The sequence below is a fragment of the Brevundimonas sp. UBA2503 genome (assembly GCF_002341485.1).
Lineage (GTDB): Bacteria > Pseudomonadota > Alphaproteobacteria > Caulobacterales > Caulobacteraceae > Brevundimonas > Brevundimonas halotolerans.
Genome location: NZ_DDOD01000023.1, coordinates 1 through 55,914 on the forward strand (window position 1 = coordinate 1; position 55,914 = coordinate 55,914).

Here is a 55,914-nt window from a genome sequence, read left to right on the forward strand (position 1 = left end):
CCTTCTTGGAAACGACAGCTAGACGTCGAACCTGACCCCCTGCGCCAGCGGCAGGCTGGCGGAGAAGTTCACCGTCTGGGTCTGGCGCCGCATATAGGCCTTCCACGCGTCCGAGCCGCTCTCGCGCCCGCCGCCGGTGTCCTTTTCGCCGCCGAAGGCCCCGCCAATCTCGGCGCCGGACGGGCCGATGTTGACATTGGCGATGCCGCAGTCCGAGCCCCAGGCCGACAGGAACTGTTCGGCCTCTCGCAGCCGGTCGGTGAAGATGCAGCTGGACAGGCCCTGCGGCACCGCATTCTGCATCGCGATCGCCTGATCCAGATCGCGCCAGGTCATCACGTACAGGATGGGGCCAAAGGTCTCGTGCCGGACGATGGCGCTCTGCTCCGGCATGCGCACGATGGCGGGCCGGACATAGGCGCCGTCGCGGTCCAGCCGCTGGCCGCCGGTGACCACCTCGCCGCCCTCGGCCACGGCCTGTTTCAGCGCTGCCCCGACCGCGTCCGCCGCCGCCTCATCGATCAGCGGCCCGACCAGCGTGCCCGCCTCGCGCGGATCGCCGACCGGCAGGGTCTCATAGGCCGCCTTCAGCCGGGCGATCAGCCCCTCGGCCACATCCTCATGCACCAGCAGACGGCGCAGCGAGGTACAGCGCTGGCCACAGGTGCCGACGGCGGAGAAGGCGATGGCCCGCACGGCCAGATCGAGGTCGGCGGTTTCGGTCAGGATCATGGCGTTGTTGCCGCCCAGCTCCAGCAGCGAGCGGCCCAGCCGCCCGGCCACATCGACCGCCACCGCCTTGCCCATCCGGGTCGACCCGGTGGCCGACACCAGCGGAATACGCGGATCGCGGGCCAGGGCCTGCCCCACCTCGGCGCCGCCGACCAGCACCTGATTGAGGCCCCCGGGCGCATCCTCGCCGAACCGGGCTACGGCGCGCTCGAACACGGCCTGCACGGCCAGCGCCACCAGTGACGTCTTGTCCGACGGCTTCCAGATCACCGGATCGCCGCACACCAGCGCCAGCGCCGCATTCCACGCCCAGACCGCCACCGGGAAGTTGAAGGCGGTGATCACCGCCACCGGCCCCAGCGGCTGCCAGGTCTCGCGCATATGGTGGCCGGGGCGTTCGCTCGGCAGGGTCAGGCCATACAGCTGGCGCGACAGGCCGACGGCGAAGTCGCAGACGTCGATCATCTCCTGCACCTCGCCGAGACCCTCGGAGGTGATCTTGCTGGCCTCCAGCGTCACCAGCCGGGCCAGATCGTCCTTCGCAATCCGCAGTTCCTCGCCCAGCAGACGCACCAGTTCGCCCCGGCGGGGTGCGGGCACCCGTCGCCAGGCCGAAAAGGCGTCCGTGGCCATGGCAATCGCATCCTCGACCGCTTCCGGCGTGGCTGCGGCAAGCGCGCCCGCCCGCGACCCGTCGACCGGCGAGCGCGTCACCTGACCCGTATCGACCCACTCAGGCTGGACGCCCAGTCGCGTCAGGGTGTCCCGCAGGTCGTTTGCCGCCGATGTCATGGTGTGCCTCTCCAGCCGTTCGGGCCCCGCTTAGCCCGAATCCCGACCGCGTTCACCCTTGCTTCACCCCGTTTCCCAACCGGGCGCTAACGCCCGCGCCCGATACTGCAGGCACCGAAGGAGGGTCCGATGGCGCGCGCACAATTCCAGAAGGGTCAAAAGGTCTGGGTCGAATGTGTGGGCGTCTGGGCCCGCATCGAACAGGTCCAGCCCGTCTGGGCCAAGGGGTTCGATGAGCCGGTGCGGGTCACCTATGATGTGGGTTTGGGACGCGAATTTCTGGCCCAGGAACTGGCGGTCCCGGTCGAGGACGCTAAGGCCGTGTCGGAGGGCGATAAGCGCTGGCGCCTGCTACGGGCCCGTAACAAATGGCAGACGGCCGACGACTGTCCTCACCATCCGTTTCCCGGCACCTATCCGGTCGTGGTCACCGATCCCCAGGACTGGGGCGGCTGGCGCGTGCCGGGCGCAGAATATGACCGCGATCCCGAGCGCATCGAATACCAGGCCCGGCTGATCGCTGCGGCGCCGCGTCTGCTGGCCTTGGCTAACACCATGATCGAGGCCGTCGCCGATGTGCCCGACGACGCCCCGCCCGAAATGCGCCGCCTGGCCGACGCCGCCCGCAACCTCGTGCGTGACGTCACCGAGGTCACGACGGTTGCGCCCGTCACGGAACAATCGACGACCCGGATGTCGAGCCGGTCCGAGCCCCTCCCGGACGCCCCCACCGAGTCCCGCGCGACACAGGCGGCCTGACACCGGTATTCGGTGCCTCGACACCACAAGCCGACGCAGCCTAGATTCCCGCTTCGACGACAGTTCGGGCCGGGAGAAGACGAGTGCGCGCCAGCGAGCGACGCATCAATCCGACGGGGCGCCGCAGGGCGGATCGCGGTCGCGCCTCACCAGCATGGGTGCGGGTGCTGATTCTGGTCGTCGCCCTCGGCGTCGCCAGCTACGTCCTGCTGTTCGGACGGGAAATGGCCCAGCCGGTGCGTGATTCCGATCAGCTGCGCGATCAGGCCATGGTGGCCGAGGCCGGGCGACTGGCCTCCGATACCTTGCTGGGCATCCGCACGGCTGAACTGGCCCTGGCCGGCGCCAGCCGCGACCTGCCCGCCGACATGGCTGTGGCCTTCCTCGATCGCGCCGGCCAGATCGAGATCGCGCGCGGAGCGTCGATCTCCGACTTTCGGCCGCTTCCCGCCCGTGATGCGGCGCCGGTTGCCGCCCCGGACGGGGAGGCGTTGCTGATCCGGCGCACCACAGCCGACGGGCGCGACGCCGTGGCCCGCATTCCCCTGCCGCCTGCCGCCGTCGCCCCCGAGAACGGGCTGCTGGCCCTGCGGGTCGGCCAGACGGTGATCGGTGCGGGGGGGCAGTCGGCAGACCAGACCTCGCTCTGGATGGGCCTGACCGGGGCGGGCCCCGAGGCCGACCGCCGCATCCATGCCGTCATGCCGGACGAGGGTCCCAGCTTCCGCCGGGTCGCAATGCCGGTCGGCGACACCGGTCTGCTGGTCGTAGGGGCGCGTCCCGATGCTGTGGGCGCGACCGCCCTGCTCGACGATGCCTGGGTGCTGATGGCACCGCTGCTGGTCGGCGTTCTGGTCCTGCTGGCGGTGCTGCTGCAACAGGCCCGCTCGGCCCGCGCCGGCCGCGAATGGGCCGAGACCGAGCGCCGCTTCCGCATCGCGGTCGAGGGCGCGCGCTGCGGCGTCTGGGAATGGGATCTCGAACGCGAGGAGGTGATCCTGTCCGACTATATGGCCGTCATGATGGGCGTAGAGCAGGCGGGGCCGATGCCGGCTGCCGCCTTCATCGAACGCGTCCATCCCGATTACCGTGAAGCGCTGACGCATGCTCTCAGGCAGGCCGCAACCTTCGGCGCCTTCGAGGCCAGCTTCCCCGTGCCGGATGACAACGGTCGCCCCCGCTGGATCGATGCCCGCGGCCAGTCGCGAGGCACGCGGGGTGATACCGGCTTTTCGGTCATCCTCGGCGTGGCACTGGACATCACCGAGGAGCGCCGCGCCAAGGCCCAGGCCCAGTCCGCCGAAAGCCGCCTGCGCGACGGCATCGAAAGCGTCTCCGACGCCTTTGTCCTGTTCGACCGGGCGGACCGGCTGATCCTCTGGAACCAGGCCTTCGTCGACACCTTCGGCTTTGAGCCCGGCACGGTCCGCCGGGGGGCGAAGAAGGACGATCTGAACCGTATCGCCGCCCTCGCCATTCATTCCGAACACCCGGCGGCCGGCGGCCGCAGTGGCGCGCGCGAGGTCGAGCTGAATGACGGCCGGTGGCTGCAGCTGGTCGAACGGTTCACCGCCGACGGTGGCACGGTCGTCACCGCCGCCGATATCACCGCCATCAAGCGTCAGGAGGCCGAGCGCCAGCGCGCCGCCGACTCCCTGCGCGCCATGGTCGAGAAGCTGGAAGCGAGTCAGGAGAAGCTCAGCCTGCTGGCCCGCAAGTACGAGATCGCCATGACCCGGGCCGAGGCCGCCAACCAGGCCAAGTCCGAATTCCTGGCCAATATGAGCCACGAGCTGCGCACCCCGCTGAACGCCATCAACGGTTTCTCCGAAATCATGACGGCCGAGATGTTCGGGCCGCTGGGTGACCCGCGCTACAAGGGCTATTCCGCCGACATCCTGAAGTCCGGCCAGCATCTGCTCAGCCTGATCAACGACATCCTCGACATGGCCAAGATCGAGTCCGGCAAGATGACCCTCTATTACGAAGCGGTCTCGGTGCACGACATCTGCGAGGACGCCGCCCGGCTGATGCGGGGCAAGGTCGAGGAAGCCGGACTGACCCTGACGGTCGATGCGCCCGATACCCTGCCCGAGATGCAGGCCGACCACCGGGGCCTGAAACAGGTCATGCTGAATCTGATCTCCAATGCCGTGAAGTTCACCCCCGACGGGGGCCACATCCGGGTCGAGGCCCGCCAGACCGACGCAGGCCTGATCCAGATCGCGGTCAGCGACACCGGCATCGGCATCGCCGCCGAGGATGTGGCACGGCTGGCACGACCGTTCGAACAGGTCGAGGGCCAGCATTCCAAGACGACCCAGGGCACGGGCCTTGGCCTCGCCCTCACCAAATCCCTGATCGAACTGCATGGCGGCGAACTGTGGATCGACAGCGAACCGGGTCAGGGCACGACCGTCGCCTTTACCCTGCCGCTGGTGCCCCCCGCCCAGGCCGACGGCCAGCGCGAAGCCGCCTGACCCTACTCTGCCGGAGCAGCCTCGCGGCGCTCGCTCCGCTCACCCCGGTCCCGACCACCGCCGCGGCCCCGGGGACCATGGCGCGACAGCAGGGGCGCCACGGCGGCGCGTTCCTCAGGGTTGAGGGTGGCCAGCAAGGCCGTCGTGTCATCCTCGATCCGGGCCCGCCCGCGCAGTTCCGCCTCACGCGAGGTGGCCAGCAACGTCCGCACAGCCTCACCGTCATAAGGGGTTTCCAGCGCCCGGCTCAGCGCCGCCTTGCGGGCCGTGCGCGCCTCCTCAAAATCAGGACGGGCTGACAGGGCCGACTCGCGCAGCGTGGTTCTGACGCGAGACTGCGTCTCCGGCGACAGGGCCCCTACGGCCTCCCAAGGGCTGTTGCCGCTGCGGCCGGGCCGACGCTGGTCCTCGACCCGGCTCTCGATCCGGTTCAGCGACACAGCCATAGTGGCCACGGCCGCCAGGGCGAACACATTGATCAAGGCCAGAACGATCAGGCCGACCTTCATCGCACGCGCGCTCATCCCAGCACCTCCGTATCGTCGATCCCGCTCAGGGTCGCCTGATAGAGCACGGCGTCGGCCTGCACATCGGCGGTCAGCCGGTCGCTCAGGGTCACCCCGAACATCACCCCGGCACAGGCCGCCGCCATAAGACCGGACGCCAGCCGGACCCGGTCCAGTCCGAAGCTCGGCAGGCGGAAGCCCCGACCGCGGCGCGCAGGCGTCAGCGCCGCCTCGGCACCCTTCAGCGCCCGGGCAAAGGCGGCTGCATCCGGCAGCGGCGCCGCATGGCCCACCAGACCCCGATCCAGCGCCCGCGCCTCGGCGAGTACCGCTTGCGCGGCCTCGCCGGCCTGTTCGGCATAGACCAGCGCCGCGTCACGCTCGGCCTCGGGCCAGCGCGCCGGATCGGCCCCATAGGCCTCGACGATCGCCTGAAAGCGTTCGGCCTTCATCATCTCTCTCCTTCAGAGGCCGGATTGAGGTCGGACAATGCCAACCGCAACGCCCGCCGTCCTCGCGACAGCAGGCTCTCCAGAGCCTCGACACTCACACCCATGATCCCGGCGGCCTCGATATTGCCGAGCTCCTGATAATGACACAGCACCACGGCCTCGCGCTGCCGTTCGGGCAGGGCCTGCAGCGCCGCATCGACCCTCAGCCCCACGTCCCGCGCCATCAGGCCGCGATCCGGGGCCGCCACGTCGTCCACCTGTTCGGGGACGGCGTCGGTGGCAATCTCGCGCCGTTTCCGTAGCCGGTCGTAGCAGAGGTTCATCGCCACCCGGTGCAGCCAGGTATCGAATTTCGCCTTGCCGGGTTTCCAGCGCGGGGCCTGTTTCCAGGCCCTCAGCAGGGTTTCCTGCGCTACATCCTCGGCCTCGACCGGATCGCCCAGCAGCCGTCCCGCCAGCGCCATCATGCGCGGCAGCTTGACGGAAACCAGGGCCTGGATGGCCTCCGGGTCGCCCCGGGCCACCCGGGCCACCAGTTCCTGATCGGGGTCGGCGATCACGGGCAAACGGTTGTCCTGTCTCGCAAAAGACTGAGGGCCGTCGATCCGGGATCGCCTCGCCCGACATTCACCCTACTCCGAAGACGCCGCCGCTTGCGAGCGACGCTGTTGACGGCGTTCGCGGCGTTCTTCCCGCATGCCCTGACGGGCCGCCTGACGTTCTTCGGCGGTGACAAAGCCGTCGCTGTCGGCATCCAGACGGGCAAAGCCCTCGGTCAGTCGGGCCTCGGCCTCGGCGATTACCACCGGGCCGCGTTCGCCGCGACCGCCTTCACCGCCCCAGCGCTGACCCCGGCCCGGGCCGCGCATACCGCGACGAGGACCCCGATCGCCGCGTTCAGCGCGACGCTCGCCGCGGGCTTCACGGGCGGCATCATATTCCGCCCGCGTCACAGCGCCATTACCGTCGGCATCCAGACGGGCAAAGTGGTTGTCGGCACGCTCGGCCTGACGGGCCTCACGGGCGGCGGCCATTTCTTCCGGCGTAACCGTGCCGTCGCCATTGGCGTCGACCGCCGTCAGGCGGGAAACACGCCCGGCCACGAACTCGGCCTGGCTGATACGCCCGTCACCGTCGGCATCGGCGCGGGCCATACCGCGATCCTGTCGGCCGGGATCCTGCGAAGGCGCCTGCTGGGCCACTCCCACGCCGGCGGATACCACCAGCGCCACAGCGGCTGCGCCGCCGATCCAGATAGATTTTCTCATGGGTCTTGCTCCTTGATCGTCAGATCGGACGTCCCCTTGTCCAGTCCGTCTAACGCAGGAGCCCTCAGGATTCCGTCGCGACGGGTGGAAGCACGGTTTCGAACCGCGCCCGGGCCCGCTCGCGCAGGGCCACAAGATGGTCCTTCAGCCCCACCAGATCGCCCTGCCCGCCCACCTCGGCCAGCCGCGCCTGCAGGCCGGCGGGCTCATCCTCGGGCACAGGTTTTTCATTGAAGGAACAGGCAAAGATCTGGGCGATCCCCTGTTGCGTGCGCCAGGCCTCGGCCAGTTCGGGATCGTCGGTCAGGGCCTCCAGCGTCGAGACCGTCAGGGCCTCCCCCGCCCCGGCGCGCAGCAGCTGCCGGTACTGGGCCACGAACTCGGCATCGACCAGCCCGCCTGCGACCCGCTTCAGGTCCCAGAAGCCGCCAGACGGCAGATCGCGCATCATCCGGTCGCGCATCGCCCGCACATCATGGGCCAGTGTCCCGAGCGTGCGCCCATGGGCCCGAACTACGTCCTCAAGCACGCCAGCGACCCGCGCGCCAAAGGCCGGATCGCTGGCCCAGACCACCCGCGCCCGGGTCAGCACCATGAACTCCCAGGTGTCGGCCTCGCCGGCATAATAGTCGGACAGCCGCGCCAGCTTGACCGACAGCGGCCCCTTGGAGCCCGACGGCCGCAGCCGCATGTCGACCTCGTACAGTCCCCCCTGACTGGTATGGGCCGACAGCGCCGCGATCAGTCGCTGGGTAAACCGCCCGTACCAGGTCTCGGGCGGCAGGCCCCGTCCTTCCGACAGGGCGTCGGCGGGGGCCTCATGCACGGTGATCAGGTCGAGGTCCGAGGCACCCGTCATCTCGCGCGAGCCCGCCTTGCCCAGCGCCACCACGGCCACCGACCCGTCGATCCGCCCCGACTGGCGGGTCACCTCGACCAGCGCCGCCTGCGCCAGCGCCTGGATCGAGGCATCGGCCAGCACCGTATAGGCCCTTCCCGCCGCCTCGACATCGGCTCGCCCGGTCAGGGTCTGCAGGCCGATGCGGAACCGCTGGTCCCGGTGCAGACGCCGCACCGCATCCATGGCCGTCTCGAAATCTTCGGCCGCAGCCGCCTCGGCCCGCATCTGGTCGGCCACACCGGTGTCGGCATCCAGCGGGGTCTGGAAGCGGGTGTCCAGCATACTGTCCAGCGCCGCCGGATCCCGGCCCAGCGCCCGCGCCAGCCGCGGCGCCCAGGCCATGACCCGCACGATCAGATCGAACAGGGTCGGCTGGTTCAGGAACAGGGCCTGGATCTGTACCCCCGCCGACAGGCCGGAAAAGAACACGGCGAACCGGCGAAAGGCCTGATCCGGTGCCCCGGTCGCGGCCAATGCCTCCAGCAGGCGCGGCGCCAGCCGGGTGAACAGCTCACGCCCGCGCGCGCTGCGGGTCGCGGGGATGCGCCCGTGGTGCCAGCTGCGGATCATGTCCGACACCGGTGCCGGTTCGGCAAAGCCCATCCGCTCCAGCGTCGCCAGTGTTTCGGGATCGTTCTCGACCCCGGTGAAGACCAGACTGCCATAGTCCGACGACAGCGACTCCTCGCCCTCGAACAGGTCGCCGTACAGGCGGTTGACCTCGGCCAGCAGAGCCTCGACCGAGGCGTCGAACGCCGCCAGATCGGCCTCGCCCGACAGGGCCGCGACCGCGCGTCGCCGCACGTCATCGACCGGCAGGGCATGGGTCTGCTCGTCGGCCAGCATCTGCACCCGGTGCTCCAGCCCGCGCAGCCGGACATAGGCCTCGCTCAGGGCCGCACGCGTCGCCTCCGGCACATGGCTCGCGCGGGTCAGGGCCTCCAGCGCCGGCAGGGTCGCCGACAGCCGCAGCGCCGGGTTACGCCCGCCCAGGATCAGCTGCTGGGTCTGGGCATAGAATTCGATCTCGCGGATACCGCCCCGGCCCAGTTTCAGATTGGCCCCGGCCGCCTCCAGCCCCTCACCCGTCTTGTGCACATGGATCTGCCGCTTGATCGACTGCACATCCAGAATGGCCTGATAATCGAGGCTGCGGCGCCAGACGAACGGCACCAGGGCCTCAAGGAATTCGTACCCCGCCTCTCGGTCGCCCAGCATGGCGCGTGCCTTGATAAAGGCCGCCCGCTCCCAGTTCTGGCCGACGCCCTCATAGTAATCCAGCGCCATGGGCACGGCGACGACCGGCGGGGTCGAGGACGGATCGGGCCGCAGCCTCAGGTCCACCCGGAACACATAGCCGTCGCCCGTGCGCTCGGTCAGCAGGGCGGCAAAGGCCTGGGCCGCCCGGTCGACCGTGCGCTGCATCTCCTCGCCCTCGGCCAGCGCCCCGGCCAGCCGCTCCGGATCGTAGAAGAGCGAGATGTCGATATCGCTGGAATAGTTCAGCTCCAGCGCGCCGTGCTTGCCCATGGCCAGACCGAACAGGCCGGGGATCGGATTGTCCGGGTCGGGGTCTGAAACCAGCCGGTCCCGCTCGCGCAGATCATGGGCGACGGCCCGGAGCGCCGCCTGTGACGTCGCATCGGCAAAGCGCGACAGGGCCCCGGTGACCGCGCCCAGGTCCCAGACTCCGCCCAGATCGGCCAGCGCCGTCAGCAGGTGCAGGTCGGCCTTGGCCAGCCGCAGCGGACGCTTCATCTCATCCGTACCGCCGGTCAGGGCCCCGGTCCGCATCAGGATATCGGCAAGGCTCGCCTCGGGGCTGACCTTCAGCATCTCGCCCAACGCCTCCGGCCGCCGCCGGGCCAGCGAGGCCAGATAGGGCGAGGCGGCAAACACCGGGGCCAGCGCCGGCCACGCGGTGTCCAGCACAGGCCCGAGACCGGCCTCGACCAGCTGCGCCTTCAGCGTCGCCAGCCCCGGCGCCTCCAGCGTCGGCCCGCATGGGCGGATCCGGTCGGCCAGGGCCTCACCAACGGGTGACGTCATGGCGCGGCGGCCAGCACCAGCGCCACCCTCAGGCCCGGCCCGTGGCCGTTATAGACCCCCGGCCCCTCATCCAGCTGGATGCGGCCGTTGTGGGCCTCCATCACCGCCCCGACCAGCGCCAGCCCGAGGCCCGAGCCCGGCTCGGTCCGGCTGTTGTCCAGACGCACAAAGCGCTCGATCACCCGCTCCCGGTCTTCCTCGGGCACACCCGGCCCGGTGTCGGTGACCGAAAACTCGATCTCACCCGAGGACCGCCTCCGCGCGCGCAGCTTCACCGCTCCGCCCTCCGGCGTGTATTTGATGGCATTGTCGATGATGTTGGCCAGCGCCTGGGTCAGGAAGGGTCGGTTGGCCATGATCTCCAGCCCGCGCTCGATCTCGGCCGAAAACTCCAGCCCCTTGTCCTCGCCGGCGGGCTCGTAAAGCTCGGCCAGATCGGCGGCCAGGTCTGCGGCGTCAAAGCGTTTGGCGTCCGGGATCCGGCCCGAACCCGCCGCCGCCTGCAGCCGCGCGATGGCCAGCACGGTGTTGAAGGTCTTCAGCAGATCGTCGGCTTCCGACAGGGCCAGCTCCAGCGCCTCGGGGCCACTGACCTTGCCCGCCTCGGCATCGATCAGCGCCACCTCCAGCTTGGCGCGCATACGCGTCAGGGGTGAGCGCAGGTCGTGAGCAATCGCGTCACCCGCATGACGGATCGAGGCCATGGACGCCTCCAGCCGGTCCAGCATGCCGTTCAGCCCCTGACCCAGCTCGTCCAGTTCGTCGCCCGAGCCGCGCACCCCCACCCGGGCCTTCAGGTCGCCGTCCTGCACAGCCAGCACGGTCCGGTTCAGCCGTCCCATGGCCCGCTCCAGATTGCGGCTGACCAGCAAGCCGCCTATCAGGCCCAGCAACACGACGATCCCCATCGCCCCCCACAAGGCCTGGGTCAGCCGCCCCAGATAGGCCTCTGTATCCCCCAGCGACTGGCCGACGAACAGCTGCTCGCCGCCGCGCAGGGTCATCTGCACCCCGCGCGACTGGGGCCTCACCACCCGCCCGTCCGGCAGGGTGTCGGTCATCGGAAAGGTGTGCCAGACCGTGCCGCCCTCATAGTCCTGAATGGGCGAGACATTGAGGCTGCCGGTCACCCGGTTCCCCTCGGCGTCGATGAGCAGATACAGGAAGTTGTCGCGGGTCAGGGTTCGGTCGATGACCGCCATGTTCAGAGCGTCAAAACCCCGCGCATCATAGATGCCGGTCAGGGTGGTGACCTCGGTGCGCACGGCCTCCTCGGCCCTCAGCCGTGCCTCATTGGCCGAGGCCACATAGACCCACGCCAGCACCGCCGCCGCCGCTGTCGCGAACAGCGCCAGAAACAGCAGCGTCAGCCGAAACGGCGTCCGCCGGAAGAGCGACGGCAGGCGCATGGTCCCGGCCTATGCCTCCAGCCGGTATCCCGCGCCGCGCACGGTCTGCAGCATGGCCTTGTCGAAGCCCTTGTCGATCTTGGAGCGCAGGCGGCTGATGTGGACGTCGATGACATTGGTCTGGGGGTCGAAATGGTATTCCCAGACCTTCTCCAAAAGCATGGTGCGGGTCACCGACTGGCCGGCGTGGCGCATCATGAACTCCAGCAGCTGGAACTCGCGCGGCTGCAGATCGATCTCCTGACCGGCGCGGGTCACATCGCGGCTGATCAGGTTCATTTCCAGATCACCGACCTTTAGCACGGTCGCCACCGACCCGGTCTCGCGCCGTCGCGACAGGGCCTCGACCCGCGCGATCAGCTCGGCAAAGGCATACGGCTTGACCAGATAGTCATCGGCCCCGGCCTGCAGGCCGGTCACCCGGTCCTCGACCTCGCCCAGCGCCGACAGGAACAGCACCGGGGTCTGGTCGCCGTTCTTGCGCACCGTCTCGACCATGCCGACGCCATCGAGGCGCGGCATCATCCGGTCGACGACATAGACGTCATAGCCGCCCTTCTGCGCCTCCAGCAGGCCAAAGGCCCCGTCCACGGCATGGACCACATCGTGCCCCGCCTCGGTCAGGCCCCGAACCATCGCCGTCGCCGCTTCGGCGTCGTCCTCGACCACCAGAATGCGCATCGCCCTCTCCCTTCGTTCCCGCACCGGCGGGATTCGTCCCGAATAATAGCCGATCCCGGCCCTTTTGCCTTACTGCGTTGTCGCCGGGGCCCGGGACCGTGTCGCTGACTGTCGGGGGACATCCAGCAGCACAGGACCGTTTCCGTCCGGCGACCACGCCAGAATGAAGAACTCCTCGCGACCCGCCGCCCGCGCCCGGGCGATCTCGGCCTGAATGTCGGCAATGCTGCGCACCGGGGTCACCCCGGCCTGCAGAATGACGACGCCCGGCACGAAACGGCTCTGCCCGATCCGCGCCTCGGCCACCACGACCACGCCATTGACGTCGGCAGGGATGTCGTATTTCGCGCGCAGTTCGGAGGTCATCGGAGCCACGGTCAGCCCGGCCAGGGCCTGCCCCGGGCTGGCTTCGGGCACCGGACGGCGCGACGGTGCCTGCTGCGCATCCAGCTCAGACTGTGGCGGACGCTTCGCCGCCTGTACGCGGGCGACCAGCCGCCGGTCGCCGCGCAGCACCACCACTTCCAGCGTGTCATTGACCGCTGCGGCGCCGACCTTGCGGGTCAGATCGGTCGAATCCACGACCGGCTGCTCGTTCAGCTCAACCACGATGTCGCCCGGCCTCACCCCGCCGCGGGCGGCGGGACCGCCCGGCGTGACGTCGATGATCAGGGCCCCGTTCTGCTGCCGGTCCACGCCCATGGCTTCGCGATAGGGCTCGAGATCACCGATGGTCACCCCAAGGTATCCGCGCTCGATCTGTTCGCCGCGCATCAGCCGGTCGGTGATGGTCTTGGCGGTATTGGCCGGAATGGCAAAGCCGATACCGATCGAGCCGCCGGTCGGCGAGAAGATGGCGGTGTTGACGCCGATGACCCGGCCATAGATGTCAAAGGTCGGCCCGCCGGAATTGCCCCGGTTGATGGCCGCGTCGATCTGGATGTAGTCGACATAGTTGCTGGACACGTCCTGCAGGTCGCGCGACTTGGCCGAGACGATCCCCGCCGTCGCCGTGCCGCCCAGGCCGAACGGATTGCCGACCGCGATCACCCAGTCGCCGACGCGCGGCTCGGCCGACTCCTCGAAGCTGACATAGGGGAAACGCCCGCCATCGACCTTGATGACCGCCAGGTCCGTGCTCTCGTCACGCCCCACCAGACGCGCGGGCAGTTCGCGATTGTCGGCCAGCCGGACGGTGATCTCCTCTGCATTGGCGATCACATGGTTGTTGGTGACTATGTATCCGTCTTCCGAGATGAAGAAGCCCGAGCCCGCACCCAGAGTCGTCTCGCCTTCGGGAGCCTCACCCTCGGGTCCCTCGAACTCGAACGGCAGGCCGGGAATCTGGAAGGTCTGCGCCTCGCCACGCGGCACGCGCGTCCGCACGTCGATCTGCACGACCGCCGGGGCCACCTGGGTAAAGATGTCGGCAAAGCTGACCGGCGCACCGGGCGGTGGACCAAAGGCAGCCCCCGGCGCACCCGCCGACGGCGTGATCGGGCCGCTGACCGACAGCAGGCTGCCGTCCATCCCCGGCCAGCGAATCAGACCGCCTGCCGTGGCGACGACCGCCACCAGCAGCCCTGCGGCCGCGCCTATGATGAACTCCTTGCGCTTCAACATCCGGTTCCTGTTCGATCGACCGCGCCGTCCGAAATCGGACCGGCACTTCCGTGACGATATAGGCCCTTATCCCCGATCACCAATCGCCGCGATACGGCAAGATCGGTGACGGCGGGCATCAGGACGTGCCGTCGCGTGTTTTTGGCGGCGAAGTTGCGTCATCTTCAGGGCCAGTTCTTGCCGCCTTGAGAAGATTGTCGACCCGCGTTCGTTCCGCCGTTGTCAGATCGGCGTCCGGCTCGATCTGCCCCGACCGCCTGCGCGCGAACCAGACCAGCACCCCTGCGCCGCCCAGCACCAGCACCAGCGGCAGGCCCCACAGCAGCAGGGTGCCGGGCCGCACCGGCGGAGTGAACAGCACATAGTCGCCATAGCGTGCCACCAGACCGTCGCGGACCTCGGTATCGGTCTGGCCCTCGGCGATCCGGTCGCGCACCCAGCGCCGCATGTCCGATGCCACCCCCGCCGGCGAATCGGCGATCGACTCATGCTGGCAGACGACGCAGCGGATATCCTCGAACAGGGCCTGGGCCCGCGCTTCCTGTTCCGCATTGGCCAGCGGACGATCGGGCGTGGCCGGCGGCTCCTGCGCCAGCGCCGGGCCGGCCAGTCCCAGCATCATCGCAAGGATCAGCAGCCGCCTCATGCCGGAGACCTTTTACGCCGGGTCGTGTCCACGGTCCGCAGGCGGCGGTCCAGCAGCGACAGCAGCCCGCCCAGCGCCATCAGCACCGGTCCGAGGAAGATCAGCCGCGCCCACGGGTTCCAGTTCATCCGCACCGTCCAGGCCCGCTCGCCGCTGTCGCTCAGCCGCCGCTCGCCCAGCACCAGATAGACATCGTCCAGTCCGTGGAAACTGAGGCCCACCTCGGTGGTGGTCTGGCCGCCCGCCGGGAAGAACCGCTTTTCAGCCCGCACGGTCTCGGGCCGCCCGCCGCCCAGCGCCTCAACCTCCAGCGTGGCACTTTCGGCCAGGTAGTTGGGGCCCTCGATGATCTCGACCGAGCGCAAAGTCGCCTGATACGGCCCGGCGGCGATCGTCTGGCCGACCTCGAGCGGACGCGCCGCCTCGACCTTCAGCCCCGTCTCGACCACGGCGCCCAGTACGAACAGGCCCAGCCCCGCGTGGGCCGCCGTCATGCCCCAGGCCGCCAGCGGCAGGGCGCGCGTGCGCCGCCCCAGCTCGCCCGGCGTCCGCTTGCCGAACAGGCGGATGCGCTCGGCCAGCTCGGCCAGCGCCCCCAGCACCAGCCAGGCCCCCAGCGCCAGACCCGCCCCCGTCAGCGCCTGACGCGGCTGGAACAAGCCCCAGACAACCAGCGCGAACACCAGCGACAGGCCCGCAGCCCAGGCCAGCCTCTGCAGGGCCCCGATCAGGTCACCGCGCTTCCAGGCCAGCAGCGGCCCCATCGGCAGGATGATCAGCGCCATGGCCATCAGCGGCGTGAAGGTCACGGCGAAATAGGGCGGCCCGACCGAGATCGTCGCCCCGCCTGCGGCTTCAAGGACCAGCGGATACAGGGTCCCGACCAGCACCGTCGCCGCCGCCACCGACAGGAACAGATTGTTGACCACCAGCGCGCCCTCGCGGCTGATCGGGGCGAACAGGGTCTTGCCGGTCAGCTGTCCGGCCCTGAGCGCGAACAGGGTAAAGGCCGCGCCCGCCGTCAGCCCCAATATGCCCAGCAGCATCAACCCACGCTCGGGATCGACGGCAAAGGCGTGGACGCTGGTCAGCACGCCCGATCGCACCAGAAACGCCCCCAGCATCGACAGGGAAAAGGCCACCAGCGCCAGAAACACCGTCCAGCCGATCAGGGCCCCGCGCCGCTCGGTCACCACCGCGCTGTGCAGCAGGGCCGCGGCCGCCAGCCATGGCATGAAGCTGGCGTTCTCGACCGGGTCCCAGAACCACCAGCCGCCCCAGCCCAGTTCGTAATAGGCCCAGAAACTGCCCAGGGTGATCCCGGCGGTCAGCAACGCCCAGCTGGCCAGCGCCCATGGCCGGATCCAGCGCCCCCAGGCCGGCCAGAAGCCCGCCCCCGGCCGTCCCTCGATCAGCGCCGCCACCGCCAGCGAGAAACACACCGACAGGCCGACATAGCCGCCGTAGAGCAGGGGCGGGTGCAGGGCCAAGGCCGGGTCCTGCAGCAGCGGGTTCAGCGACGCCCCCTCAACCGGCACCGGGCTCAACCGCACAAACGGGTTCGAGGTGAACAGCACAAAGGCCAGGAACAGCGCGCCCAGTCCGCCCTGCACGGCGACCGCCACAGCCTTCAGACCGAACGGCAGACCGGCCTCCCCCGTCCGCGCCCGCGCCAGAAGGGCACCAAAGCCGGTCAGGACCAGACACCACAGGACCAGCGACCCCTCGTGGCTGCCCCAGGCCCCGGCCACCTTGTAGAGCATCGGCTTGTCGGTATGGCTGTTCAGCGCCACGTTCGAGACCGAAAAGTCCGAAACAACAAAGGCGTAAATCAGCACGCCAAAGGCCAGTCCCACGGTCAGAAAGGCGGCCAGACCGGCGCCCTCACCAGCTCCGGCCAGCACCGGGCTGGACCGCAGGCGTCCCGCGACCGAGGCCACCACCTGCAACCCGCTCAGCGCCAGGGCCAGACACAGGGCAAAGGCCCCCAGTTCGACGATCACGGCTGAACCTCGCCCGCTTCAGGACGCCACTCGCCGCGTTCCTTCAGCCGTTCGGCCACCTCGCGCGGCATATAGGTCTCGTCGTGCTTGGCCAGCACCTGACGCGCGACAAAGGTGCGGTCGGGGCGGAATTCGCCCTCGACCACCACGCCCTGCTCTTCCTTGAACAGGTCGGGCAGGTCGCCCTCATAGATGACCAGCGTCGAGGCCGCATTGTCGGTCACCCGGAACCGCACCTGACCACCCGGGTCGTGTTCGACACTGCCCGCCTCGACCAGACCGCCCAGCCGCATGGCCCGACCGACCGGAGCCGCTTCCTCGGTGGCCTCGGACGGCGAGACGAAAAAGGTCACCGTATCCTGCATGGCCCACAGGCTCAGCCCCACGGCCACGGCCAGCACAGGCGCAGCGGCCATCAGCACCCACACCCGCCTGCGGGCCTTCGGCGATTTCGGCATCCAGCCCATCAGCCGTCACTTCCCGACAGCGACGGCAGGCGCGATTCCAGATCGACGCGCCGGGGATCCGTGGGGGCGAGCGCCGCGATCAGCGGGCTCCACAGCTCATGCACCCGGGCCCCCTCGCCGCGCTGAAGCGCCAGTTCACCGAGGAAATAGCGCGCACCCAGCTGGCCGGGGTCCAGCTCCAGCGCCCGCAGGAAAGCCATCTCGGCGTCGGTTCCAACCTCACCCTCCTGGGTCTGCACCAGCGCCTCACCCAGCCGCGCCCAGGTCTGCGCATCGTCGGGCCGCAACATCGCGGCCCGACGCAGGGCCGAGGCGGCGCCAATCGGGTCACCGGCCTCGAACCGGGCCGCCCCCAACAGGGCCTGGGCCTCGAAATTCTCAGGCTGGTTCGCGGCTTCCCGCTCCATCACCGCGGCCAGCTTAGGGGCATCCAGCATGCCGGGCGTCTCGGCCCATTCCGCAACCCGCCGGGCATAGGGCTGGTCTGCAACACCCGGACTGCCCCCGCCGATGTAGAGGGCCAGCGCCGCCAGCGCCGTCGCCCCCGTCCCGGCCAGCACCCAGCGCGCCTGACGCAGACGCGCCGCTGCGTCGATCAAGGGGGCAGAGACGCGGTCGCCCTCCTCCAGATGCCGTCGCGCCACCTCGGCCCGGGCGGCCTCCAGCTCGGCTCCCGCCAGCACGCCGCGCGCGGCCATCCGGTCCAGTTCCTCAAGGTCTCGGGCCAGCGCCCGGCCCCGCGCCGCCTCGTCCTCTTCCGGACCGGACGCAGCTGCGCCCCCGGCCGCACCGGCGGTGCTCAGGATCAGCAGCCCGGCTAGCGCGCAGGCCAGTCCCGTCAGGGTCCAGAAGATCAGCATGCCCGGCGTTTAGCCGATCAGGCGGCCTCGGGCGAGGCCCCGCGCACCTCGGTGCCGTGAATCGTCGCAGCGGCGCGGCGTCGCACCGTGCGGGCGGCCTCCTGCGCATCCAGATGGGTCAGCAGGCGGGCAACCGCCTCCATCAGGGCCAGCGCCCGGTCCGGATCCTCGACCTCGCCGCCATGGATCAGGTCGAAGGCCTCGTCGGCATAGCGACTGAGCATCTCGGTCAGGGCATCGGCCTGTTGCTTGCGGTCCGATTCACAGCCGAACACCGCCGCTGCAGGCCGCAGCGCGCCCAGCAGCCGCAGTTGCACACCGGCCGTCGCCAGCGCCGCAGAGGCCGGATCGCAGTTCAGGTCCGGCACCTTGCGGGTCATCCGCCCGGCCAGCGCTGCACGCGTCATCGGCAGGGCCGCCTCGACAGTCTTGGGCGCGCTCCGAATCGTTTCGGTCAGCCGCCGGGCGACCTTCAGGCGCGCCTCGCGCACGTCCTGGCCCCAGGCGCTGCCGGGCTGCATTCTCAGGGTAACATCCAGTTCGCCGAGCGTGGCCGTGCACCAGTGAATGTCCTCCAGCGCCGCCTCGGCCTCGGGACCCGCCTCCGGTCCGGGGCGGAAGGCGGCAACGCGGGCGGCCCGCACCTCGACCCCGGCGATCAGTCGTTCGACGAAGACCGCCATCTCGGACCCGCTCAGAAAGTCATCGCGTCCCGCCGATCCACTGGTCTGGGTCACCAGCCTCAACACCAGCGCCGCATCCTTCAGATGGGCGAACAGGATGTCGATCAGACGCGGCGCGCCATCCTCGTGAATGGCCGAGGCATCCCGGATCAACAGGCGCAGTTCCGCCAGACTGTCGGCGTCGGGTCGGCCCAGCCAGGATTCCAGATGGTTCAGCGCCTTGCGGGCCAGATGGGCCAGATCCAGACAGCGGGCCAGCATCTCCAGCCCGGATTCGCGCCTTTCCGCAGATAGGCTTGTGGGCCAGACCGCTTCAGGGCGGTCGCGGACTGCGGAAGCGGCGGCGAGGCACAACCGGTCACCAATGATCCCGGCCTCGGGTCCCTCCTTGTCGAGGCGCTCCAGAAGATCGAGCTCGCCCTCGCGCGCCACCGCCCACAGCCGGGGCAGAACCTGTGCCGGAAACGTCAGGGCCTCGATGCCGTCCATCCGCTCCCGGAACATCGGGGTCAGCGGTCCCAGCGCGCGTTCGCGCCGCTGCCGTTCCACCTCGACCTCATTCAGCATGCCGCCCAGTTCCTGGGCCTTGTCGCCCGGCCAGCCGCCGACAGCCCGCCGCAGCCCGTCGAGCAATTCAGGGGGACACAGGGTGATCAGATGCGCCAGGGCGGCGCGGTGCGCGACCGTCAGACCGGCCATTCAGAACTCCACGTGAAACCCACGTCCCACGCAGCCTGGGCGGGCAGGGTTAATATTCCGTCCACCGCGTTACAGGGTTACAGGGTTACAGAGCCGCTCAACCCTCGGCGGCGGGGAGGTCCAGCGCGGCCTTCAACCCACCCATCTCGCTCCGCGACAGGGCCACGCGGCCGTTGTAGGCCCTGGTCAGGTCGTCAACGATCGACAGGCCCAGACCCGAGCCCGGCGCGTCTTCGTCCATGCGGGTGCCGCGCTTAAGGGCGGCCTCCCACTGATCCTCGGCCAGACCCGGGCCATCGTCCTCGACCACCACCACCATCTGGCCCAGCCCGGTCGCCCCGGCGCTGACCCGCACCCGGCGCCTGGCCCATTTGCAGGCGTTTTCGATCAGATTGCCCAGAATTTCCTGCAGGTCCTGCCGTTCGCCCCGGAACATCAGGTCGTCGGGCGCGCGCCAGTCGATCTCGACGTCCTTGGACGCAAACACGCGCTCCAGCATAACCGCCATTTCGTCCAGCACCTCGGCCACGGGCGTGCGCTCCCCCAGGCCCTGGGCGCGGGCAGCGGCGCGGGCCCGGCGCAGGTGGTGATCGACCTGGTCCTTCATCACCCCGCTCTGGCGGGTGACCACCTCGGCCAGCGGATCGTCCCGGCCCTCGGCCTCGGCCAGCATTACCGACAGGGGCGTCTTCAGCGCATGGGCCAGATTGCCGACGTGGGTGCGCTGGCGCTCTACCACTTCGGTGTTATGGTCCAGCAGGCGGTTGACCTGTTCGGCCAGCGGCTGGATCTCCAGCGGATAGGTGCGCTCGATCCGGCCCGAGCGGCCCTTTCTCACATCGGCGATCTCATTCCTCAGCAAGAACAGCGGGCGCAGACCGATTCGCACCTGCATGAACACCGCCGCCACCAGCCCCAGCCCCAGGATCAACAGGGCGATCCAGGTGAAGGTGGCAAAAGCCCGCGTGTCGGCATCAATGTCGGAACGGTCCATCCCGGCCATGAACACCAGCGGTCGCTCGCGCCCCGGCAAGACCTTGACGCTGGCGGCAATCCGCAAGGGCCGATCCACCGGTCCGATAGCCGTGTAGCTGAGCGTCCGTCCCCTCTCCAGACGGCCGGGCATGTCGGTGGGGATCAACAGGTCCTCACCCGCCAGCGACGGCGATCGCTCCAGAATGCGTATCCCGCCGCGACCGTCGAACTCGCCGACCACCCAGTACTTCCCCGACAGGGGTCTGAGCGTGCGCGAATCCTGGATTTCGGCGACCGAGACCCGACCCCCGACCACGGTCGTGGCCAGCACCACCTCGTCTATGGTTTCGGCCAGGGCATAGCCCATGCGGCGCAGGGCGGAGTCCTGATACTGGCTGGTCAGCATCCAGCCCGTCAGCACCAGCGCCACCGCCATCCAGGCCGAGGCCAGCCAGATCAGCCGCCGGGTCAGCGAACGACCGGGGCGCCCCAGGGCTTGCCCGAACGCCTGTCCGGCCCAGGCCTGCCAGGTCACGCGGCCTCGGACTCGCCCGGCAGGGCCGTCAGCCGATAGCCCAGACCCCGCACCGTCTCGATCCGGTCGGCGCCGATCTTCTTCCTCAGCCGCCCGACGAACACCTCGATGGTGTTGGAATCGCGGTCAAAGTCCTGATCGTACAGATGCTCAACCAGTTCGGTGCGGCTGATCACCCGGCCCTGATGCATCATCAGATAGTGCAGCAGACGGTATTCCAGACTGGTCAGGCGCAGCGGTTCGCCGTTCACATTGGCCCGCGCCGCGCGCGGATCCAGCCGCAGCCCCCCGCACGACAGGGTCGCCGAAGCGATCCCCGCCGAACGCCGCAGCAGGGCCCGCAGGCGCGCCAGAAGCTCCTCGGTGTGGAACGGCTTGGTCAGATAGTCGTCGGCGCCCGCGTCGAACCCGGCCACCTTGTCGGACCAGGCCCCCCGCGCCGTCAGGATCAGCACCGGCGTGGTCTTGCCCTCGCGGCGCCAGCGCTCCAGCACCGACACGCCGTCGATCTTGGGCAGGCCCAGATCCAGAACGATCACATCATAGGGTTCGGTATCGCCCAGAAAATGCGCCTCCTCACCGTCGGGCGCGTGGTCAACCGCATAGCCGGCATCGCCCAACGCCGCCTTCAGCTGGCGCGACAGATCGGCGTCATCCTCGACAAGCAGTACACGCATGAAAGCCCCTTATCTCTCGGCGTCGACGCCGATATCGATGACCCGGCCGTCGCGTTGTTCGAACCGGAACACATGCTGGCCGCCGCGCATACCCATATAGCCGACATAGCGCGCCCCGCCTGCACGGGCCTGGGCGATGCGCTGGGCCTCGGCTTCGCTGACGCGGCGCGAGGACTGTTCACGCGGATCGTCCCGGCGGTCGCGACCGCGCGGGTCCTGACGGCCTCGCGGATCCTGATCCTGAAGCATCCAGGCCGGATCGTCCGCCGGGGTGGTGACGGGCGCGGCCAAGGCCGAACCGCCGAACGCCATCACCCCCAGCATGAGGCCGGTGGCGGCGCAGGTCGTCAGGTGATGTTTCAGGGTGCGGGTCATGACAGCGGCTTTAGGCGCCTGGCTCTGAACGGAGGCTGAACGATCAGTCTAGACTTATTTCACCGTCGCGACAGCCGCCTCGCGCGAAACCTGCCCCTTATCCCCTCGCGCGTGAAAAGGCACGGTCATGGAGACGAATTCACCGTGATGAACCAAACCTGAAACGGCCTGTTCAGTTTGGGCTCAGCCGCCGCATGCTTTTCTGCGGTCAACGTCGCCTCCCCGGACGACGACCGTTGAAAGGATACGACCATGATCAAGAAGCTGCTCATCCCCGCCCTCGCCCTGGCCGCCACCTCGGTCGCCCTGCCGGCCGCGGCCCAGAGCTTCAGCATCAGCATCGGCACCACGCGGGCCCCGGCCTACGCCCCCGGCTACGGCTATGACCGCTATGACCGCTATGACCGCTATGACCGCTATGACCGCTATGACCGCAACTGGGTGTCGATCAACCAGCGCCAGCGTCAGCTGGACCGCCGCATCGACCAGGGCGTCCGTAACGGCCAGTTGACCCGCCGCGAGGCCCGGGGCCTGCGCTACGAGTTCAATCAGCTGGCCCGGCTTGAGGCGCACTATCGCCGCAACGGCCTCAGCCGCTGGGAACGCCAGGACCTGGATCGTCGTTTCGATATCCTCGAAGCCCGCATCCGCTACGAGCGTCGCGACCGCGACGACCGCCGGGGCCGCGGCTACCGCTAGGCCATAAGGCGGCGCCCCAAAGGCCCGCCTCCGCAGGCCCCCACCCCTCCCCTCGCAGGGGCCTGCGCCCCGAGGCGCGATCTGAGAAGGTCGCGCCCCTTCTTCTTGGGTAAATGGGCGCGCGACCCGAAGGGCCTCAGTCGGCGCGCTCGACTCGGACGGCGACCTCGTTGCGGCGCAGTCCCGGGAGCGTCCAGGGCGGGTCATAGAACCAGACCACCGGCTCGCCGCGCGGGCTCCAGCCACTGCCGGCCAGAACGGTCAGCAGCTCGGCCTTGCGGGCCTCGACGGCGCTCACGGAACCGACCCCGCTGAACTTCAGAACGGCATAGGTTTCGGCCGGAACGACCACCAGCTCGACGGCGGGGTCGCGGGGAATGGGCAGCTCGTCCATCGTATAGGCCGCCGGCATGAAGAACTGCACCGTCCAGCGGTCCGTGCCCGAGGGCGCCTGGGCCACGGGCGCCGTCATCGCGATGGTCTGCGACTCCCCGCCCCGGGCGTCCGACTGGGCGACGGGCGCGGTCATGGAAATGGACATCCGCTCCGAATTGCCGCCGAAAATATAACCGGCCAGCTTCTGGAACCCCGCATTGCGAGCCTCGCCACTGTCGCCCGAGACAACGGTCTGGGCGGCGATACGGTCGTCATAGCGACGGATTTCCAGATCGCCGACCCGGGCAATCTGCTCAAAGGCGGGCTCTTCCGTTCCGGACCGCATGCCGACGGTGGAGCAGGCGGCCGTCGACAGGGCGGCGGCAAATCCGACAAGGGCTTTCATCATGGCGGGAGTTCCTTTTGATCGCGGACACACCGCGACCGCTTGAAAGCGCACGAAAGCGGCCCACGGGCCACAGAAATATCCGTGGCCCGGGAGTCGACGGACCTATTGCGGCACGGACACCGCGTCGGTGACGTGGATGACGCCGTTCGACTGGATAATGTCGGCCTGGGTCACGGTGGCGACGCCGCCGTTCTCATCGGTCAGGATGACCGAGCCGTCGCGCAGCGATGCGGTCAGGGTGTCGCCCGACAGGGTTTCGATGGCCGCCGAACCGCCGCCGGCCTCGATCAGGCCGATGACATCCGCAGCCGTCACCCGGCCGGCCACCACATGATAGGTCAGAACCTTGGTCAGGACGGCCTTGTTCTCGGGCTGGACCAGAGCCTCGACCACACCGTCGGGCAGGGCGGCGAAGGCGGCATCGGTCGGCGCAAAAACGGTGAAGGGGCCTTCACCCGACAGGGTCTCGACCAGACCGGCAGCGGTCACGGCCGCGACCAGGATGGTGTGGTCGGGCGAGGCCACGGCGGCCTCGACGATCGTCCCGCTCGGGTCCACGGCGACGGCGATCGCCGGAGACGTCACGCCGGGCTGGTGATCGGCAAGGGCGGCCGGCGCGGCGGCGAGCAGGGCGGCAGCGGAAACGGCGCCGGCAAGAGCGGAGAGCTTCATGAGGAGTATCCTGTTGCAATCGCCTCGATGCGATCGCCATCAGGGACGCCTCCCGGCAAGGGCCGGATGCGAAAAAGGCCTGTCGTGCGGCAACCGGCCGCGCCCGGTCCCTCCTACAGACGCAGCTCGACCCCTGTGGGGATGGTCGCGGTCCAGTGCAGGCCGTCCTCGGCGAATTGGAGGTCGACCTCGCCCCCGGTCGCCCCCTCGAACACCCGCGTCAGCAGCATCGACCCAAAGCCCCCGCCCCGCGCCTTGCCCCCGGTCGGACACGGCTTAACCACCGGCCCACCCTGTTCCTGCCAGGACAGGCGCACGTGATCCGGGTCGGACTGGATCCAGCGGACCGCGACCCGGCCCTCCGGCACACTCAGGCTGCCGTATTTGAGGGCATTGGTGCCCAGCTCGTGCACGGCCAGCGACAGATAGGGGGCAATCTTGCCGGGCAGCAGCACCTCGGGGCCCTCCATCTCCACCCGCTCCAGATGCGACAGCTGCCGCGCCAGCAGGTCGCGCAGCGAGAACCGGTCGTCCGACATGCTCATCAAGGCATCCTGGGCTGCCGAAAGCGCGACCAGCCGGGCCTCCACCGCCGCGACGAAGGCCGCGGGCACGTCCGTCGCGCTTGCGGACTGGCGAACGATGGCCTGTACGACGGCGAACACGTTCTTGACGCGATGGCTCAGTTCCTGCGCCAGCACCTCCAGCTTGGTCTCGTTCAGCTTTCGGGTGGTGACATCGAGCGCACTGGCGACCACACCGCGCCGCCCGTCCGGCAGGGTCGATGGCGACGCCTGTACGTCGTACCAAAGTCTCTGCTCGCCGGTCAGGAACGAGATTTCCTCGCTCTGGGTCTGCCCGGTCTCCAGCGTCCGGCGGAGGATCTTTTCAAGCGGCTCCCCGACCTCGGGCCCGATGAATTCCACCGGGGTCTGGCCCAGACAGGCCTCCGGCACATTGTGCCCCCAGACGTATTTCAGCGCCTCGTCATGCTCGGACATGGCCAGACCCGAGATATTGGTGGCCAGGGCGAACCGGTCGGCCGTCGATCGCAGCCGCGCCAGACTGTCCCTCAGCTCCCGATTGCGGTTCGACAGCTCTTCATCGGCCGCCCTAAGTTCCGTGATGTCCTCATTGACCCCGATCATGCCGGCGAAGCTGCCATCCGGGGCGTGGTAGGGCCGGGCCCGCGTCTGCAGCACCCGCACCTCGCCGTCCGCCCGCCGATAGCGCCCCTCGCAGACAAAGGCGTGCTCCCCGGCCATCCCCGCACTGAAGGGCCCGAATACCGCCGCCTGATCCTCCTCCAGCAGGCTGGAGGACCAGTCGAACCGCCCGCAGTCGTCTGGCCCCAGCCCCCAGAACTCCCGCATGGCCCGGCTCAGGAACACACACCGCCCGGTCGTGTCCCCACGCCACAGCATGGCCGGCGATTCCTCGGCCAGCAGCGCCAGACTCGCGTCATCGGGCCCGGGCGCGGTCAAGCGGCAACACCCACATCTGTGATTGTTATTTCCACCCCGGTTCGCTCCACGATGCTCCCTACGGTCAAGTTACACGCCGAGGTCAAACGCCGCTCGCCGAAAAAGGGTTTCAGGGTGCTCGTCCCTACACCCTCAACCGGCTATCCACCGTCGTCACGGCCTGCCCGGTCAGGATCACGCGATCCCCCCGCATCTCGGTGGTGATATCTCCCCCCCGCGTCGGGAAGGCCTGGAAGAAGTCCACGCGTGCGCGGCCCAGCCGGTCGGTCCAGAGGGGGGCCAGGATGCAGTGGGCCGAGCCGGTGGCCGGGTCTTCGGGCACGCCACAGCCGGGGGCGAAGAACCGGTCGACCACGTCGTAAGGGTCGCCGTCATCGGCGGGGGCGCAGACGATCACCTCGCCGGGTTCTCCGGCCGGGCTGACCAGAGCATTCAGCGCCGCGATGTCGGGGGTCAGGCTTCGCACCGTGGCCGCATCCTTGAGCACCGCCACCAGATAGCGGGCGGCCCAGACCTCGACCGGCTCGGCCCCCAGCGCCTCGGCCAGACCCGCAACCGGCCCCGCGCGACGCGGCGGATCGGCGGGAAAGTCCATCTCATAGGCGTCCTTGCCCGGCCCGCGCTTTACGATCAGCGGGCCCGAGGCCGTATCGAACGTCACCGCCTCGACCTCCAGCGCCAGCTCGCCCAGCAGCACATGGGCCGAGGCCAGCGTCGCGTGGCCGCACAGATCGACCTCGCGCCCCGGGGTGAACCAGCGCAGGCCGAACCGGTCGGGCCGGTCGCTGCGGATCAGGAAGGCGGTCTCCGACAGATTGTTCTCGCGCGCCAGCGCCTGCATCCAGCCGTCGTCGCGCCACGCCAGCTGCGGCTCGACCACACAGGCGCCATTGCCCATGAAGGGGCGCGACGCAAAGGCATCCACCGTCCACTGTCTCATCCGCCCTGCTCCACTTTCAGTTCCGGCCAGCGGGCCACCAGTTTCTCGATCACCCGGTCCCAGTCTGCGGCGATCGGCCGGGTCGGGTTGGGGCGGATGACCATGGCGAACACATCGTCGAGGCCGAAGGGCGCCGCCACCGTCAGCCGGTCGTCGGCCTCCAGCCGCGCGCCGACGGCAAAGGCCGGGGCGACGAACCGTTCCAGTGCCTCGGCGGTCTCGGCTACCGGCGGCCAATCCTGTCCGAACTTCTGCGGAAACCACTCCGAGACGCGCCGCTGGTTCCTCACCTCGACGCGGCTTTTCAGCGGCTCGTCGAAGCGGGCGGCGACCCGGCGGATCACGGCATCCTCGGCGTCCCAGCTATAGTCATCATCGAAATAGCCGACGTCGAAATCCTTGACCCCGTGCCCCGGCGGCCGCCCCGTCAGGTGGTTCCAGACGCTCTGATAGACCGCGCCGGAAAAGATCAGCCAGTCGTTCAGCGCTTCCGCCCGCACCCCCTCCAGCACCGTCATCAGATCCGGATCGGCCCGGACGATGGCCTCGAGCCGCGCCTTGAGGTCGGTCATCGATCCCGCACCGGCCAGGCGTGGTCCAGCGGGCCGTGACCCTGCCCCAGCCCGGGCGCCCGGCGGATCGCCTCGGCGACATAGGCCCAGGCGCTGGCCACCGCCGCCTCCATCGTCTGGCCCTGCGCAAGGCCTGCCGCACAGGCGCTGGCCAGGGTACAGCCCGTGCCGTGGGTGTGGCGCGTCTCGACCCGCTCGCCCTCCAGCATCGTCTCGCCCCGGCCGGTCAGCAGCAGGTCCAGCACCCGCTCGCCGTCCACGTGACCGCCCTTCATCAGCACCGCCCCCGCGCCCATCGTAAGCAGGGCCTCACCCGCCCGGCGCTGGCCGTCCAGATCGGTGACGGGGATGCCGGTCAGGGCCTCGGCCTCGGGCGCATTGGGGGTCAGCAGGGCCGCGCGCGGCACCATCCGGGTGCGCACGGCGTCGATCGCGGCCTCCTCGAGCAGGCTCGCCCCGCCCTTGGCCACCATGACCGGATCGACCACGGCGGGCACGCCCGCGCCGTCCAGAATTTCAGCGACGGCCTCGACCACCTCGACGCTGCCCAGCATGCCGGTCTTGATCACATCGGTGCCGATGTCGTTCAGCACCGCCCGGGCCTGTTCGCGGATCAGGCTGACCGGCAGGGGGTGCACGCCATGCACCCCCAGGGTGTTCTGCACCGTAATGGCCGTCACCGCCGTCGCGGCAAAGCCGCCCAGCATGGTCACCGCCTTGATGTCGGCCTGCAGCCCGGCGCCCCCGCCCGAGTCAGACCCGGCGATGATCAGGACTCTCCCGCGGCTCATACGGTGGCTCCCGAAAAGAGCTTCAGCCCGACGATGCCCGCCACGATCAGGACGATGCACACCAGCCGGATCGCCGTCGCCGGCTCGCCATAGGCCAGAATGCCGACGGTCGCCGCGCCCACCGCCCCGATGCCGGTCCAGACCCCGTAAGCCGTGCCGATGGGCAGCTTCTGCGTCGCCAGCCACAGGAACCCAAAGCTGGCTAGCATGGCGATCCCAACCAGCAGGCTGATCCCCGGCCGCTGCGGCCCGACGAACTTGAACCCCGAGGCCCAGCCCACCTCCAGCAGGCCGGCAATCGCCAGCGCCAGCCACGGGTTCATCTGGGTGAGCAGTCTCAGGGCCTCGGTCATGGCCTCTCAATGGCCCGCGCCCCCGCTACTGGCAACCCGCCCTCAAGCAGCGAGCGACCGCGTCGCGAGCGATAGGGTGCAACAGCCCAAGCCCTATTTCCCGAAAGCCAGCCGACGCAGCGCCATCAGCAGGCCCGACACCTCGCTCACGAGGATCACAACAAAGACCAGGATCAGCACGGTCTCGCCGCCTTCACCCCTCCGGAACAGCGTCTCGGTGCGCTCGATCAGGGACGCGATGTTGTCCACCCGGAGCAGAGACGCGAAGGGCGAATACAGCCAGATCCAGCCCAGCAGGGTCAGGGACGCGCCCCGGAACACCACATCGCCGAACGCCGTCAGCCGCACGGGCGCCCCCGTCATCGCCCGGAGCAGGTGGAACACCCCCTGCGCCGCCGCCAACACCACCACCGGCCAGTACAGCAGCGTCACCGTCTCCGCGAACAGCAGGCCATAGTCGACCCCGCCGCGCACCAGCTCGCCGCCCAGATCCTCGGGCCGGAAGCCCAGCCCCAACAGGCCCGACCACCACAACAGGAAGATACCCCAGCCCGTGGCACTGCCCAGCGCCCCCGCCGTCGGCGACATCTTCGGCATCACCTCGTCCAGCGCCCGGTCCGTCTCATCCAGCGCGCCGCCGCCGCTCTTTTCGTGCAGCGAGTCCCACCAGCGCCGGCTGAACACGCCCACTTCGAACAGGCCCAGATCCTTTGCCCGCCATTCGGTCAGGAAGGCCGGCTTGTCCTTCTGCCGCTCGATGATGAAGCCCGCCAGCGTCGCCAGCCCGACCACCGTCAGCCCGCTGGAAAACAGGCCGGCAAAGGCCTGGCCGATCGCCTGCCCCACCTCGACGTCACCCAACAGGATGCGCGCCACCGCCCCCACCGCCGTGATCAGCACCAGCACCGTCAGCGCCGTCTTCACCCCGAACAACCACCAGGGGTAGAGCTCGGGCCCCACCACATGCTGCGGCCCGGCGCCATAGCGGGCGGCCACCGTCAGCGGATGCCCCACCTCGCGCAGCACGGCCTCGACCTCGGCCTCGGTCAGGGGCCGGCCCAGCTCGGCCTCCCGCTCCTCGACCCGGCTCATCAGCAGGTCGCGCAGTTCCGCCAGAATGTCCTCGCGGCCGGCGGCGGGCAGCTGCGCCCCCACGGCCTTCAGATAGCGTTCGATCAGGTCCATCATCCCCTCCAGATTTACAGAATTCGGTCCAGCGAGGCCGACAGCCTGCGCCATTCGGCCTCAAGCCGGCCCAGCATGGCCTCGCCCTCGGGCGACAGCCGGTAAAAGCGTTTCTTGCGGCGCTCTTCCTCGCGCCATTCGCTGGTCAGCAGCCCCTGGCTCTCCAGCCGGCGCAGCAGCGGATAGAGGGTCGATTCCTCCATCTCCAGCCCGTGCTCGCCCAGCGCCACGCGCAGGGAATAGCCGTACTGCTCGGTCTTCAGCCGCGCCAGCACCGCCAGCACCAGCGACCCTCGCCGCAGCTCCAGCCGCATCGCCTCATAAAGATCGGTCTCGCCCAAGGGCCCGCTCCACTCACGTCACATAGTGTGTGACACACAGTGTATGCGACATACTGTATGAGCGAGTCAATACCCGCCTTAGGTCATGGCATGAAGATCAGGAATCGAGGTCGAAGAACCGGCTGCGGTGTCGGGGCTCGACAACCAGACAGGACGGGCTTCGGCCGAACCACTGGTACCGGTGCCGCGCGACGAATCCATAGACCGCATCGCGGACCGGCCTCGGGATAACCCTCAGCACGACAAGCCAGCACCACGGCCGCCGCAGCCTGCGGGCAATCGCAATCCCCGCGTCCGACCGGCTCAGGGCCCGCCCCGCCTCGATGACCAGAAAGGTGTCGTTCAGATCGGCCCGCGTGAACCCGTGCCGCTCCGCCAGCGCCACCCCGGTGGCAGACCCTGCGCCCGCGAACTGCAGCTCCGGCTCCCGCTCATGCGCCAGAACGAACCGCACCATCCCGCTGCACAGCACGCAGTCGGTGTCGAAAACGACGATCGGGCGGGTCTCGGGTTGGGCAGACATCGGCACCTTTTCACGAGGAAGGGGATCAGGGTCTCAGCCCTGCAGGCGGGCCCTCGACCGGCCTAATCGGCGAAGGCCGACCCCGCACGATCCGGAGCCGGCCGGTCATTGACCTCGTCCCGGACGACCGTGACCGACACCGTGTTCGCAGCCGTCAGACCGACCCGACCCATGACGACCCGCGAACGCGTCGGCCCCTCCGGGCACATCCACGCCGCCAGCAGGCCGTCCGGCGTCTGATAGACCCGTCTCAGATAGCAGGGGCTGACCCGGGCGACAAAGTCCGGACCGCCCCTGTCCATGACCGCTTCCATGGCGGCGAAGTCATTCCCGTCGGCGGCGCGCAGGAAATCGGCGACCGGATCCACCGCGGCGCGCGGCGGCGCCTCGGCCGCCGTGACCATCACCGCAGCGGAGAGTGTCGCCATCAGCGCAAACATGGGGTCCCCCGAGGCCATAACCTTCAGCAGAGGTGCCACCTCGCCCGCCTGCCGTCCAGCGGCAAGGCAGCGTCCCCGCCCCCTTCGCCAGGCACCGTGCAATAGCCAGGCCGAAAGCGGACCCGCCGCATGTCCGCTATGGGTGGGAAGCGGCTTTTGGCGAAGTCCGCGCGCGCGCCGTTGCTCCGCGTACGCCGTCCGCTCGGGTCTTCGCCTCTGCAGAAGATCAAAGCTGATCGATCGCCTCGCGTGGCGACATGTTCAGTCCAGTGCGCCCGTGTTAGCGGGTGGCAAAGTAGTCGTCCATGATCTCACGGAGGCCACGCGCTCCGTCGACCACCACCTGACTTGAACGGTACGACGGATCGCAGACGGTACGCAGGGCGCCGTCCATGATGGTGTCCGGCCCGGGCACGGTTGGCGCCTCGTCTCTCGATGCAGTGCCGGAGGGCACCTCGTCGAGATAGAACTCATATCGCATCCGCCGGTGCGTCCCGGTCTGACAGTCAAAGCGGGTCTGAACCGCCGCCATATTCCAGCTGCTTGTACCCTGCCCCTGAGGGGTGCGCATGAAGGTCCAGACCCAACTGTCATAGATCGCCCCATCTGGCGCTCGACCGCGAGCCGGGATTTGGGCGAATGAGGCAGACTCATCGTCGGCTGCGATAAACTTGAGCGGGACTTGCTGGTCGATTGCCGGAGCCTAGGCGAAGGCGGGCGAGGCCAGTGCAACCAGGGTGAAGATGGCCGTAGCGATCAGGGCGCGAGACATGAAACCCTCTTTCAAGACAGGGCTCATCATTGAGCCGTAATTCGGCGACGACGCCAGAACCGAGCAGCGCCAAATCAGGAAATGTCAGGACGCCAAACGGCGGCAGCGGGGCGGGTGACATCGGCTCACACATGGAGCGACGGGGACCGGACCGCTTCAACCGCCGCCACCGGCTCAAGGTCCGCAATGGGTCGGAAGCAGCCAGTCGCATAAGGGTGGAGAGCGTAACTTGACCATGCACAATGGGGTATGGCTCGTTCGACTCGAAACCGCAGTGGAGTGCCTTCAGAGGCAAGCCTGTCCGGGTTGTCGGACGCTGAGCTTGAGAAGGAAGCTGCGCGAGTGGCAAGCCGGTTGGCGAACCCTCTATCACCGCTTCTCTCGAAGCTATTCCTCAAGATGCGTCACGCCATCCAAGCCGAGCAGGCTCGGCGCGTAGATTGAGGTCCGCAATGGGTCGGGAGCAGACAGTCGCCAAAGGGTGGGAAACGGACCTTTTCGCCGCTAAGCTACGAACATGGCCGAATATTCGTGTTGGTTCTGCGACCAGAAGATCAACCGTTCCGACGAGGGCGCGGTCCTCATAACTTTTGAGAGCCTATGGCGGTGGCACGATGGCCCCCGAACCGACGACCCGGCTCAGCAAGTCTATGCTCATTCTTCGTGCGCCAGGCAGCGACTGAAGGGAGCGACTATGGACATCGAACCTTCGGTGTTCGGCGAGGACGGTTAACGTCCGCAATGGGTCGAGAGCGGTCCATCGCTTCGAGGTGGAATGCGGACATCGCTCCTGTTAGCCTCACCTATGACGTTCTTTCACCGTCTGGGCGAACTTCAGAACTACCGCTGGGTCAGCGTCGCGCTCATTGGCGCGGTGATCCTCGTCCCGGTGCTCGCGGTCGCGCTCGGAGCTTCGGATTGGATAGCGGTGCTTGTGGCATTGCCGATCTACGTTGCGCTTGTGGTCCGGACCTATCGCCGTCTCAGGAACGCGGGCCTGACGGGCTGGTGGATCGTATGGATGATCCTGGCGCTGAACTTCGGCCCTCGATGGGATGGGCCGGCACCTCTCACATTCTACCTCAGCCATCTCCTTCACCTCATCCCCGTGGCGTTGGGCTGGCTCGTTCGCGGCCCCCGAACTGTCGCCGCGACCAGCGCCCATCGAGACGCCTCGACATCTGTATGAGGTTCTGGCCAACCCCTGCTCAGGTCGGGAGCGAACTGTCGCCTGAGGGTGGAAAGCGGACCTTGTCGCGTGTAGCTAAGCTGGCCCCTGCGGACGCTGCCGGCAGCGACACAGACACGGCGCGGGCGTCAGGGCCAACCTACCGACAGAACGCCCGCCCCCCCGGCTCCAGATGCAGATGGTCCTGATGGGGCGCATCATAGTCGGGGCTCAGCACGGTGCTGAAGATCCAGCAGCCCTCGTCGCGGATGCGCTTCAGGAACCGCGCCTCGGGCCCGTCGCCGTACCAGTGCGACTTGACCATCACCCGCGTGCCGTCGCGCAGGATGACCCCGGCAAAGTCCACCGCCGCCGCGCGCGAATGGGCGCTGGGCCGCGCGCCCGGCCGGTTCGACACGGTGCGACAGGCAAAGGTGCCATAGTGGACGATATCGACCACGTCCTGACCAAAGATCTCGCGCGCCGCCGGCTCGACCACCTGCCGCCGCCACACCGACAGGGCCAGCGCCGTCTGGCAGGTCATCACCGGCCCCGCCGGTGACAGGCGCGCCACCGTGCCCCGGTCGACGTCCAGCGTGCCCGCCCCCGCCAGGCCACAGGTCTCGGAGTCCACCCGGTCGGGCACGGGGGTAAAGGTCACCCGCGCGGCCTCCAGCTCGGCCCGACAGACCGCCAGGTCCGCCCCCGCCGCATCCACCCGCTCGCGCATGCCGCGATCCGGCCGCTGATCGATCAGCCCCGACGCCAGCCGCACACTGACGGGCGCATTGACCGGCGGTTGGCTGACCGCGCCCCGATCCCCCCACCCCGGCGGCGGCGGATTGGCCCGCCCGCACGACGCCAGCACCAGCAGCAGCAGTCCTGCGATCATCCGGGGGCGTGTCATGCCGCAACAGTAGCGGGATTCGCGACGGGTCAACGGCGCACCTTCCTGCGCAACTGCGCCGCACTTGCATCGCGCCTTCGGCTGGCATAGGAGCACGCAACTGATAGTCATTCTTATTCGCGTTCGGAGCCCCCGTGACCCGCCTGCTGACCACCACCGCCGCCCTCGCCCTGACGCTCGCCGCCGCTCCCGCCCTTGCCCAGACAGCGACCCCGGTCGCCTTGGCCCGCGTCGCCGCCGGGGATCCCACGGTGCTGGACCCGATCACCGTGGTCGGCTCGCGCCAGCAGGCCCGCGACCTCGGCGGTGCCGCCACCTTCCTCGATCTCGAGACGCTGCGGACCTTCGACTACACCGACGTGCACCGCGTGCTGCGGCTGGTGCCCGGCGTGGTCATCCAGGACGAGGAGGGCTTTGGCCTGCGTCCCAATATCGGCATCCGGGGCTCGGGCACCGACCGCTCGGCCCGCGTGGCGATGATGGAGGACGGCGTGCTGATCGCCCCGGCCCCCTATTCCGCCCCCGCCGCCTATTATTTCCCGCGCATCGCCCGCATGACCGGGGTCGAGGTGGTCAAGGGCCCCGGCGCCATCAAATACGGCCCCCTGACGGTGGGCGGCGCGATCAACTTCACCTCCACCCCGATCGGGGGCACAGAGGGCGACGACCTGTCCGGCTATCTGTCGCTGTCGGGCGGCAGCTACGGCGGCTTCCGGGGGCACGGGGTGCTGGGCGGCTGGAGCGACCTCGGCGACAGCGGCTGGCAGTTCGGCGCCCAGGCCGAGTGGCTGCGCGAACAGTCCGACGGCTTCAAGGAGCTGGACAATGGCGGCCCCACCGGCTTCGAGATCGACGACCGGGTGTTCAAGCTGGGCCTGCGCACCGCCCCCGGCGCCGCCCGCGCCCAGTCGCTGACCTTCAAATATCAGGAGCTGGACGAGCGTTCTGACGAGACCTACCTCGGCCTGTCGCTGGACGACTTCAACGCCACCCCTTACCGCCGCTATGCCGGCAGCCAGGTCGACGTCATGAACGTCGATCACCGCACGCTGCAGCTGAGCCACAGCCTCGACCTCAGCCCCGCCCTGAACCTGACCACCACCGCCTATCGCAATGAGACGACGCGCGCCTGGTACAAGCTGAACGATGTGCGCAACACGGCCGGCACCGGCTGGGTCGGCATCTCGTCCGTTCTGGACAACCCGACCGCCTTTCCGACCCAGATGGCCATTCTGCGCGGCGACCCCGGCTTCGTCAGCGGACCCCAGGCCCTGCGCGTACGCAACAACAACCGGGCCTATCAGGCCGAGGGCATCCAATCGGTCCTGACCGCCCGCTTCGCCACCGGGGCCCTGGCCCACCAGCTGGAGGTCTCGGCCCGCTGGCACACCGATTCCGAGGACCGTTTCCAGCGCGACGACGTCTATCGCATGGACGACGGCGACATGCTGCTGACCACGCGCGGCGTGGACGGGGCCCAGACCAACCGCGTGGGCGAGGCCGAGGCCTGGGCCTTCTTCGTGCGCGACGTCATCTCTGTCGACCGCCTGACCGTAACGCCAGGCCTTCGCTATGAAACCATCGACCTGACGCGCACCGACTATCCCACCAGCCCCCCGTCGCGCACCACCCCCGTCCGGGTGAGGGAGAGCCAGGTCGACGTCTGGCTGCCGGGTCTCGGCCTGACGTACGACCTGACCGATGAGGTGCGGCTGGTGGCCGGCGCCCACCGCGGCTTTGCCAACCCGGCCCCCGGCTCGGACGTCGATCCGGAGACCTCCTGGAACTATGAGGCGGGCGTGCGCTTTGACCGCGGTGCCCTGTCGTTCGAGGCGATCGGCTACCTCAACGCCTATGACAATCTGCTGGGCACCTGCACCGCCTCGACCGGCGGCGGCTGCACCATCGGCGACCAGTTCTCGGGCGGCGAGGTCCGGGTCTCGGGGCTGGAGGTCACCGGCGCGTGGGACGCGGGCGACGCCATGGGTCTCGGCTTCGGCGTGCCGCTGTCGCTGGTCTACACCCTGACCGATGCCCAGTTCGAAACCAGCTTTACCTCGGCCTATGAGCCCTGGGGCACGGTGACCTCGGGCGACGAGCTGCCCTATCTGCCGCGCCATCAGCTGACGCTGCGGGGCGGGCTGGACTTCGGCGACTGGCGCGTCAACGCCGCCGCCAACCGCGTCTCGGACGCCCGCGCCGTCGCCGGATCGGGTCCCATCCCCGACGGCGAGCGGATCGAGGCCCGCACCCTCCTGGACCTGGCCGCCGACTGGGACGTGACGCCCTCGGCCACCCTGTTCGCCTCGGTCCAGAACGTCACGGACGAGGTCCACAACGTCGGCTTCTCGCCCGCCGGTGCCCGCCCCGGCGCGCCCCGCCTCGCCACCGCCGGCATCCGCCTGAGGTTCTGACCCCCTAGCCGCACGGGCCCCGGCGCACTACCTTGCTGTTCATGGCCCGTTCTCCCCGATCCTCGCGTTCTGCCACCGGTGTGTCCGAGGCCCCGGCGGCCTTTTCCGGCACGCCCCCCCTGTTCGCGCCGGTCACCGGGCCGCGTCTGACGCCCGAGAAGGCGCCGGGCGCCCCGGCCGACTGGGTGCCGCACCGGCCCTCGCGGCCGACGGACAAGGTCTCGCGCCCCTTCCGGCTGGAGACCAAATACACCTCCGCCGGGGACCAGCCCGCCGCCATCGCCGAACTGGTCGAACAGGCGGCCACGGGCGAGCGCGATCAGGTGCTGCTGGGCGTGACCGGCTCGGGCAAGACCTTCACCATGGCCAAGGTCATCGAGCAGACCCAGCGCCCGGCCCTGATCCTGGCCCCCAACAAGACCCTCGCCGCCCAGCTGTACAGCGAGTTCAAAAGCTTCTTCCCCGACAACGCCGTCGAGTATTTCGTCAGCTACTACGACTACTACCAGCCCGAGGCCTACGTCCCGCGGACGGACACCTACATCGAAAAAGACTCGTCCATAAACGAGCAGATCGACCGGATGCGGCATGCGGCGACGCGGGCCATTCTGGAGCGGGACGATGTGATCGTGGTGGCCTCGGTCAGCTGTATCTACGGCATCGGCTCGGTCGAGACCTATACGGCCATGACCTTCACCCTGAACGTCGGCGACCAGATCGATGAGGCCAAGCTGCGCGCCGACCTGATCGCGCTGCAGTACAAGCGCAACGACCTGACGTTCGAGCGCGGCATGTTCAGGAAGCGCGGCGACACCATCGAGATCTTCCCCGTCCACCTGGAAGACCGCGCCTGGCGCCTCAGCCTGTTCGGCGACGAGATCGAGGCCATCCACGAGTTCGACCCCCTGACCGGCAAGAAGACCGCCGACCTCGACACCATCACCGTCTATGCCGCCAGCCACTACGTCACCCCGCGCCCGACGCTGAAACAGGCCATCGACGGCATCAAGGCCGAGCTGAAGGAGACGCTCGACTGGATGAACGAGAACGGCAAGCTCTTGGAGGCCCAGCGGCTGGAGCAACGCACCCGCTTCGACCTCGAGATGATGGAGGCCACCGGCGCCTGTGCCGGCATCGAGAACTACAGCCGCTGGCTGACTGGCCGCAGCCCCGGCGAGCCCCCGCCCACCTTCTTCGAATACATCCCCGACAACGCCCTGCTGTTCGTCGACGAGAGCCACGTCACCATCGGCCAGATCAACGGCATGTTCCGCGGCGACTACAAGCGCAAGTCGGTGCTCGCCGAATACGGCTTTCGCCTGCCCTCCTGCATCGACAACCGCCCCCTCAAGTTCGAGGAGTGGGACGCCATGCGCCCCCAGACGGTCCACGTCAGCGCCACCCCCGGCCCGTGGGAAATGGCCCAGACCGGCGGCGTCTTTACCGAACAGGTCATCCGCCCCACCGGCCTGATCGACCCGCCGGTCGAGATCCGGCCCGTCTCCGACCCCACCCGCAACCAGGTCGATGACGTCATCGATGAGGTAAAGGCCACCGCCCGCGCCGGCTACCGCTCGCTCGTCACGGTGCTGACCAAGAAGATGGCCGAGGACCTGACGGAATACATGCACGAACAGGGCGTCCGCGTCCGCTATATGCACTCCGACGTCGACACGCTTGAGCGCATCGAGATCCTGCGCGACCTGCGCCTCGGCACCTTTGACGTGCTGATCGGCATCAACCTGCTGCGCGAGGGGCTCGACATCCCCGAATGCGGCCTGGTCGCCATCCTCGATGCGGACAAGGAGGGCTTCCTCCGCTCCGAAACCTCCCTGATCCAGACCATCGGCCGCGCGGCCCGCAACGTCGACGGCCGCGTCATCCTCTATGCCGACAAGACCACCGGCTCGATGGAGCGCGCCATCGCCGAGACCAACCGCCGCCGCGCCAAACAGGTCGACTACAACACCGCCCACGGCATCACCCCCGAAAGCGTCAAGCGCGACATCAAGGAAATCCTGGCCAGCCCCTATGAGAGCCGCCAGATGGACCGCCTGACCGCCCCCGGCCTCAAGGAAGAGGCCAAACCCTTCACCGGCTCCAACTTCCAGGCCGCCCTCAAGGACATGGAGGCCAAAATGCGCGAGGCCGCCGCCAACCTCGAGTTCGAGGACGCCGCCCGAATTCGAGATGAAATCAAGCGCATGAAACTCCTCGATCTGGAGTTCGCGCAGGACATGATTTCATCTTGAATTCAGAGGGGCGGCGCAGCCGGCCCTCCCGCGGGATGACCCGGAGCGAAGCGGAGGGCGGTGGAGCGCGCAGCGCGGAACCAGATCAAGAAGATGAAGGCCCTCGACCTGGAGTTCGCCAATGAAATGCTGACCGGCGTGGGCGAGGAGGTCGACAAGTCGGCCCCGAAGCGCTGGCGCGCCGAAGCGGCGGCGGAGAAGGCGGAAGCGTTCCGGAAGGGGCGGCTCTGAGGCCACCACGCAAAATCGCTTAGACCAAGTAGGCCGCTTCAGTCAGGCAGCGACTTCTATCCGAAATATTCTCGGTCAATACGCGCGCCCTGTAAGCCATGAGGAAGCAGGTTTCGCCAGCCCCATATACTCCGCCGTTGTTCGTTTTTTTGGCATTGGCGACCTGATTTAAGCCAATCGCAGTATCCAAGACGGCGTAGACCTCGTCTGCAGACTCTGCGCCAGCGGAAAGCCCAACGACGGTCGACATCACACGACGATCAAAGCCTCTCACCCCGCGCATGTTTAGCGGGGAGCCCACGAGAGTCAGCCCGGTTGGCTGGCTCAAAGACCATTCGTAATACGTACCGAAACTGGCGTCGTACAACGCAAGAGCAACCCTCTCAGATCGCAGAGTGCCAACCGGCCGACCATCACGCGTGGAATGAAAGGTTGCAGATAACCTACTGTTCTCCCGTAGCCACTGGACCTTGGCAGCAACGGATCGATGATTCCAATCGCTGGGGTGTGCCTCAATAAGCGTCGAGACCCCATTGACTACAAGGCGATCCCCTGCGCAGACGCGGCTGTCGGTCAACAGTATCTAATGCCTATACATAGGAGTTATACACCAATGCGTGGTTTTATATTTCGCTCAATCCGTTCCGTAATGCGAAAAAGTGCCGACTTTATTTCAATTGGCAGCATTTCACAAAAATGCTCGCTGCCATATAGCGTTGTCGATGCTGCACTTTCCCGCATGTTAGACGATGGAGAAGTTGATCAGGAGCCTTTTCTGGTCGATTTTTACAAGATCAAGCACTGAACGTTATTCCGCCGCCACTGACGAGTTGTACGAATACGTCTTCCATGTCGGTGCATAGGTCTCGTCCGCCTGATTGCCCCAGACGGCCAAGCCCGGCCGCTGGCCGCGCGAGCGGTCCCAGATACGGGCCCGTGGTCGCACGGCACATCAAACTCGTCTCAGTTTCATAAGCCGTTCCTACCTCCAGTTGGTGGCGCCCCTGCCAGCCTTGCGGCACCCTCGTTCGTGAAGGGAGCGCACCATGCCCAAGTTCACCATACTGTCCCGCGTCGACGCCTATGTCGACTATACCTGCGAGGTGGAAGCCGGGTCCGCCGAGGAGGCCGTCGATCTGGTCTATAACGGCGAAGTCGCGGTCACCTGGCAGCAGCAGGGCGTGACGGAGTTTGACGCCGTTCGCATGTCGGCCATCGACGACCATGGCGATGACATCGACGGCTATACGCGCGGTAAGGGCTGACCCGCTCCCATCTACCCGCTAAGATGGGTAGATGGCATGTATTACCTATCCAAGGTGGGAACCGGCAAAGAGCCGCGTTCATCGGCGGACCTAGACGGTGCCGATTTCCTTTCGGCACGTCGAGGAAGCTCTCCGTCTCTTGGGGGGTGAGGCCCAGATCGGGGAAATTCTCCGGAAGGTGCTGGAGATCGCGCCGCCGCCCCACCCGAAACGGGCACGAGAGGTCGTTCGCGGTCGCCTGTACCAGTACTCGTCCCAGACGAGCAGCTACAAGGAGGGCACACCGGACCTGTTCGAGACCGTGGACGGGCTGGCCGCGAGGACCGGGCGCTGGCGCCTGAGAAGCAGTCCACTGGCCGCCGTCGACTCCGACACTGTGCTGGAACAAACAGAAGCCGACATCGAAGCGGCCGAGGGCCGACGCCGACTGCGGATGCACCTGGGCCGGGAGCGGTCGGCAACGCTCATCAAGGCCTTCAAGGCCCGCCTCTCCAACTTCGCATGCGAGGCTTGCGGCGATGATATGGAAGCCATCTACGGTGAGCTGGGTCGTGGCTACGTTGAGGCCCATCACAAGGTGCCGGTCGCTTTGATCGAAGAGGGGTCAACGACAAAGCTTTCCGATCTCGCCGCTCTCTGCGCCAACTGCCATCGCATGATCCACCGCAATGGGCTGATGAGCGTCGAAGCCTTGGCCGCTCATCTGAAGGCATTGCAGACCCCTCGCGCCGCTGCGGCTGAACACCCCCAAGCGGGCTGGATTCACAATGCTCCGGAGACGGAAGACTGAGGTCCCCTTCGTGTCCTCTGTGTCCCTCTTTGTGTCCTTTGTGATGAACCAAATTCCACCGCCCCCACACCGGCCCGCCGCCTGCCCGCTCCGATACTCGGGTCAAGCCCGAGTATGACGGGTTGAAGGGCCCCACTATCCGCCCCGCCCCGCATTTCCCCTGCCCTTTCAACGGCGCTCGCGTTTCTCGGACCGTTTTGCCCGCCCTGGCTCGGGCCCATGCAATCATCCCCTGTCCCGTCGCGGGGGAGGGCGCTCGGCCGGCGTTCGATGCGGCGGCGGGAGCGGATGGAGCGGGGTTGAGGAAGGCGCCGCCGTTGGCTTCGGGTCATCGCCACATTGGGTCTTCGGGCCTCAAGTAGCGAGCGACCGCGTCGCGAGCGGTAGGCCCACCTTCATCAAGCCGACGCCACCCCACCTCCGGGTGCGGGTGTCGTCGAAGGGTCGGGGGGGATACCCGGCCGGTCCAGGGAAGGCGCCGCCGGCGCCTCCTGCCCGCCGGGGGCGCTGCGGTAAGGCCCGAACACGGCCACCCGACGCAAGCTCCCGGAAAACCGTCTGCGCGGGGCGTCAGTCTTCGTCGAAACGGTAAATCCTAGAAACTCCGGGCGAAGGCCCGGCGTCCCGCCGCCCTCCCCACCGCTGCCGGAACCGGCAGGGGCGTAGAGGCAATTCCCTTCTCCCTTGGGGGGAGAAGGTGGCGGGCGCAGCCCGACGGATGAGGGGGCCATCGGCTCCCGAAACAGCCTGTCCGAATTGCGAGCCCCCGACTCCCCGGCGATCGACAGCTGCGTGTCGACCGCCCCCTCATCCGGACCGCTTCGCGGCCCACCTTCTCCCCCAAGGAGAGAAGGACAAACAAAAGGACTCCCGCCCATGCCGCATCCCCGCTCCGCCCGCCCGGCCCCCGAGCCGGAAGACGAAGGCTCCGCCGAAGAGTTCGCGGCCCTGCAGGCCGAGCTGAAAAGCCGGATGGACCATCACCGGGCGGCGCTGGCGCGCAAGCGGGCGGCGCGGGGCCTGCCGCCGCGGCCCGGCTATGAGCTTCCCGACGCGGATGAGCGTCCCGACTTGACCTGACGCGGCAACGGTTGCACCCCGGAGGTCCCCATTCCGTGAGGTGACCATGCGCCCTTTGCTGCCCCTTTCCGCCCTCGTCTCCGCCCTGCTGCTGGCGGTGCCCGGCGCGGCCCTGGCCCAGGACATGCTGATCCGGGGCGGGCCGATCCATACGGGGGTGGTGGCCGCCCCCTCGGCCGAGGTGGTGCTGGTGCGCGATGGGCGGATCGTCTTTGTCGGGGCCGAGGCGGGCCTGCCCGATCATGCGGGGGTGCCGGTCATTGACCTGGAGGGCGCGGCCCTGTTCCCCGGCTTTACCGACGGCCACGCCCATCTGGACGGCATCGGCGCGCGCGAGATGACGCTGAACCTCGAGGGCTCGGCCTCGGTCGATGAGGCCATGGTGCGGCTGGAGGCCTGGGCGGTGGCGAACCCCGAGGGGCCGATCCTCGGGCGCGGCTGGATCGAGACCCACTGGCCCGAGGGGCGGTTCCTGACCGCCGCCGATCTGGATGCGGCGGCGCCCGGGCGGATCGTGCTGCTGGGCCGGGCCGATGGCCATGCGGTGGTGGCCTCCTCGGCGGCGCTGGCGGCGGCGGGCATCGATGCCGACACGGTGGCGCCGGCGGGCGGCGAGATCCTCAAGGACGAAAACGGCCAGCCGACGGGCCTGCTGGTCGATGCGGCCGAGGCGCTGGTCGCGGGCCTGATCCCGCCGCCGACCGAGGCCACGCGGCGCGAGATGTATCGCGCAGGTTTTGCCGTCTATGCCCGCTATGGCTGGACCGGCATCCATTTCATGAGCGCGCCCTGGGGGGATGTGCCCCTGCTGGAGACGATGGCGGGAGAGGGCGAGGCGTCGATCCGCGTCTACAACAGCGTCACGCCCGACGGCGCCGAGGCCCTGTTCGCCTCGGGCCCCCGCTCGGTCGCCGACGGACGGGTCATCACCCGGGCGGTCAAGATGTATGCCGACGGGGCGCTGGGCTCGCGCGGGGCGGCCCTGTTCGAACCCTATGCCGACCGGCCCGACACCACCGGCCTGATGCAGATCGACGGCGCGGCGGCCGTGCCCGTCTATGAGGCGGCGCTGCGCTCCGGCATCCAGATCGCCACCCACGCCATCGGTGACCGCGGCAATGCCTCCGTGGCCGACTGGTACGCCGAGGCGCTGGAGGCGGTGCCCGCCTCGGAGCGTCCGAATGGCGAGGACGTCCGCTGGCGGATCGAGCATGCGCAGATCCTGCGGCCCGAGGATTACCGCTGGTTCGTGGATCTGCCGATCATCGCCTCCATGCAGCCCAGCCACGCCATCGGCGACCTGCATTTCGCCCCGGCCCGGCTGGGCGATGCCCGCCTCGACGGCGCCTATGCCTGGCACAGCCTGGTGGACCTCGGCGTCGTGGTGGTCGGGGGCTCGGACGCCCCGGTCGAGCGCGGCGATCCGGCCATCGAATTCTATGCCGCCGTGGCCCGCCGCGACCTTGAGGGCTTTCAGGGCACCGACTGGCGTCCGGACGAGGCCGTGGACCGGATGACGGCCCTGCACATGTTCACCCTGTGGCCGGCGTACGCCAGCTTCCGCGAGGAGGAGCTGGGCACGATCGAAGAAGGCAAGCGCGCCGACTTCACCGCCTTTGACATCGACCTGATGACCGCGCCCGAGGCCGAGCTGCCGAACGCGAAGGCCGTGCTGACCATCGTCGACGGCGAGGTCGTCTACCGGGCGGAAGAGGCCACCAGCAGGCCCTGAGCCTGCAGGGTCGCATCGGCGTTTTCCGTGACGCTGATGGCGACCGCCTCTATGCCGTGGTCGGCCTGCAGCGCCGCCAGCCAGCTGAACAGGGCCGCCGTCGGGGCCTGTTGGGCACTGAACGCCAGAGCGCCGTCGTCGCCGGGCGACAGCTCGACCGCCAGCCCCTGCGCCTCGGCCAGCGGCCCGGCCACCTCGGCGAGACGGGCGGGGTCCGACGTCGCCCCGGGCCGGATGCGGGCCTCCGCCGCCGCGATCAGCCGGGTGGCCTCGGTCGCCTCGGCCCGCCGCTCGGCCGCCGCCTCCCGCCAGCCGTACAGCGGCTGGACCACGCCGTAGAACAGCAGGATGCCCCCCGCCACGACCGCCAGCCCGATCAGCATCCAGCGCTCACGCGGCGTCCGCCCCGCCAGCCAGTCCGTCACCGCCCTCATGCCCCCACTCCCACGATGATGTCGCTGGCGATCCGGTCGCCCTCCTCCAGCGTCGCCTCCTCGACCATGCTCAGCCCGAGCGCCTCAACCCCGCTGCGGATCGCCTCCAGATCCTGAAACGCCGTATAGCTGACCGTCGCCCGAACGCCCGAAACCGGATCAGCGGTCAGACTGTCCAGCTCCGCCCCCGGCACCCCCTCCAGCGCCTGGAACAGGACCGCGGCCACCACCGCCACCCCGCCCGGCGGGGGCGTCAGGGCCAGACGCCGCTCGGCCTCGGCCAGCGGATCGGCATCGGTCGCCATGTCGGGGAACAGCACCCGCGCCCGGGCCTCGGCATCGTCGCGCATACGGCTGGCCGCCATGTCGTCGCGGATCGCCGCCGCCGCCGTCAGCACCAGCGGCGAGACCAGCAGGGCCAGCGCGAGGGCCCCCGCCAGACGCCAGGCCTTCCAGCCCTCGCCCGCCGTCGCCCGCCGCTCGCTGCCGCCCAGATCGACCGGCGGCGTGAGCGCCGTGGCGATCAGCCGGGCCTCAAGCCCCGCATCGCTCTCGATCGGCACCAGACGCCGCTCCCCGGCGATCACGGAGGCCAGATCCGGCTGGACCGAGACCGCCAGCCGCTGGCCCCTCAGCGCCACGGTCGGGCCAAAGGTGATGGCGTTAACCGTATCGGCCTCCTCCGGCTCGGCCGGCACCAGACTGTCGGGCACCAGCGCGTCGGCCTTCAGCCCCAGCCGGGCGAGGGCGTCGGTCCAGGCCATCAGCCGGCCCTCGGAGACCGCCGCCACCAGCCGCGCGCCGTCCGCCTCGACCGGGCCCAGCGCCACCCGCATGCCTGCCGGGTCGACCGCCAGATCCTCGCGCAGCGCCCACAGGGCCGCGGCCCTCTGCTGCACCGGACGACCGGCGGGCAGGGTCAGCCACCGGATCAGCACATCGGCGCCGGGCACCACCGCCACGGTCCGCACCCGCACGCCAGGCAGGGCCGGGGCCTCGGACGACAGATGGCCGCGCTCCAGCACCCGCCCGTCGGTATCGAGCAGCAGGAAGGGGGCGGGATCGCTGCCCTCGGCGGGAATCAGCACAAGGCGAGTTCGGCTCATCGTTCGGCAGTCCAGCGATGGACGACCGTTTCGACACGGCCGTCAGGAAGGGTTCGGAACAGGGCGGTGCGCGTCACCCGGGCACCGGCGAAATCGACGTCGCTGCGAAAGGCGAAATAGCGCGTCGTCAGGGTCAGCTGGTCATAGACCTCCGAGGCCGGAGTCGCCTCGACCAGCGCAGGCTGGCTCCAGAAGGCCCCGACATCCTGCCAGCCGCCGCGCGGGCGGGCAGCGATGGCAGCCCGGGCGCGGGCCGGGTTGAGCCGCCCTTCGGACAGCATGACCAGCAGGGGCGCGTCATCGACGCTCAGGGTGTTCGGATTGATCGGCGACAGGTCGGACGTCGGCAGGGCGCAGACAAAGGGCCGGAGCCGGCCATAGACCTCGGCGTCCACGCCCCGGATCAGGCGCAGTTCGCCCGCCTCCAGCAGCAGGGCGCCGGGGGTGCGAAGCGGCGTCTCGCGCCCGGCATAGGCGGCGCTTTCGGCCCCGCGCGGCAGGGGCGTCTGGTCGCTGTCGATCCAGTCGGTCAGGGCCTCGGCGACGGCCCGCATCCGCCCCTCGTCGACGCCCAGGGCGCGGCCCAGCGCCACCAGCTGTTCGGCCCCGCGCGGTCGGGCGACGTATGCGCCGTCGATACCCGACACGACGCTGTTCAGATTGAAGCAGGCCTGACCGTCACTGACCACGGCCTGGATCTGCCCGGCCTCAATGGGAAAGGCGAAGGGGCGACCGTTCCAGTCCGGCTTGGTCGGGGTGACCGGCCCGGCCTGCCGGATCAAACGTTCGATGCGCTTCCTCGCCAGAGCCTCGGCCCCCAGCGCATACCACTGGGCCTGACCGACCGACGCCAGATTGGATGCCCGACGCGTGGAGAAGCGCACATCGTCCAGCAGGGCCACGGCAATGGCGGCCATGACGGTCACCATGAGCAGCACGGTCAGCAGCGCCATGCCTTTCCGATCCTGCCGGCCCCGCCTCATCGCCCGCTTCCGATCAGCAGCAGCTGGTCCAGCGAACCATAGGTCTCCAGCGTCAGGCGCAGCCGCACGGCATCGGGCATGGTCTGGCGAATGCGCGGTTCGAACACCGGCGTGTCTACCCCCAGCGAGACGAAGGACGCCTCGGCCACGGTCACGCCGGTGGCGACGACCTGAACCACACCCAGACCCGGTGCATCAGGGTGGGGACGGACGCGGCGCTCCAGCCGGTCCTCGACCAGATGATATTCGATGCCGATCAGGCCGGACCCGTCCTCGTCCAGCCCGACGCCGGCCCCCGTGCGGGTCAGGGCCAGCACCAGCGTCGGGTCAGCGCCGACAGTCGCCCGGGTGCGCAGCGGCACAAGCCCGTCGCCGCCGGCCAGCGGTCGCGCCACGGCCTGACTGACATCGGCCTTCAGCAGGGCCCGCATCCGCTGCACCTCGGCCAGCCGCTCGGAGGCCGCCTTGACCGCAAATCGGCTGTCGATCGACACGCCCATCACGGCCGTGCCCGCCGCCGCGATCAGCGCGAAGATCGTCAGGGCGATCAGCACCTCGGTCAAAGTGAAGCCAGCCCGTCTCCGCATCACGACACTGCCCGGAACAGCACGGCCTCGGCCGAGGTCCACACCCCGTCGTCGGACACGCGCACCTCGATGCGCAGCAGGGCCGGATCGCCGGTGCCGCTGACGATCTGGCGCCACATCCAGCGCCGTCCGCCCAGATCGGTCTCGCCCGCTGTCTCGCCGGGCGCGGGCGGATCGACCGCCACCAGCGTCTCGACCGCCAGATTGTCGGCGACGATGCCGGCCAGGGTCCGCGTCTCCAGCTCGCCCGCCGTGCGGGTATTCTCGGTCGTCATGCGCAGCAGGGCCAAGGCCGCCAGACTGAAGACCGCCAGTGCAACCATCATCTCGATCAGGGTGAACCCCGACCGCCTGTCCGCGCGCCTAGTCATCCAGACGCACCTCTCCGGCCAGATCGACCGTGACCGTCGCCCGCGCGCGATCCCGGCTGAGCGACAGCCGCGCCGGCTCGGCCAGACCCACCGGGTCGAACATCACGGCCTCGACCCCGCCGGCCGATTCAACACGGGTGCCCTCCTCCCACGCCACACGTTCGAACGGGCCCTCGGTCAGGGGCGTCCAGCCGTCCTCGGCCCGCACGCGAAAGCCATAGCCCTCGGCGCCGATATCGACCGCGACCGGCCGGTTGGTCAGGATGGCCTCTTCGCGCGCGCGCACCAGTCGCGCCGCCAGCCGCTCGGCCTCGACCGGCAGGCGGGGCGTCGGATCAGGCGCGGCCAGCACCACGGCCGTCGCCGCCAGCCCGATGACGGCGACCGTCACCATCATCTCGACGAAGGTGAAACCCGCCCTGCGGGCGTGATCAGCCCTGCCAGTTGCCGATGTCGGCGTCATTGCCCTCGCCTCCCGGCTTGCCGTCGGCACCGTATGAGAAGACGTCGAAGGTCTGGCCGTGCTCGCTCTCGCGGCGGTACTGATAGGGGTTACCCCACGGGTCTTCCGGCAGGCGGCGGATGTAGCCACCCGTGCGATAGCGGTCGGCGCGCGGCGAACCGGACGGCACGGCGGTCAGGGCCGACAGCCCCTCACCCGTCGTCGGGAAGGTCAGCATGTCCAGCCGGTACTGCTCCAGCGCATTTTCCAGCGTGGCCAGATCGGCGCGGGCCTTGCCGACCATGGCCTTGTCCTGGCTGGGCAGGACGTTGATGACGACCACGGTCGCCAGCAGGCCGATGATGACGATGGTGACCATCATCTCGACAAGGGTGAACCCCATCCTCACCCGACGCGCAGCTTCGGGGGAGGGGGACCGCGGAGCGGTGGAGGGGGCGGAACCCGAACTCCGGCGCTTGAAAGTCGCCCCCTCCACCCCCCTGCGGGTGGTCCCCCTCCCCCGTGAAGAACGGGGGAGGAGCATGTGCTGGCGGGCGGTGTCGGGTGTGTGGGTCATGATGTCATCCCATGGCCAGGGTGTTGATCTGAAGGATCGGAAGAAGGATCGACAGGACGATGACGGCCACCACCCCGCCCATGACGATGATGATGCCGGGCTCCAGCAGGCTGAGCATCACGGCGGTAAAGGTGGCGAACTCGCGCTCCAGATAGTCGGCGGCGCGGTCCAGCAGGGGCTCCAGCCGCCCGGCCCCCTCGCCAGATGCGGTCATGTGCACCAGCAGCGGCGGAAACACATCGGCCCGGCGCATGGCGCCCGACAGGGAGCCCCCCTCGCGCACCACATCGGCCATGACGCGGGTCGCAGCCGCCAGTCGGGTGTTCGAGACGGTGCGGGCAGTCAGGTTCAGCCCTTCCAGCACCGGCAGGCCCGAGGAGATCATGGTCGACAGGGTGCGAGCCATGCGTGCGGCATGCAGGTCGCGCGTCAGCCGGCCGGTGATCGGCACGCGCAACAACAGGGTGTCGGCCTTCAGCCTCAGGGCCGGCCGCCGCAGCGCCAGCCCCGTGATCGCCCCCAGACAGACCATCACCAGGGCAAAGATCAGACCCCAGTCGCGCATGGCGTGCGAGACGGCGATCACCCCCTGGGTCAGCAGCGGCAGGTCCTGATTCATGCTGCTGAACTGATCGACGACCTTGGGCACGACGAAGGTCATCAGGGCGGTGATCACCGCCAGGGCCACGATTGCCAGCGCCGCCGGATAGACCAGGGCGGTGATGACCTTGCCGCGCACCTCCTGCTCGCGTTCCAGCCCGTCGGCCAGACGCTCGAGGATCGGCTGCAGTGCGCCCGAGGATTCCCCCGCCGCCACCATGGCGCGGTACAGGGGCGGAAAGGCGCGGCCCTGTTCGGCCATGGCCTCGGACAGGCGACGCCCCTCGACCACCCCCTGATGGACGGCCTCCAGACAGCGGCGCACCTTGGGCTTTTCGGCCTGCAGGGCGAGGGTGCGCACGGCCTCCTCGACCGGCACGACCGAGATCAGGGTCGCAAGCTGCCGCGTGGCCAGCGCCAGCGCACGGGGGTCCAGTTTCGTGCCGCCGGGGGTCTTTGAAGTGTCGGTGCGCGACAGGCCGCGGCCGGGCTGGACCTCCAGCGGCATCAGCTGCTTGCGTCCGACCTGATCGCGGGCGGCCTGCAGATCCGCAGCGTCGAGACTGCCCCGGACCGTACGCCCGCCGCCGTCCACGGCCACATAGTCGAACCGGGGCATCAGGCCACCGCCTCGATCGGCGGCAGGTCCTCGGACCGGGTGCGGGTGACGCGCAGCGCCTCCTCGACCGAGGTCGTGCCCTCCAGCACCAGCGCCCGCGCCTGACCGGCAAGCGTCCGCCCGTCACCCAAGGCCTCGGCATTCATGGCGGCCTCGTCGGCCCCGGTGGTGATCAGGCGGCGCAGGGTGTCGGTGACCCGGATCGTCTCATACAGGCCCACCCGCCCGACATAGCCGGACTGGTTGCAGTGGTCGCAGCCGGTCGGACGCCAGACCGTCTGGCCCGCCGCAATGCCGACCAGCCGCGCGGTCGCCGCATCGGCTACCTCGGGCGTATGACAATGGGGGCACAGACGCCGCACCAGCCGCTGGGCCATGATCAGCCGCAGCGTCGAGGCCAGCAGGAAGGGCTCGACCCCCATGTCGCGTAGCCGGGTCACGGCACCCGCCGCATCATTGGTGTGCACCGTCGACAGCACAAGGTGGCCGGTCAGGGCCGCCTGCACCGCGATCGAGGCGGTCTCGACGTCGCGGATCTCGCCGACCATGACCACGTCGGGGTCCTGACGCAGGATGGCGCGCAGCCCGGCGGCAAAGGTCATGCCGACCTTGGCATTGACCTGGGTCTGGCCGACGCCCTCGACGGCATATTCGACCGGGTCCTCGACCGTCAGGATATTGCGCGTGCCGGTGTTCAGCAGCGACAGCCCGGCATAGAGGGTCGTCGTCTTGCCCGAGCCGGTCGGGCCCGTGACCAGCAGGATGCCGTTCGGCTCGGCCAGCGCCGCGTGATAGGCCTCGAGCGTGGCCTCATCCATGCCGAGATCGCGGAGACCCAGACCCGCCTGATCCTTGTCGAGAATACGAAGCACCACCCGCTCGCCCGCCCGCGACGGCAGGGTCGAGACCCGCACGTCCAGCGTCTTGCCGCCCAGCGCCAGCGGGATGCGGCCGTCCTGCGGGATGCGCTTTTCGGCGATGTCGAGCCGCGCCATCACCTTGATGCGCGACACCACCACGGGGGCCAGACGCGGGCTGAGGCTGAGGGCTTCCTTGAGCACGCCATCGACGCGCATCCGCACGACCAGCGCCTGCTCATAGGGCTCGAGGTGGATGTCGGAGGCCCCCGCGCGCACCGCCTCGGCGATCAGGCCGTTGATCAGGCGGATGACGGGCGCATCATCCGTGGTGTCCAGCAGGTCGGCCGCGGCCGGGATCTCGTCCACCAGACTGTCCAGACCGCCGGGCAGGGCCAGGTCGTCGCCACCGTTCGAGCCCGCCACCGGATCCCCGGCATAGGCTTCGGACAGCAGGCGGTCGAAGGCGCTGCGGCTCACCGGCTGAACCTCAAGCGGACACCCCAGCACGCGCCGGGCCTCGACCAGCGCCAGCGGATCGGCCCCCTCGCGCAGGGCCACGACCGCCACGTCGCCGCGCGCCGTCACCACGACGCCGTGGCGCTTGGCAAAGGCATAGCTGAGGGTGGGGTCGGCCAGCATCGTCATGGGATCAGGGCTGAACCGGCGGCTGAACCGGCGGCAGCGTGTCGCCGTCGACCGGAGCGACCGGGGCGGTCTCCAGATACTGCGGCGGCACCGGCGGCTGGGTGCGGATATAGTCGCGGATCAGCTCGTCGAGGCTGGGCTCCTGCCCCGGGGCGACGCGCAGCTGCTCCTGGCGCATATAGCCCCAGCGATCGGCGGTCAGGCGCTGGGCGTCGGCCGGGCTGCGGATGATGGTCGGGCGGATGAAGATCATCAGATTGGTGCGCCCGCGCTGACGGCTTTCCGAGCGGAACAGGCCCCCGATCAACGGCACATCCGACAGGTAGGGCACCCGGTCCATCGAGATGCGGTCGTTCTGGTCCAGCAGGCCGCCGGCGACGGCGATGTCGCCGTCCTCGACCACCAGCGTCGTCTCCAGCTCGCGCTTGTCGAGGATCAGGTCCCCGGCATTGCTGCTGAGGATGCCGTTGATGCTCGACACCTCCTGACGAATGAACAGGGTCACCGACCCACCCGCATTGATCTGGGGCCGGACGATCAGCTTGACGCCGATGTCCTGACGCTGGGTCGTGCGGAACGGGTTGTCATTGCCGTTCAGCAGGGTCTCGCCGGTCGTGATCGGCACTTCCTGACCGACCAGGATGGTGGCCTCCTCATTGTCGAGCGTCATCAGCGAGGGCGTCTGCAGCAGGTTCGAGCCCGAGTCGGTCTTGGCCGCATTGATGATGAAGCCGAACAGGGTATCGCCGATCCGGCCGCCGCCACCGCCGATAAAGCCATTGGCCCCCAGCAGGCCGTTCAGCGCGGCGGTCGCCAGGTCGTCCCGCAGGGGGTCGTCCTCATCCAGATCACGCGCCGCCAGCGCCCCGCCGATCGACAGCAGGGGCGCGGCGCGCTGGGAATAGTTGGTCGCCAGAATGGGATTGCCGTCCTCGCCCGCCAGCAGCCACTGGACGCCCAGTTCGCGCACGGCATTGTCCGACAGCTCAACCACGATGGCCTCGATCAGCACCTGCTGGCGGCGCTGGTCCAGCTGGGCGATCACATCGCCCAGCATGCGCTGGGTCTCGGGCGGGGCCGAGATGACCAGGGCATTGGCGCCGGGATAGCGGGCAATGGTGGCGCGCTGGCCGGGGGCCGCCGACGCGGTCGCCGCCTCGCCGCCTTCGGCCGGTTGCTGACCCGACGCGGACGAGGGCGTCACCGTCTGGCCGACGATCTGCTGCAACACCGGCAACAGCTGTTCGGCGTCGATATGCTCAAGGAAGGTGACCCGCACATCGTCCGACGTCAGGGCCCGCTGGTCGAGGTCAAAGATCAGCGCCTGCACCCGGGTCAGCGCCGCGGGTTCGCCGCGCAGGACGATGGAGTTGGAGCTCTCGACCGCCGTCACCTTGACCAGTCCCTGTCCGGCCTGACCGCCGACCGGGGCCAGCACCTCGTCCAGCACGGCGGCGATCTCGCGTGCCGAGGAGTTCTCCAGCGTGACGACGACAATGTCGGTGCTGTCCACATCGATGCGGGCGATCAAGGCCCGGACGCGGGCCAGATTGTCGGCAAAGTCAGCAACGACCACGGTGTTGCTGTTGGGATTGGCCAGCACCTGACCCTGCGGCCCGACCAGCGGGCGGATGGTCTCGGCGGCCGAGGCGGCGTCGATGTGATGCAGTTGGAAGACCTCGGTGGCAAAACGCTCCGAGCCGACGGTCGCCGGGCCCTGGGCCGCACCCTGCGCCGGGGCAATCCGGTAGGCCCCGGACGACGTCGGAATGACCACCAGACCATTGGCTCTAAGCGTCGACAGAAACACCTCATAGGTCTCGGCCGGGGTCAGGGCGCGGTCGCTGGTAACGGTCACCGTGCCGGTCACCGACGGGTCGACGATGAAGGTCCGCCCGGTCGAGCGGGCGATGTCCTGGATGAAGGCGCGGATATCGGCGCCCTGCACATTCAGGATCTGGCGCTCCTGCGCCCGGGCCTGTACGGCGGGCAGTACAGCCTGCACGACAAGCGCCGCAAGCATCAGGGCGGCCAGACGGCCGAACAGTCTCGATGACGACCGGATCACGGGCGGGTCCTTACGGTGGTGGTCTGGGGGGCGCCGTCGCGCTCGAAACGGATGACGGCCTCTGGCGCTTCGGCCAGATCGGTACGCAGGCGGTTGATGGCCGACGGGCCATCCAGGGCGATGCCATTGACGGACAGGATGACATCCCCGGCGCGCAGGCCGGCGGCCTGCAACTGGGCGCTCTGGCCGCGCGCCGTGACCGTAAAGCCATTGACCGACAGGCCCTGCATGCGGGGGCGAAGACCCGCCTCGGCCATCAGGCGGGCGGGATCGACCACGGCGGCCTCGGACGCCGCCGCCGCCGGCGCCGGGCGCGGCGGGGCCACCACCTGCGGCGTCGTGGGCGGCGGGGGAACGGAGGCAGCCCCCACCGGGATCTCGCCAAAGTCGATACGGCTGAGCGAGGCGCCCCGCGCCACCGTCACATGATCCTGGGCCACGGCGCGCAGGACCAGTCCGGGCTGAATCTCCTCGCCGACCCCGACCGACAGCTGGGTGCCGTCCGGCAGGCCGAGGATGGCCGAGCCGCCGCCGCCGGCACCGGCCCGCACCCCGAACAGGCGCAATTGCTCGCTGCCCGCGTTGGTGATCTCCGCCAGACTGCTGCGCGCGCCCGTATGGAAGAAGGCATCGAACCGCGACAGGACGCCGGTGTCCGGCGCGGTGACACCCTCAGCCGCCCGGGCCCCTATATTGGGGGCCATGAACAGCAGCACCAGCCGCACAAGCTGGATCAGGATCAGCGCTGCGATCGCCAGCTCGACACCCCGGCGCAGGCCCGCGCCGCGCGGGCGCACGGCATCCGTCGCCCGACCCGCCCCGAAGGCGGGCCAGGCCGATGGCCAGACCTGAAGGATGGATACGCTGCGGATCACCGACACTCGCCCCGCCGACCCGAAGCGGGTCCCTGAAATCTTCAGATGACGGATGGGTCTCATCCGCTCCGATTGCGGACGCTCTTACCCCGGACCCGCCCCCGCCAGCCCGCGCGGCTTGATGACAATGCCGCGTATGAATCACGAAGATTACTCCGCGTGCGGAGCCAGTGTCGCGGCTCCGTCACCGTGTGTCGGAAACGACGGACGCTGGAGCGGGTGAAGGGAATCGAACCCTCGTCGTCAGCTTGGGAAGCTGCTGCTCTACCATTGAGCTACACCCGCGGGACCCGGCGGTCGGGCGGACCATAGTCCGCGCGGATCGGGCGCGCTAGACTGGCCGGATGATCCGTATCGGCGAAAATGAGCTTGAGCTCCGGTTCTTTCGCGCCGGGGGACCGGGAGGCCAGAACGTCAACAAGGTGGCGACGGCGGTCGAGCTGCGGTTTGATGCGGCGCGTTCGCCCAGTCTGCCCGAGGGCGTCAGGGCGCGGTTGCTGAAGGCAGCGGGGCGGCGGCTGACACTGGACGGGATTCTGGTCATGACGGCGACGCGGTTCCGGACGCAGGAGCGCAATCGTCAGGATGCCATCGACCGGCTGCACGCCCTGATCGATTCGGTGACGACGCCGCCTCGCCCTCGCATCGCGACGCGACCGACGCGGGCGTCAAAGGAACGCCGCCTTCAGGCCAAGACCAGACGGTCGCAGATCAAGAGCGGGCGAGGTCGACCAGACGGCGATTAGCTCCCGGAAGCCGGGGCCGGGGCCGCCTCAGCCGGAGGGGCCTCGCGGAACAGCAGGACCGCGATCCGGTCCTCGGCATCAAAGCCGATCACCCACTGGGTCAGGATGCTCTCGAAACGGACCTCGAACATGTCGGCGCCGTTCTGGTGGCCGACATGGGCAATGGTTTCAAGGGCACCGAAGCTCTGGATGGCTGCGGTCAGATCGCCTTCGACCGGGCGCAGGCGGTTGGTCATGTCCTCGCTGAAGGCCGAGAAGTCGAGTGAGCCGTCCTGAGCGTCCGCAATCACCACCTCGAGGGTCTCCCGGGCACGGGTGACGTCGGGAGCCTCGGCAGTGGGGGTTTCCTGAACGGCGACCGGCGGGGCGGGGCGGGGTGTCCCGTCAAAGGCGTTGGGCAGGCTGGCCGCCGCCGTCTCGGAGGGCGGCGCGTCGGTGTCCTGGGCCATGGCCATGCCCGATGTCAGGCTGACGGCCAGAGCGAGGCCCAGACCCAGTGTCAGACTCTTTGCAATACGCATGCCTTGCCTCCGGCTGTGGCGGTACAGGTGTCAGCGCTACAATTGACCCGTCAAAGCGACAGAACAAGGGCAGCCGTCGCCATGGCCAGGGCGGCCAGCCCCAAAACCATCGGCCATGGTGAGGCGCGGGGCACGACCACCACCGGTGCTATAGCCGTGTCGTCGGCGTCGCGGCGGATGCGCTGCGACAGGGCGCGCAGGCCGCTGACGACCTCCTCGAGAGCATCACGGACCTGGGCCTGCGGCCCCAGCTCGCGCCGGATCCAGCGCTCGACCACCGGACGGGCGGCGGCCCACAGGTCATGGTCGGGGTTGAGCCTGCGGGCCACGCCCTCGACCGAGACCATGGTCTTTTGCAGAAGGATCAGCTCGGGCCTCAGCCGCATGTCGAACAGGGCGGTGATCTCGAACAGCTGGCCCAGCAACCGCCCCATGGACACTTGCGAGGCCTGTTTTCCGATCACCGGCTCGCCCACGGCGCGCAGGGCCTGGGCGAAGGCCTCGACCGAATGGCTGGGCGGGACATAGCCGGCCTCGAAATGGACCCGGGCGATGCGGTCATAGTCGCGGCTGAGGAAGCCCCACAGGATCTCGGCCAGATAGCGCCGCTCTTCCTTGCCCAGCCGGCCGACGATGCCGAAATCGACCGCCACCAGTCGCGCGGGCGCCGAGGCGAACAGATTGCCCTCGTGCAGGTCGGCGTGAAAGGTGCCGTGGTCCAGCGCCTGGATCAGGAAGGCCCGCACCACATTGTCGGCGAGGGCATCGGTGTCGAGCCCCGGCTGCTCGCGACAGGCCGGATCGGTCATGGGCATGCCGGTGGCCCATTCCAGCGTCAGCACGCGCTTGCCGACCCCGTCCCAGACCACTTCGGGCGCGGTCATCAGCACGACGCCGTCCGACTCGCTCTTTTGCATAACCTCGGCCATTTCCGAGGCAGCGGCGGCCTCGAGGCGCATGTCCAGCTCCAGCTCCATGGAGCGGGCGATGGTCTCGACGAAAGCGCGCGGCTCAAGCCGGCGGGCGGGCGCCACGAACCGCTCGGCCATGCGGGCGGCAAGGCGAAGCGCGTCCAGCCCCTTGGCCACCCGCCCCTCGACCCCGGGGCGCAGCACCTTGACCGCGACCTTTCGCCCGTCGTGCAGATGGGCGGCATGGGCCTGGGCCAGCGAGGCGGCGGCGATGGCCGGCTGCAGGTCGGTGAACAGGCTCTCTACCGGACGGCCGAGGGCGCGCTCGATCTCGATACGGGCCTGATCCAGCGGAAAGGGCGGCAGACGGTCCTTGAGCCGCCCGAGGTCGAGCGCGAACTGCGTGCCGAAGATGTCGGCCCGGGTGGCCAGCACCTGACCGAGCTTGATGGCCGCCGGGCCCAGCTTTTCCAGCGCCCGCCCGACTCGCTCGCCGGGACGGCCGGTACGGGCTTCGTTGCCCGAAAACAGGTGCAGCAGGGCCGCCAGCGGCCGCAGCCAGGGCGGCAGAAGGGGCGTGATCTCGCGCGGCATCAGGGCGT

The 55,914-nt window shown here is 69.0% G+C and carries 54 protein-coding genes, 1 tRNA gene and 1 pseudogene (1 of these 56 only partly in view); 12 read left to right on the forward strand and 44 right to left on the reverse strand.

The genetic code is table 11. From position 1 onward, the window contains the following. Positions 1-18: 18 nt before the first annotated feature. Complete coding sequence (locus B4K74_RS11035) at positions 19-1,524, reverse strand: aldehyde dehydrogenase family protein (protein WP_286692971.1); 1,506 nt, start codon at positions 1,522-1,524, stop codon at positions 19-21. 129 nt (positions 1,525-1,653) lie between these two features. On the opposite strand from B4K74_RS11035, the gene B4K74_RS11040 reads away from it, so the two are divergent. Then, positions 1,654-2,283 carry a hypothetical protein gene (locus tag B4K74_RS11040; protein WP_286692972.1) on the forward strand — a complete coding sequence of 210 codons (630 nt, stop codon included), beginning with the start codon at positions 1,654-1,656 and terminating at the stop codon, positions 2,281-2,283. A gap of 83 nt (positions 2,284-2,366) precedes the next feature. Then, positions 2,367-4,763 carry a sensor histidine kinase gene (locus tag B4K74_RS11045; RefSeq protein ID WP_286692973.1) on the forward strand — a complete coding sequence of 799 codons (2,397 nt, stop codon included), beginning with the start codon at positions 2,367-2,369 and terminating at the stop codon, positions 4,761-4,763. Between the two features lie 2 nt (positions 4,764-4,765). On the opposite strand, the gene B4K74_RS11050 is transcribed toward B4K74_RS11045, so the two are convergent. The 16 genes from B4K74_RS11050 to B4K74_RS11125 all read right to left on the reverse strand — a co-directional run bounded on the left by B4K74_RS11050 (position 4,766) and on the right by B4K74_RS11125 (position 21,572). Further along, positions 4,766-5,287, reverse strand: coding sequence for a periplasmic heavy metal sensor (locus B4K74_RS11050; protein WP_286692974.1), 522 nt, complete (start codon positions 5,285-5,287; stop codon positions 4,766-4,768). Beyond that, complete coding sequence (locus B4K74_RS11055) at positions 5,284-5,721, reverse strand: hypothetical protein (protein ID WP_286692975.1); 438 nt, start codon at positions 5,719-5,721, stop codon at positions 5,284-5,286. Before B4K74_RS11055 ends, B4K74_RS11050 begins: the two co-directional genes overlap by 4 nt. Further along, on the reverse strand, positions 5,721-6,287 hold the full coding sequence (locus B4K74_RS11060) for an RNA polymerase sigma factor (protein ID WP_286692976.1): 567 nt from the start codon (positions 6,285-6,287) through the stop codon (positions 5,721-5,723). Before B4K74_RS11060 ends, B4K74_RS11055 begins: the two co-directional genes overlap by 1 nt. Before the next feature lie 66 nt (positions 6,288-6,353). Then, positions 6,354-6,989 carry an EF-hand domain-containing protein gene (locus B4K74_RS11065; RefSeq protein ID WP_286692977.1) on the reverse strand — a complete coding sequence of 212 codons (636 nt, stop codon included), beginning with the start codon at positions 6,987-6,989 and terminating at the stop codon, positions 6,354-6,356. Between the two features lie 64 nt (positions 6,990-7,053). Continuing rightward, a complete protein-coding gene (locus B4K74_RS11070) occupies positions 7,054-9,939 on the reverse strand; it encodes a bifunctional [glutamine synthetase] adenylyltransferase/[glutamine synthetase]-adenylyl-L-tyrosine phosphorylase (RefSeq protein WP_286692978.1) in 2,886 nt (961 codons plus the stop codon). Beyond that, complete coding sequence (locus tag B4K74_RS11075) at positions 9,936-11,348, reverse strand: sensor histidine kinase (RefSeq protein ID WP_286692979.1); 1,413 nt, start codon at positions 11,346-11,348, stop codon at positions 9,936-9,938. Before B4K74_RS11075 ends, B4K74_RS11070 begins: the two co-directional genes overlap by 4 nt. A gap of 9 nt (positions 11,349-11,357) precedes the next feature. Then, on the reverse strand, positions 11,358-12,029 hold the full coding sequence (locus tag B4K74_RS11080) for a response regulator transcription factor (protein WP_123287814.1): 672 nt from the start codon (positions 12,027-12,029) through the stop codon (positions 11,358-11,360). A gap of 69 nt (positions 12,030-12,098) precedes the next feature. Next, positions 12,099-13,652, reverse strand: a complete 1,554-nt coding sequence (locus B4K74_RS11085; protein WP_286692980.1) for a trypsin-like peptidase domain-containing protein — start codon at positions 13,650-13,652, stop codon at positions 12,099-12,101. Between the two features lie 118 nt (positions 13,653-13,770). Then, positions 13,771-14,298 carry a cytochrome c-type biogenesis protein gene (locus B4K74_RS11090; RefSeq protein WP_286692981.1) on the reverse strand — a complete coding sequence of 176 codons (528 nt, stop codon included), beginning with the start codon at positions 14,296-14,298 and terminating at the stop codon, positions 13,771-13,773. Beyond that, positions 14,295-16,301, reverse strand: a complete 2,007-nt coding sequence (locus tag B4K74_RS11095; RefSeq protein ID WP_286692982.1) for a heme lyase CcmF/NrfE family subunit — start codon at positions 16,299-16,301, stop codon at positions 14,295-14,297. Before B4K74_RS11095 ends, B4K74_RS11090 begins: the two co-directional genes overlap by 4 nt. Next, on the reverse strand, positions 16,298-16,768 hold the full coding sequence (ccmE, locus tag B4K74_RS11100; protein WP_286692983.1) for a cytochrome c maturation protein CcmE: 471 nt from the start codon (positions 16,766-16,768) through the stop codon (positions 16,298-16,300). Before ccmE ends, B4K74_RS11095 begins: the two co-directional genes overlap by 4 nt. Beyond that, a complete protein-coding gene (gene ccmI / locus B4K74_RS11105; protein WP_286692984.1) occupies positions 16,768-17,628 on the reverse strand; it encodes a c-type cytochrome biogenesis protein CcmI in 861 nt (286 codons plus the stop codon). The genes ccmE and ccmI overlap by 1 nt, the downstream gene beginning before the upstream one ends. 17 nt (positions 17,629-17,645) lie before the next feature. Next, on the reverse strand, positions 17,646-19,010 hold the full coding sequence (locus tag B4K74_RS11110) for a hypothetical protein (protein ID WP_286692985.1): 1,365 nt from the start codon (positions 19,008-19,010) through the stop codon (positions 17,646-17,648). 97 nt (positions 19,011-19,107) lie between these two features. After that, a complete protein-coding gene (locus B4K74_RS11115; RefSeq protein WP_286693020.1) occupies positions 19,108-20,421 on the reverse strand; it encodes a sensor histidine kinase in 1,314 nt (437 codons plus the stop codon). 95 nt (positions 20,422-20,516) lie between these two features. Next, positions 20,517-21,197: a response regulator transcription factor gene (locus tag B4K74_RS11120; RefSeq protein WP_123287807.1), complete on the reverse strand. Its 681-nt coding sequence runs from the start codon at positions 21,195-21,197 to the stop codon at positions 20,517-20,519. Positions 21,198-21,206: 9 nt separating this feature from the next. Next, on the reverse strand, positions 21,207-21,572 hold the full coding sequence (locus tag B4K74_RS11125) for a PepSY domain-containing protein (protein ID WP_123287806.1): 366 nt from the start codon (positions 21,570-21,572) through the stop codon (positions 21,207-21,209). A gap of 252 nt (positions 21,573-21,824) precedes the next feature. Here B4K74_RS11125 and B4K74_RS11130 point away from each other — a divergent pair, with 252 nt between their 5' ends. After that, a complete protein-coding gene (locus B4K74_RS11130; protein ID WP_414630928.1) occupies positions 21,825-22,271 on the forward strand; it encodes a hypothetical protein in 447 nt (148 codons plus the stop codon). Between the two features lie 136 nt (positions 22,272-22,407). On the opposite strand, the gene B4K74_RS11135 is transcribed toward B4K74_RS11130, so the two are convergent. The 12 genes from B4K74_RS11135 to B4K74_RS11190 form a co-directional block, all read right to left on the reverse strand. Then, positions 22,408-23,055, reverse strand: a complete 648-nt coding sequence (locus B4K74_RS11135; protein WP_286692986.1) for an SOUL family heme-binding protein — start codon at positions 23,053-23,055, stop codon at positions 22,408-22,410. 102 nt (positions 23,056-23,157) lie between these two features. Beyond that, a complete protein-coding gene (locus tag B4K74_RS11140) occupies positions 23,158-23,727 on the reverse strand; it encodes a fasciclin domain-containing protein (protein WP_286692987.1) in 570 nt (189 codons plus the stop codon). A gap of 113 nt (positions 23,728-23,840) precedes the next feature. Continuing rightward, entirely contained in the window at positions 23,841-25,211 is a 1,371-nt protein-coding gene (locus B4K74_RS11145) for a sensor histidine kinase (RefSeq protein ID WP_286692988.1), read from the reverse strand. Between the two features lie 124 nt (positions 25,212-25,335). Continuing rightward, positions 25,336-26,151, reverse strand: a complete 816-nt coding sequence (locus B4K74_RS11150; protein ID WP_286692989.1) for a PhzF family phenazine biosynthesis protein — start codon at positions 26,149-26,151, stop codon at positions 25,336-25,338. Further along, positions 26,148-26,723, reverse strand: a complete 576-nt coding sequence (locus tag B4K74_RS11155; RefSeq protein WP_286692990.1) for a nucleotidyltransferase family protein — start codon at positions 26,721-26,723, stop codon at positions 26,148-26,150. The genes B4K74_RS11150 and B4K74_RS11155 overlap by 4 nt, the downstream gene beginning before the upstream one ends. Continuing rightward, complete coding sequence (thiD, locus tag B4K74_RS11160) at positions 26,720-27,514, reverse strand: bifunctional hydroxymethylpyrimidine kinase/phosphomethylpyrimidine kinase (protein WP_286692991.1); 795 nt, start codon at positions 27,512-27,514, stop codon at positions 26,720-26,722. Before thiD ends, B4K74_RS11155 begins: the two co-directional genes overlap by 4 nt. Beyond that, positions 27,511-27,867 (reverse strand): DMT family transporter, encoded by a 357-nt coding sequence (locus B4K74_RS11165; RefSeq protein WP_277424050.1) that lies wholly within the window; start codon positions 27,865-27,867, stop codon positions 27,511-27,513. Before B4K74_RS11165 ends, thiD begins: the two co-directional genes overlap by 4 nt. Before the next feature lie 93 nt (positions 27,868-27,960). After that, the gene (locus tag B4K74_RS11170) at positions 27,961-29,052 is read right to left on the reverse strand and encodes a hypothetical protein (protein WP_286692992.1); all 1,092 of its coding nucleotides are present in this window, start codon (positions 29,050-29,052) and stop codon (positions 27,961-27,963) included. Positions 29,053-29,066: 14 nt separating this feature from the next. Continuing rightward, positions 29,067-29,366, reverse strand: coding sequence for a PadR family transcriptional regulator (locus B4K74_RS11175; protein ID WP_123287937.1), 300 nt, complete (start codon positions 29,364-29,366; stop codon positions 29,067-29,069). A 124-nt stretch (positions 29,367-29,490) separates the two neighbouring features. Next, entirely contained in the window at positions 29,491-29,916 is a 426-nt protein-coding gene (locus tag B4K74_RS11180; protein ID WP_286692993.1) for a thiol-disulfide oxidoreductase DCC family protein, read from the reverse strand. Between the two features lie 62 nt (positions 29,917-29,978). Beyond that, positions 29,979-30,344: a hypothetical protein gene (locus B4K74_RS11185; protein ID WP_286692994.1), complete on the reverse strand. Its 366-nt coding sequence runs from the start codon at positions 30,342-30,344 to the stop codon at positions 29,979-29,981. A gap of 292 nt (positions 30,345-30,636) precedes the next feature. Then, on the reverse strand, positions 30,637-30,927 hold the full coding sequence (locus B4K74_RS11190; protein ID WP_286692995.1) for a hypothetical protein: 291 nt from the start codon (positions 30,925-30,927) through the stop codon (positions 30,637-30,639). Between the two features lie 1,006 nt (positions 30,928-31,933). Here B4K74_RS11190 and B4K74_RS11195 point away from each other — a divergent pair. Next, a complete protein-coding gene (locus tag B4K74_RS11195) occupies positions 31,934-32,317 on the forward strand; it encodes a hypothetical protein (RefSeq protein WP_286692996.1) in 384 nt (127 codons plus the stop codon). 139 nt (positions 32,318-32,456) lie between these two features. On the opposite strand, the gene B4K74_RS11200 is transcribed toward B4K74_RS11195, so the two are convergent. Then, positions 32,457-33,188: an extensin family protein gene (locus B4K74_RS11200; RefSeq protein ID WP_286692997.1), complete on the reverse strand. Its 732-nt coding sequence runs from the start codon at positions 33,186-33,188 to the stop codon at positions 32,457-32,459. 149 nt (positions 33,189-33,337) lie between these two features. On the opposite strand from B4K74_RS11200, the gene B4K74_RS11205 reads away from it, so the two are divergent. The 7 genes and pseudogenes from B4K74_RS11205 to B4K74_RS11235 all read left to right on the forward strand — a co-directional run bounded on the left by B4K74_RS11205 (position 33,338) and on the right by B4K74_RS11235 (position 42,967). Next, positions 33,338-35,617 carry a TonB-dependent receptor family protein gene (locus tag B4K74_RS11205; protein WP_286692998.1) on the forward strand — a complete coding sequence of 760 codons (2,280 nt, stop codon included), beginning with the start codon at positions 33,338-33,340 and terminating at the stop codon, positions 35,615-35,617. 41 nt (positions 35,618-35,658) lie between these two features. Beyond that, positions 35,659-37,869 (forward strand): excinuclease ABC subunit UvrB, encoded by a 2,211-nt coding sequence (gene uvrB / locus B4K74_RS11210; protein WP_286692999.1) that lies wholly within the window; start codon positions 35,659-35,661, stop codon positions 37,867-37,869. Between the two features lie 84 nt (positions 37,870-37,953). Then, positions 37,954-38,100: pseudogene (locus B4K74_RS11215) on the forward strand (hypothetical protein); the annotation flags it as partial. 1,046 nt (positions 38,101-39,146) lie between these two features. Continuing rightward, the gene (locus B4K74_RS11220) at positions 39,147-39,365 is read left to right on the forward strand and encodes a hypothetical protein (protein ID WP_286693001.1); all 219 of its coding nucleotides are present in this window, start codon (positions 39,147-39,149) and stop codon (positions 39,363-39,365) included. A gap of 178 nt (positions 39,366-39,543) precedes the next feature. Further along, positions 39,544-40,155 carry an HNH endonuclease gene (locus B4K74_RS11225; protein ID WP_286693002.1) on the forward strand — a complete coding sequence of 204 codons (612 nt, stop codon included), beginning with the start codon at positions 39,544-39,546 and terminating at the stop codon, positions 40,153-40,155. Positions 40,156-41,031: 876 nt separating this feature from the next. Further along, the gene (locus B4K74_RS11230) at positions 41,032-41,235 is read left to right on the forward strand and encodes a hypothetical protein (protein ID WP_286693003.1); all 204 of its coding nucleotides are present in this window, start codon (positions 41,032-41,034) and stop codon (positions 41,233-41,235) included. Between the two features lie 46 nt (positions 41,236-41,281). After that, positions 41,282-42,967, forward strand: a complete 1,686-nt coding sequence (locus tag B4K74_RS11235; RefSeq protein ID WP_286693004.1) for an amidohydrolase — start codon at positions 41,282-41,284, stop codon at positions 42,965-42,967. Here B4K74_RS11235 and gspM read toward each other — a convergent pair. The 12 genes from gspM to B4K74_RS11295 form a co-directional block, all read right to left on the reverse strand. Continuing rightward, on the reverse strand, positions 42,934-43,401 hold the full coding sequence (gene gspM, locus B4K74_RS11240; protein ID WP_286693005.1) for a type II secretion system protein GspM: 468 nt from the start codon (positions 43,399-43,401) through the stop codon (positions 42,934-42,936). The genes B4K74_RS11235 and gspM overlap by 34 nt on opposite strands. Continuing rightward, a complete protein-coding gene (gene gspL / locus B4K74_RS11245; RefSeq protein ID WP_286693006.1) occupies positions 43,398-44,507 on the reverse strand; it encodes a type II secretion system protein GspL in 1,110 nt (369 codons plus the stop codon). The genes gspM and gspL overlap by 4 nt, the downstream gene beginning before the upstream one ends. Next, on the reverse strand, positions 44,504-45,460 hold the full coding sequence (gene gspK / locus B4K74_RS11250; protein WP_286693007.1) for a type II secretion system minor pseudopilin GspK: 957 nt from the start codon (positions 45,458-45,460) through the stop codon (positions 44,504-44,506). The genes gspL and gspK overlap by 4 nt, the downstream gene beginning before the upstream one ends. A gap of 26 nt (positions 45,461-45,486) precedes the next feature. Then, positions 45,487-46,077, reverse strand: coding sequence for a type II secretion system minor pseudopilin GspJ (gene gspJ / locus B4K74_RS11255; protein ID WP_286693008.1), 591 nt, complete (start codon positions 46,075-46,077; stop codon positions 45,487-45,489). Continuing rightward, a complete protein-coding gene (gene gspI / locus B4K74_RS11260) occupies positions 46,077-46,448 on the reverse strand; it encodes a type II secretion system minor pseudopilin GspI (RefSeq protein ID WP_286693009.1) in 372 nt (123 codons plus the stop codon). Before gspI ends, gspJ begins: the two co-directional genes overlap by 1 nt. Then, positions 46,441-46,911, reverse strand: a complete 471-nt coding sequence (locus B4K74_RS11265; protein WP_286693010.1) for a GspH/FimT family pseudopilin — start codon at positions 46,909-46,911, stop codon at positions 46,441-46,443. Before B4K74_RS11265 ends, gspI begins: the two co-directional genes overlap by 8 nt. Then, positions 46,880-47,293: a type II secretion system major pseudopilin GspG gene (gene gspG, locus B4K74_RS11270; RefSeq protein ID WP_286693011.1), complete on the reverse strand. Its 414-nt coding sequence runs from the start codon at positions 47,291-47,293 to the stop codon at positions 46,880-46,882. The genes B4K74_RS11265 and gspG overlap by 32 nt, the downstream gene beginning before the upstream one ends. Before the next feature lie 178 nt (positions 47,294-47,471). Then, positions 47,472-48,686 (reverse strand): type II secretion system inner membrane protein GspF, encoded by a 1,215-nt coding sequence (gspF, locus tag B4K74_RS11275; protein ID WP_286693012.1) that lies wholly within the window; start codon positions 48,684-48,686, stop codon positions 47,472-47,474. Beyond that, on the reverse strand, positions 48,686-50,191 hold the full coding sequence (gspE, locus tag B4K74_RS11280; RefSeq protein ID WP_286693013.1) for a type II secretion system ATPase GspE: 1,506 nt from the start codon (positions 50,189-50,191) through the stop codon (positions 48,686-48,688). Before gspE ends, gspF begins: the two co-directional genes overlap by 1 nt. Before the next feature lie 4 nt (positions 50,192-50,195). After that, complete coding sequence (gspD, locus tag B4K74_RS11285) at positions 50,196-52,214, reverse strand: type II secretion system secretin GspD (RefSeq protein ID WP_414630929.1); 2,019 nt, start codon at positions 52,212-52,214, stop codon at positions 50,196-50,198. A 41-nt stretch (positions 52,215-52,255) separates the two neighbouring features. Continuing rightward, entirely contained in the window at positions 52,256-53,197 is a 942-nt protein-coding gene (locus B4K74_RS11290; RefSeq protein WP_286693015.1) for a type II secretion system protein N, read from the reverse strand. A gap of 148 nt (positions 53,198-53,345) precedes the next feature. Further along, positions 53,346-53,419: transfer RNA gene (locus tag B4K74_RS11295), tRNA-Gly, on the reverse strand. 59 nt (positions 53,420-53,478) lie between these two features. Here B4K74_RS11295 and arfB point away from each other — a divergent pair. After that, positions 53,479-53,880 carry an alternative ribosome rescue aminoacyl-tRNA hydrolase ArfB gene (arfB, locus tag B4K74_RS11300; protein ID WP_286693016.1) on the forward strand — a complete coding sequence of 134 codons (402 nt, stop codon included), beginning with the start codon at positions 53,479-53,481 and terminating at the stop codon, positions 53,878-53,880. On the opposite strand, the gene B4K74_RS11305 is transcribed toward arfB, so the two are convergent. Beyond that, the gene (locus B4K74_RS11305; RefSeq protein ID WP_286693017.1) at positions 53,877-54,401 is read right to left on the reverse strand and encodes a hypothetical protein; all 525 of its coding nucleotides are present in this window, start codon (positions 54,399-54,401) and stop codon (positions 53,877-53,879) included. The genes arfB and B4K74_RS11305 overlap by 4 nt on opposite strands. Before the next feature lie 50 nt (positions 54,402-54,451). Then, a protein-coding gene (gene ubiB / locus B4K74_RS11310) for a 2-polyprenylphenol 6-hydroxylase (RefSeq protein WP_286693022.1) crosses the window boundary here: on the reverse strand, positions 54,452-55,914 show its 3' portion. 70 nt of this gene lie beyond the right edge of the window; 1,463 of the gene's 1,533 nt are visible here — the last part of the coding sequence; its start codon lies off the right edge, out of view; it ends in the stop codon at positions 54,452-54,454.

Coding starts and splice junctions, on each gene's coding strand:
- B4K74_RS11055 (WP_286692975.1), bottom strand. CDS start 5,721: ATGAAGGCCGAACGCTTTCAGGCGATCGTCGAGGCCTATGGGGCCGAT.
- B4K74_RS11170 (WP_286692992.1), bottom strand. CDS start 29,052: ATGGACCTGATCGAACGCTATCTGAAGGCCGTGGGGGCGCAGCTGCCC.
- B4K74_RS11050 (WP_286692974.1), bottom strand. CDS start 5,287: ATGAGCGCGCGTGCGATGAAGGTCGGCCTGATCGTTCTGGCCTTGATC.
- B4K74_RS11040 (WP_286692972.1), top strand. CDS start 1,654: ATGGCGCGCGCACAATTCCAGAAGGGTCAAAAGGTCTGGGTCGAATGT.
- B4K74_RS11230 (WP_286693003.1), top strand. CDS start 41,032: ATGCCGCATCCCCGCTCCGCCCGCCCGGCCCCCGAGCCGGAAGACGAA.
- B4K74_RS11190 (WP_286692995.1), bottom strand. CDS start 30,927: ATGCGCACCCCTCAGGGGCAGGGTACAAGCAGCTGGAATATGGCGGCG.
- B4K74_RS11150 (WP_286692989.1), bottom strand. CDS start 26,151: ATGAGACAGTGGACGGTGGATGCCTTTGCGTCGCGCCCCTTCATGGGC.
- uvrB (WP_286692999.1), top strand. CDS start 35,659: ATGGCCCGTTCTCCCCGATCCTCGCGTTCTGCCACCGGTGTGTCCGAG.
- gspG (WP_286693011.1), bottom strand. CDS start 47,293: ATGGGGTTCACCCTTGTCGAGATGATGGTCACCATCGTCATCATCGGC.
- B4K74_RS11235 (WP_286693004.1), top strand. CDS start 41,282: ATGCGCCCTTTGCTGCCCCTTTCCGCCCTCGTCTCCGCCCTGCTGCTG.
- B4K74_RS11290 (WP_286693015.1), bottom strand. CDS start 53,197: ATGAGACCCATCCGTCATCTGAAGATTTCAGGGACCCGCTTCGGGTCG.
- B4K74_RS11090 (WP_286692981.1), bottom strand. CDS start 14,298: ATGAGGCGGCTGCTGATCCTTGCGATGATGCTGGGACTGGCCGGCCCG.
- gspM (WP_286693005.1), bottom strand. CDS start 43,401: ATGAGGGCGGTGACGGACTGGCTGGCGGGGCGGACGCCGCGTGAGCGC.
- B4K74_RS11130 (WP_414630928.1), top strand. CDS start 21,825: ATGATCAAGAAGCTGCTCATCCCCGCCCTCGCCCTGGCCGCCACCTCG.
- B4K74_RS11305 (WP_286693017.1), bottom strand. CDS start 54,401: ATGCGTATTGCAAAGAGTCTGACACTGGGTCTGGGCCTCGCTCTGGCC.
- B4K74_RS11175 (WP_123287937.1), bottom strand. CDS start 29,366: ATGCGGCTGGAGCTGCGGCGAGGGTCGCTGGTGCTGGCGGTGCTGGCG.
- gspK (WP_286693007.1), bottom strand. CDS start 45,460: ATGGCGCTGCTGACCGTGCTGCTCATGGTGACCGTCATGGCCGCCATT.
- ccmE (WP_286692983.1), bottom strand. CDS start 16,768: ATGGGCTGGATGCCGAAATCGCCGAAGGCCCGCAGGCGGGTGTGGGTG.
- thiD (WP_286692991.1), bottom strand. CDS start 27,514: ATGAGCCGCGGGAGAGTCCTGATCATCGCCGGGTCTGACTCGGGCGGG.
- B4K74_RS11065 (WP_286692977.1), bottom strand. CDS start 6,989: ATGAGAAAATCTATCTGGATCGGCGGCGCAGCCGCTGTGGCGCTGGTG.
- B4K74_RS11080 (WP_123287814.1), bottom strand. CDS start 12,029: ATGCGCATTCTGGTGGTCGAGGACGACGCCGAAGCGGCGACGGCGATG.
- B4K74_RS11165 (WP_277424050.1), bottom strand. CDS start 27,867: ATGACCGAGGCCCTGAGACTGCTCACCCAGATGAACCCGTGGCTGGCG.
- gspL (WP_286693006.1), bottom strand. CDS start 44,507: ATGAGCCGAACTCGCCTTGTGCTGATTCCCGCCGAGGGCAGCGATCCC.
- B4K74_RS11180 (WP_286692993.1), bottom strand. CDS start 29,916: ATGTCTGCCCAACCCGAGACCCGCCCGATCGTCGTTTTCGACACCGAC.
- arfB (WP_286693016.1), top strand. CDS start 53,479: ATGATCCGTATCGGCGAAAATGAGCTTGAGCTCCGGTTCTTTCGCGCC.
- gspF (WP_286693012.1), bottom strand. CDS start 48,686: ATGCCCCGGTTCGACTATGTGGCCGTGGACGGCGGCGGGCGTACGGTC.
- B4K74_RS11085 (WP_286692980.1), bottom strand. CDS start 13,652: ATGTTGAAGCGCAAGGAGTTCATCATAGGCGCGGCCGCAGGGCTGCTG.
- B4K74_RS11115 (WP_286693020.1), bottom strand. CDS start 20,421: ATGGCGGTGGCGCTGGTGCTGACGGGCTGGATGCTGACCAGCCAGTAT.
- B4K74_RS11035 (WP_286692971.1), bottom strand. CDS start 1,524: ATGACATCGGCGGCAAACGACCTGCGGGACACCCTGACGCGACTGGGC.
- B4K74_RS11220 (WP_286693001.1), top strand. CDS start 39,147: ATGCCCAAGTTCACCATACTGTCCCGCGTCGACGCCTATGTCGACTAT.
- B4K74_RS11265 (WP_286693010.1), bottom strand. CDS start 46,911: ATGACGCCGACATCGGCAACTGGCAGGGCTGATCACGCCCGCAGGGCG.
- gspJ (WP_286693008.1), bottom strand. CDS start 46,077: ATGCGGAGACGGGCTGGCTTCACTTTGACCGAGGTGCTGATCGCCCTG.
- ccmI (WP_286692984.1), bottom strand. CDS start 17,628: ATGCTGATCTTCTGGACCCTGACGGGACTGGCCTGCGCGCTAGCCGGG.
- B4K74_RS11155 (WP_286692990.1), bottom strand. CDS start 26,723: ATGACCGACCTCAAGGCGCGGCTCGAGGCCATCGTCCGGGCCGATCCG.
- B4K74_RS11140 (WP_286692987.1), bottom strand. CDS start 23,727: ATGAAGCTCTCCGCTCTTGCCGGCGCCGTTTCCGCTGCCGCCCTGCTC.
- B4K74_RS11135 (WP_286692986.1), bottom strand. CDS start 23,055: ATGATGAAAGCCCTTGTCGGATTTGCCGCCGCCCTGTCGACGGCCGCC.
- B4K74_RS11110 (WP_286692985.1), bottom strand. CDS start 19,010: ATGGCCGGTCTGACGGTCGCGCACCGCGCCGCCCTGGCGCATCTGATC.
- B4K74_RS11195 (WP_286692996.1), top strand. CDS start 31,934: ATGACGTTCTTTCACCGTCTGGGCGAACTTCAGAACTACCGCTGGGTC.
- gspI (WP_286693009.1), bottom strand. CDS start 46,448: ATGACTAGGCGCGCGGACAGGCGGTCGGGGTTCACCCTGATCGAGATG.
- B4K74_RS11120 (WP_123287807.1), bottom strand. CDS start 21,197: ATGCGTGTACTGCTTGTCGAGGATGACGCCGATCTGTCGCGCCAGCTG.
- B4K74_RS11125 (WP_123287806.1), bottom strand. CDS start 21,572: ATGACCCGCACCCTGAAACATCACCTGACGACCTGCGCCGCCACCGGC.
- B4K74_RS11200 (WP_286692997.1), bottom strand. CDS start 33,188: ATGATCGCAGGACTGCTGCTGCTGGTGCTGGCGTCGTGCGGGCGGGCC.
- gspE (WP_286693013.1), bottom strand. CDS start 50,191: ATGACGATGCTGGCCGACCCCACCCTCAGCTATGCCTTTGCCAAGCGC.
- B4K74_RS11185 (WP_286692994.1), bottom strand. CDS start 30,344: ATGGCGACACTCTCCGCTGCGGTGATGGTCACGGCGGCCGAGGCGCCG.
- B4K74_RS11070 (WP_286692978.1), bottom strand. CDS start 9,939: ATGACGTCACCCGTTGGTGAGGCCCTGGCCGACCGGATCCGCCCATGC.
- gspD (WP_414630929.1), bottom strand. CDS start 52,214: ATGCTTGCGGCGCTTGTCGTGCAGGCTGTACTGCCCGCCGTACAGGCC.
- B4K74_RS11075 (WP_286692979.1), bottom strand. CDS start 11,348: ATGCGCCTGCCGTCGCTCTTCCGGCGGACGCCGTTTCGGCTGACGCTG.